The sequence below is a fragment of the Hoyosella sp. YIM 151337 genome, assembly GCF_026041215.1.
Classification (GTDB): domain Bacteria; phylum Actinomycetota; class Actinomycetes; order Mycobacteriales; family Mycobacteriaceae; genus Hoyosella.
In genome coordinates this window covers 572438-630108 of sequence record NZ_JAPEIQ010000006.1, presented here as the reverse complement: position 1 = coordinate 630108, position 57671 = coordinate 572438, and the positions used below count along the sequence as shown (strand labels likewise).

At 63.7% G+C, this 57671-nt stretch carries 53 protein-coding genes (2 of these 53 running past the window's edge); 41 read left to right on the top strand and 12 right to left on the bottom strand.

Annotated features, from left to right (window positions below):
• The 4 genes in view from ONR57_RS04405 to ONR57_RS04390 are tightly spaced (at most 48 nt apart) and all read left to right on the top strand, a layout consistent with a single transcriptional unit that may run on beyond the window.
• Nucleotides 1-478, top strand: partial view of a copper chaperone PCu(A)C gene (locus tag ONR57_RS04405; RefSeq protein WP_265121695.1) — the 3' portion only. Its footprint begins 74 nt before the window's first position; 478 of the gene's 552 nt are visible here — the last part of the coding sequence; its start codon lies beyond the left edge, outside the window; its stop codon occupies nucleotides 476-478.
• Entirely contained in the window at nucleotides 459-1691 is a 1233-nt protein-coding gene (locus ONR57_RS04400; protein ID WP_265121693.1) for a Dyp-type peroxidase, read from the top strand. The genes ONR57_RS04405 and ONR57_RS04400 overlap by 20 nt, the downstream gene beginning before the upstream one ends.
• A 48-nt stretch (nucleotides 1692-1739) precedes the next feature.
• Nucleotides 1740-2444 (top strand): DsbA family protein, encoded by a 705-nt coding sequence (locus ONR57_RS04395; protein WP_265121692.1) that lies wholly within the window; start codon nucleotides 1740-1742, stop codon nucleotides 2442-2444.
• A gap of 14 nt (nucleotides 2445-2458) precedes the next feature.
• Nucleotides 2459-3058, top strand: coding sequence for a vitamin K epoxide reductase family protein (locus ONR57_RS04390; protein ID WP_265121691.1), 600 nt, complete (start codon nucleotides 2459-2461; stop codon nucleotides 3056-3058).
• Here the strand turns inward: ONR57_RS04390 and ONR57_RS04385 are convergent.
• The gene (locus ONR57_RS04385; RefSeq protein WP_265121690.1) at nucleotides 3050-4387 is read right to left on the bottom strand and encodes a YibE/F family protein; all 1338 of its coding nucleotides are present in this window, start codon (nucleotides 4385-4387) and stop codon (nucleotides 3050-3052) included. The genes ONR57_RS04390 and ONR57_RS04385 overlap by 9 nt on opposite strands.
• Before the next feature lie 46 nt (nucleotides 4388-4433).
• Here ONR57_RS04385 and ONR57_RS04380 point away from each other — a divergent pair, with 46 nt between their 5' ends.
• From ONR57_RS04380 to ONR57_RS04370, 3 genes are all read left to right on the top strand, one after another.
• The gene (locus ONR57_RS04380; RefSeq protein ID WP_265121689.1) at nucleotides 4434-6821 is read left to right on the top strand and encodes a glycerol-3-phosphate 1-O-acyltransferase; all 2388 of its coding nucleotides are present in this window, start codon (nucleotides 4434-4436) and stop codon (nucleotides 6819-6821) included.
• Nucleotides 6814-8238 (top strand): HAD-IB family hydrolase, encoded by a 1425-nt coding sequence (locus ONR57_RS04375; protein WP_265121798.1) that lies wholly within the window; start codon nucleotides 6814-6816, stop codon nucleotides 8236-8238. The genes ONR57_RS04380 and ONR57_RS04375 overlap by 8 nt, the downstream gene beginning before the upstream one ends.
• A 79-nt stretch (nucleotides 8239-8317) precedes the next feature.
• Nucleotides 8318-9241 carry a hypothetical protein gene (locus ONR57_RS04370; RefSeq protein WP_265121688.1) on the top strand — a complete coding sequence of 308 codons (924 nt, stop codon included), beginning with the start codon at nucleotides 8318-8320 and terminating at the stop codon, nucleotides 9239-9241.
• Here ONR57_RS04370 and ONR57_RS04365 read toward each other — a convergent pair.
• Nucleotides 9201-9689: an alpha-isopropylmalate synthase regulatory domain-containing protein gene (locus tag ONR57_RS04365; RefSeq protein ID WP_265121686.1), complete on the bottom strand. Its 489-nt coding sequence runs from the start codon at nucleotides 9687-9689 to the stop codon at nucleotides 9201-9203. The two genes, ONR57_RS04370 and ONR57_RS04365, sit on opposite strands and share 41 nt — an antisense overlap.
• 278 nt (nucleotides 9690-9967) lie before the next feature.
• Here ONR57_RS04365 and ONR57_RS04360 point away from each other — a divergent pair, with 278 nt between their 5' ends.
• From ONR57_RS04360 to ONR57_RS04345, 4 genes are all read left to right on the top strand, one after another.
• The gene (locus ONR57_RS04360; protein WP_374116395.1) at nucleotides 9968-10657 is read left to right on the top strand and encodes a TrmH family RNA methyltransferase; all 690 of its coding nucleotides are present in this window, start codon (nucleotides 9968-9970) and stop codon (nucleotides 10655-10657) included.
• 41 nt (nucleotides 10658-10698) lie between these two features.
• The gene (locus ONR57_RS04355) at nucleotides 10699-11817 is read left to right on the top strand and encodes a glycoside hydrolase family 76 protein (protein ID WP_265121684.1); all 1119 of its coding nucleotides are present in this window, start codon (nucleotides 10699-10701) and stop codon (nucleotides 11815-11817) included.
• Between the two features lie 131 nt (nucleotides 11818-11948).
• On the top strand, nucleotides 11949-12986 hold the full coding sequence (gene fbaA / locus ONR57_RS04350; RefSeq protein ID WP_265121682.1) for a class II fructose-bisphosphate aldolase: 1038 nt from the start codon (nucleotides 11949-11951) through the stop codon (nucleotides 12984-12986).
• 87 nt (nucleotides 12987-13073) lie between these two features.
• On the top strand, nucleotides 13074-13709 hold the full coding sequence (locus ONR57_RS04345) for a TetR/AcrR family transcriptional regulator (RefSeq protein ID WP_265121681.1): 636 nt from the start codon (nucleotides 13074-13076) through the stop codon (nucleotides 13707-13709).
• A 4-nt stretch (nucleotides 13710-13713) separates the two neighbouring features.
• Here the strand turns inward: ONR57_RS04345 and mycP are convergent, their stop codons facing one another.
• Together mycP and eccD are read right to left on the bottom strand one after the other, a co-directional pair.
• The gene (mycP, locus tag ONR57_RS04340) at nucleotides 13714-15150 is read right to left on the bottom strand and encodes a type VII secretion-associated serine protease mycosin (protein WP_265121680.1); all 1437 of its coding nucleotides are present in this window, start codon (nucleotides 15148-15150) and stop codon (nucleotides 13714-13716) included.
• On the bottom strand, nucleotides 15150-16625 hold the full coding sequence (gene eccD, locus ONR57_RS04335) for a type VII secretion integral membrane protein EccD (RefSeq protein WP_265121679.1): 1476 nt from the start codon (nucleotides 16623-16625) through the stop codon (nucleotides 15150-15152). The genes mycP and eccD overlap by 1 nt, the downstream gene beginning before the upstream one ends.
• Nucleotides 16626-16816: 191 nt before the next feature.
• Between eccD and eccCa the strand changes: the two genes are divergently transcribed.
• The 9 genes from eccCa (at nucleotide 16817) to ONR57_RS04290 (ending at nucleotide 27109) form a co-directional block, all read left to right on the top strand.
• Complete coding sequence (eccCa, locus tag ONR57_RS04330) at nucleotides 16817-20890, top strand: type VII secretion protein EccCa (protein WP_279347353.1); 4074 nt, start codon at nucleotides 16817-16819, stop codon at nucleotides 20888-20890.
• Nucleotides 20887-22272 carry a type VII secretion-associated protein gene (locus ONR57_RS04325; RefSeq protein ID WP_265121678.1) on the top strand — a complete coding sequence of 462 codons (1386 nt, stop codon included), beginning with the start codon at nucleotides 20887-20889 and terminating at the stop codon, nucleotides 22270-22272. The genes eccCa and ONR57_RS04325 overlap by 4 nt, the downstream gene beginning before the upstream one ends.
• A gap of 149 nt (nucleotides 22273-22421) precedes the next feature.
• A complete protein-coding gene (locus ONR57_RS04320; RefSeq protein ID WP_265121677.1) occupies nucleotides 22422-22736 on the top strand; it encodes a WXG100 family type VII secretion target in 315 nt (104 codons plus the stop codon).
• Between the two features lie 42 nt (nucleotides 22737-22778).
• The gene (locus ONR57_RS04315; protein WP_265121796.1) at nucleotides 22779-23063 is read left to right on the top strand and encodes a WXG100 family type VII secretion target; all 285 of its coding nucleotides are present in this window, start codon (nucleotides 22779-22781) and stop codon (nucleotides 23061-23063) included.
• Nucleotides 23064-23307: 244 nt separating this feature from the next.
• Nucleotides 23308-23751: a 50S ribosomal protein L13 gene (gene rplM / locus ONR57_RS04310; RefSeq protein ID WP_265121676.1), complete on the top strand. Its 444-nt coding sequence runs from the start codon at nucleotides 23308-23310 to the stop codon at nucleotides 23749-23751.
• Nucleotides 23748-24284: a 30S ribosomal protein S9 gene (gene rpsI, locus ONR57_RS04305; RefSeq protein ID WP_265121675.1), complete on the top strand. Its 537-nt coding sequence runs from the start codon at nucleotides 23748-23750 to the stop codon at nucleotides 24282-24284. Before rplM ends, rpsI begins: the two co-directional genes overlap by 4 nt.
• A 128-nt stretch (nucleotides 24285-24412) precedes the next feature.
• On the top strand, nucleotides 24413-25759 hold the full coding sequence (gene glmM / locus ONR57_RS04300) for a phosphoglucosamine mutase (RefSeq protein ID WP_265121673.1): 1347 nt from the start codon (nucleotides 24413-24415) through the stop codon (nucleotides 25757-25759).
• Nucleotides 25760-25850: 91 nt separating this feature from the next.
• On the top strand, nucleotides 25851-26168 hold the full coding sequence (locus tag ONR57_RS04295; RefSeq protein WP_265121672.1) for a hypothetical protein: 318 nt from the start codon (nucleotides 25851-25853) through the stop codon (nucleotides 26166-26168).
• Entirely contained in the window at nucleotides 26165-27109 is a 945-nt protein-coding gene (locus ONR57_RS04290; RefSeq protein WP_265121671.1) for a hypothetical protein, read from the top strand. The genes ONR57_RS04295 and ONR57_RS04290 overlap by 4 nt, the downstream gene beginning before the upstream one ends.
• Here ONR57_RS04290 and ONR57_RS04285 read toward each other — a convergent pair.
• On the bottom strand, nucleotides 27038-27970 hold the full coding sequence (locus ONR57_RS04285; RefSeq protein WP_265121670.1) for a hypothetical protein: 933 nt from the start codon (nucleotides 27968-27970) through the stop codon (nucleotides 27038-27040). The genes ONR57_RS04290 and ONR57_RS04285 overlap by 72 nt on opposite strands.
• A gap of 185 nt (nucleotides 27971-28155) precedes the next feature.
• Between ONR57_RS04285 and glmS the strand changes: the two genes are divergently transcribed.
• The 10 genes from glmS (at nucleotide 28156) to groL (ending at nucleotide 38873) form a co-directional block, all read left to right on the top strand.
• Nucleotides 28156-30018, top strand: a complete 1863-nt coding sequence (glmS, locus tag ONR57_RS04280; RefSeq protein WP_265121669.1) for a glutamine--fructose-6-phosphate transaminase (isomerizing) — start codon at nucleotides 28156-28158, stop codon at nucleotides 30016-30018.
• A gap of 16 nt (nucleotides 30019-30034) precedes the next feature.
• Nucleotides 30035-31507 carry an NAD(P)H-hydrate dehydratase gene (locus ONR57_RS04275; RefSeq protein ID WP_265121666.1) on the top strand — a complete coding sequence of 491 codons (1473 nt, stop codon included), beginning with the start codon at nucleotides 30035-30037 and terminating at the stop codon, nucleotides 31505-31507.
• A 16-nt stretch (nucleotides 31508-31523) separates the two neighbouring features.
• A complete protein-coding gene (alr, locus tag ONR57_RS04270; RefSeq protein WP_374116383.1) occupies nucleotides 31524-32726 on the top strand; it encodes an alanine racemase in 1203 nt (400 codons plus the stop codon).
• 7 nt (nucleotides 32727-32733) lie between these two features.
• Complete coding sequence (locus ONR57_RS04265; protein WP_265121794.1) at nucleotides 32734-33960, top strand: alpha/beta fold hydrolase; 1227 nt, start codon at nucleotides 32734-32736, stop codon at nucleotides 33958-33960.
• Nucleotides 33854-34372 (top strand): tRNA (adenosine(37)-N6)-threonylcarbamoyltransferase complex ATPase subunit type 1 TsaE, encoded by a 519-nt coding sequence (tsaE, locus tag ONR57_RS04260; RefSeq protein WP_265121664.1) that lies wholly within the window; start codon nucleotides 33854-33856, stop codon nucleotides 34370-34372. Before ONR57_RS04265 ends, tsaE begins: the two co-directional genes overlap by 107 nt.
• A 30-nt stretch (nucleotides 34373-34402) precedes the next feature.
• Nucleotides 34403-35104 (top strand): tRNA (adenosine(37)-N6)-threonylcarbamoyltransferase complex dimerization subunit type 1 TsaB, encoded by a 702-nt coding sequence (tsaB, locus tag ONR57_RS04255; protein ID WP_265121662.1) that lies wholly within the window; start codon nucleotides 34403-34405, stop codon nucleotides 35102-35104.
• A gap of 17 nt (nucleotides 35105-35121) precedes the next feature.
• Nucleotides 35122-35577, top strand: coding sequence for a ribosomal protein S18-alanine N-acetyltransferase (gene rimI, locus ONR57_RS04250; RefSeq protein WP_265121793.1), 456 nt, complete (start codon nucleotides 35122-35124; stop codon nucleotides 35575-35577).
• Nucleotides 35570-36625, top strand: coding sequence for a tRNA (adenosine(37)-N6)-threonylcarbamoyltransferase complex transferase subunit TsaD (tsaD, locus tag ONR57_RS04245; protein WP_265121660.1), 1056 nt, complete (start codon nucleotides 35570-35572; stop codon nucleotides 36623-36625). The genes rimI and tsaD overlap by 8 nt, the downstream gene beginning before the upstream one ends.
• A gap of 204 nt (nucleotides 36626-36829) precedes the next feature.
• Nucleotides 36830-37132, top strand: a complete 303-nt coding sequence (groES, locus tag ONR57_RS04240; protein ID WP_265121792.1) for a co-chaperone GroES — start codon at nucleotides 36830-36832, stop codon at nucleotides 37130-37132.
• Nucleotides 37133-37259: 127 nt separating this feature from the next.
• Nucleotides 37260-38873: a chaperonin GroEL gene (groL, locus tag ONR57_RS04235; RefSeq protein WP_265121659.1), complete on the top strand. Its 1614-nt coding sequence runs from the start codon at nucleotides 37260-37262 to the stop codon at nucleotides 38871-38873.
• Between the two features lie 62 nt (nucleotides 38874-38935).
• Here the strand turns inward: groL and ONR57_RS04230 are convergent, their stop codons facing one another.
• A complete protein-coding gene (locus tag ONR57_RS04230) occupies nucleotides 38936-39229 on the bottom strand; it encodes a WhiB family transcriptional regulator (RefSeq protein ID WP_265121658.1) in 294 nt (97 codons plus the stop codon).
• Nucleotides 39230-39698: 469 nt separating this feature from the next.
• Between ONR57_RS04230 and ONR57_RS04225 the strand changes: the two genes are divergently transcribed.
• From ONR57_RS04225 to ONR57_RS04215, 3 genes are all read left to right on the top strand, one after another.
• A complete protein-coding gene (locus tag ONR57_RS04225) occupies nucleotides 39699-40547 on the top strand; it encodes a hypothetical protein (protein ID WP_265121657.1) in 849 nt (282 codons plus the stop codon).
• Between the two features lie 210 nt (nucleotides 40548-40757).
• A complete protein-coding gene (locus ONR57_RS04220) occupies nucleotides 40758-41336 on the top strand; it encodes a sigma-70 family RNA polymerase sigma factor (protein ID WP_265121791.1) in 579 nt (192 codons plus the stop codon).
• A complete protein-coding gene (locus ONR57_RS04215; protein ID WP_265121656.1) occupies nucleotides 41329-42402 on the top strand; it encodes an anti-sigma-D factor RsdA in 1074 nt (357 codons plus the stop codon). The genes ONR57_RS04220 and ONR57_RS04215 overlap by 8 nt, the downstream gene beginning before the upstream one ends.
• 88 nt (nucleotides 42403-42490) lie before the next feature.
• On the opposite strand, the gene ONR57_RS04210 is transcribed toward ONR57_RS04215, so the two are convergent.
• The gene (locus ONR57_RS04210; RefSeq protein ID WP_265121655.1) at nucleotides 42491-42925 is read right to left on the bottom strand and encodes a DUF5319 domain-containing protein; all 435 of its coding nucleotides are present in this window, start codon (nucleotides 42923-42925) and stop codon (nucleotides 42491-42493) included.
• Nucleotides 42926-43367: 442 nt separating this feature from the next.
• Between ONR57_RS04210 and guaB the strand changes: the two genes are divergently transcribed.
• The 3 genes from guaB (at nucleotide 43368) to ONR57_RS04195 (ending at nucleotide 47975) form a co-directional block, all read left to right on the top strand.
• A complete protein-coding gene (gene guaB / locus ONR57_RS04205) occupies nucleotides 43368-44909 on the top strand; it encodes an IMP dehydrogenase (protein ID WP_265121653.1) in 1542 nt (513 codons plus the stop codon).
• A 153-nt stretch (nucleotides 44910-45062) separates the two neighbouring features.
• On the top strand, nucleotides 45063-46172 hold the full coding sequence (locus ONR57_RS04200; RefSeq protein WP_265121790.1) for a GuaB3 family IMP dehydrogenase-related protein: 1110 nt from the start codon (nucleotides 45063-45065) through the stop codon (nucleotides 46170-46172).
• Nucleotides 46173-46256: 84 nt separating this feature from the next.
• Nucleotides 46257-47975 (top strand): FAD-dependent oxidoreductase, encoded by a 1719-nt coding sequence (locus ONR57_RS04195; protein ID WP_265121652.1) that lies wholly within the window; start codon nucleotides 46257-46259, stop codon nucleotides 47973-47975.
• 53 nt (nucleotides 47976-48028) lie between these two features.
• Here the strand turns inward: ONR57_RS04195 and ONR57_RS04190 are convergent, their stop codons facing one another.
• Both ONR57_RS04190 and ONR57_RS04185 read right to left on the bottom strand, forming a co-directional pair.
• Nucleotides 48029-49789, bottom strand: coding sequence for a sodium:solute symporter family protein (locus tag ONR57_RS04190; protein ID WP_265121650.1), 1761 nt, complete (start codon nucleotides 49787-49789; stop codon nucleotides 48029-48031).
• On the bottom strand, nucleotides 49786-50064 hold the full coding sequence (locus ONR57_RS04185; RefSeq protein ID WP_265121649.1) for a DUF4212 domain-containing protein: 279 nt from the start codon (nucleotides 50062-50064) through the stop codon (nucleotides 49786-49788). The genes ONR57_RS04190 and ONR57_RS04185 overlap by 4 nt, the downstream gene beginning before the upstream one ends.
• Before the next feature lie 263 nt (nucleotides 50065-50327).
• Between ONR57_RS04185 and ONR57_RS04180 the strand changes: the two genes are divergently transcribed.
• From ONR57_RS04180 to ONR57_RS04170, 3 genes are read left to right on the top strand one after another with little or no spacing between them, the layout of a single operon-like run.
• Nucleotides 50328-50801, top strand: coding sequence for a hypothetical protein (locus ONR57_RS04180; protein ID WP_265121648.1), 474 nt, complete (start codon nucleotides 50328-50330; stop codon nucleotides 50799-50801).
• The gene (gene guaA / locus ONR57_RS04175) at nucleotides 50794-52365 is read left to right on the top strand and encodes a glutamine-hydrolyzing GMP synthase (RefSeq protein WP_265121647.1); all 1572 of its coding nucleotides are present in this window, start codon (nucleotides 50794-50796) and stop codon (nucleotides 52363-52365) included. Before ONR57_RS04180 ends, guaA begins: the two co-directional genes overlap by 8 nt.
• A complete protein-coding gene (locus ONR57_RS04170; RefSeq protein ID WP_265121646.1) occupies nucleotides 52362-53249 on the top strand; it encodes a phosphatase PAP2 family protein in 888 nt (295 codons plus the stop codon). The genes guaA and ONR57_RS04170 overlap by 4 nt, the downstream gene beginning before the upstream one ends.
• A gap of 12 nt (nucleotides 53250-53261) precedes the next feature.
• Here the strand turns inward: ONR57_RS04170 and ONR57_RS04165 are convergent, their stop codons facing one another.
• The gene (locus ONR57_RS04165) at nucleotides 53262-53489 is read right to left on the bottom strand and encodes a hypothetical protein (RefSeq protein ID WP_265121645.1); all 228 of its coding nucleotides are present in this window, start codon (nucleotides 53487-53489) and stop codon (nucleotides 53262-53264) included.
• Nucleotides 53482-54873: a PspC domain-containing protein gene (locus ONR57_RS04160; RefSeq protein WP_265121644.1), complete on the bottom strand. Its 1392-nt coding sequence runs from the start codon at nucleotides 54871-54873 to the stop codon at nucleotides 53482-53484. Before ONR57_RS04160 ends, ONR57_RS04165 begins: the two co-directional genes overlap by 8 nt.
• A gap of 152 nt (nucleotides 54874-55025) precedes the next feature.
• Between ONR57_RS04160 and ONR57_RS04155 the strand changes: the two genes are divergently transcribed.
• Nucleotides 55026-56237, top strand: coding sequence for a sensor histidine kinase (locus ONR57_RS04155; RefSeq protein WP_374116382.1), 1212 nt, complete (start codon nucleotides 55026-55028; stop codon nucleotides 56235-56237).
• Nucleotides 56234-56884, top strand: a complete 651-nt coding sequence (locus tag ONR57_RS04150) for a response regulator transcription factor (RefSeq protein WP_265121643.1) — start codon at nucleotides 56234-56236, stop codon at nucleotides 56882-56884. The genes ONR57_RS04155 and ONR57_RS04150 overlap by 4 nt, the downstream gene beginning before the upstream one ends.
• Here ONR57_RS04150 and ONR57_RS04145 read toward each other — a convergent pair.
• A protein-coding gene (locus ONR57_RS04145; protein WP_265121642.1) for a serine/threonine-protein kinase crosses the window boundary here: on the bottom strand, nucleotides 56881-57671 show its 3' portion. The gene runs 478 nt beyond the window's last position; 791 of the gene's 1269 nt are visible here — the last part of the coding sequence; the start codon falls outside the window, past its right edge; its stop codon occupies nucleotides 56881-56883. The genes ONR57_RS04150 and ONR57_RS04145 overlap by 4 nt on opposite strands.

Here is a 57671-nt window from a genome sequence, read left to right as displayed (position 1 = left end):
CACCGCTCCGGAAGCCACGCACGCCGCCGCGCTTACGGTTACGGACCCATGGATCCGGGCCGCTGACAGCGGCATGGTCGCGGCATTCGGCGAACTCACCAATACATCCGGCACTGAGGTGCACATCATCGCCGTCGATAGTCCGCTGACGGACCGGGCGGAAATACATGAGGTCATCACTGACGCCGGGCAATCGGCGATGCGACAGAAGGATGATGGCATCCGCGTCGCCGGCAGTGCGCAGCATCTTCTCGCGCCGGGCGGAGATCACCTCATGCTGATGGATCTCACGGAAGCCATCACACCAGGTATGGACGTTCCCATCACGCTGCGCTTCGCGGACGGCTCGGAAACGACAGTCGGCTTCGCGGCCCGCGATTTCGCCGGAGGCGATGAGGACTACATGCCAATGCACGACGGCGGAAGCCCGGAACACCACAGGGAGGAGACTCACGGCGATGCCCGAACCGGACACTAGAAGCCGACCGGGGCTGTCGCGCCGCCGCTTGCTCGGCACTGGCGCGGTGGCGCTGGGTGCCGCTGGAACTGGCTGGGGTGCCGCTTCGGTGAAGCGAAGCAGCACTGCCGCAGCCCGGGCTGGTACAACAGGCCAGCAAACCGTTGCCTTTTACGGGGATCATCAGGCTGGCGTAACCACACCGGCGCAAGCGCACGCCGTCTTCGCTGCCTACGATCTGGCGCCGGGAACAGACCGGCAACGCGTAGCCGGCCTGCTGCGTGCCTGGACGGATGATGCTGCGCGCCTCACGCAGGGGATCCCCGGCCTGGCGGATTCGGAAGCGGAACTGGCTACTAGCCCGTCCCGACTCACCATTACCGTCGGCTTCGGCCCACGGCTTTTCGACGTGATAGGAGCGCCGCATCTTCGTCCACCGGGAATCGCGCAGCTCCCGGCCTACCGGATCGATGAGCTTGATCCCGGCTTCACTGGCGGTGACCTCCTCCTTCAGGTGTGCGCTGACGATCCGCTGCCGCTCGCACACGCACTACGCATACTCAGCCGCAGTGTGCGCTCACTCGTCACACCGCGGTGGGTGCAGCGGGGTTTCCGGGATGCGCGGGGCAGCCAGCCGGAAGGCACCACGATGCGCAACCTCATGGGGCAGCTTGATGGAACGGCGAACCCGAAACCAGAGGATGCTGGCTTTGGCCGGCTTGTGTGGTCGGATGGTGCGCAGGCTCCCTGGTTCCGGGGCGGCACCCAGTTGGTGCTTCGGCGGATCAGGATGGACCTCGACACATGGGATGAGCTCGGCCGCGACGCGCGCGAACTGTCGGTCGGGCGCCGGATCGCGAACGGCGCACCCCTCACCGGCAACGAGGAACACGATGAACCGGATTTCGCTGCGTCAGACCGTTTCGGCCTGCCGGTTATCCCTCCCTCGTCGCATATCGCGCGCGCCCACCCGCAACATCCCAGTGAAGTCTTCTTCCGCCGCGCGTACAACTACGACGATCCGCCAAGCGGTGGGGCGATCAGCAACACGGGCCTGCTGTTCGCGGCGTATCAGGCGGACATAACCACGCAGTTCCTGCCGGTGCAGGAGCGGCTCGCGGAGTTCGACGTTCTCAACGAATGGACAACGCCCGTCGGCTCCGCGGTCTTCGCGATCCCGCCAGGATGCCAGCCCGGCCAGTATCTTGGTCAGCAGCTTTTCGATTCCGTGTAGCGCGGGTGCGCACACGTGAAGCGGAAACGAACCGTCAAGGAGAAACCAGTGAATCAACGTCCCAAACCGGGATTCGTGACCCAGCAGCAGCTAGGTGAGAAACGCCGCGCGATGATCATCAGGGCGGTGGTAACCGGCGTGATCCTGCTCATTGCCGTCGTCATCGCGGTAGTGGTCATTAATCAGCGCTCTGCGGACGAGGGGGCGAGTCCAGGTACCGCGAGCGAGCAGGGCATCGCATTCGGTCCTGCAGATGCGGCCGTCACGCTGGAGGTGTACGAGGATTTCCAATGTCCGGCGTGCCGCCAGTTCGAAACGATTTCCGGAGACACTCTTCGTGACCTCGCTGAAACCGGCGAGGCACGTGTCGTGTACCACCCGATCGCGATTCTCGATCGCGCCTCCACCACGCAGTACTCGACGCGTGCTGCGTCGGCCGCACGGTGCGTGGCCGAGCATGCCCCTGAAGCCTGGCTTGACTGGCAAGCGCAGATGTACGCCCAGCAGCCGACCGAGGGCGGCGCCGGGCTAACTAATGAGCAGATGCTTGACATCGCCGGGAACGCTGGGGCGGACTCTGAAGAGCTCACCCAATGTGTGAGCGAGGTGCGCTACGCGAACGACGTCGCGAACGCGACCGCCGAGTCCAGCAATGCCGGGGTGCGCGGCACGCCCACCGTGCTGATTAATGGTGACCCGGTCGATGACATGACACCGGACGGGCTGCGTGCGGCAGTACAGGCTGCACAGTGACTCAGGAGGCTGCAGTGACAGCCACGGCGGCTGACTCGGACGCACCGCCCACGCGCGTCGCAACAGCCTGGGCGCTGGTCGTGCTCGGGGGACTAGGTCTCCTGAGCGCGGCAGCGCTGACCTACGAGCGGTTCCGTCTCTTCATCGAACCCGAGTACGTGCCGTCGTGCAGCTTCAATCCAGTCATCTCGTGCGGTTCGGTCATGACAACGGAGCAGGCCTCGGTGTTCGGGTTCCCGAACCCTCTGCTCGGCCTCGTGGCGTTCACCGTGGTTATCACCAGCGGCGTCGTGGTGGCAGCCGGTGCCCGCTTGCCGCGCTGGTACTGGGGAGGGCTCGGAGTCGGCTGCCTGCTGGGGCTTGTATTTGTGCACTGGCTGATATTCCAGAGCCTGTACCGGATCGGCGCGCTGTGTCCGTACTGCATGGTGGTGTGGGCAGTCCAGCTACCGCTTTTCATCGTTGTGGCCCGTGCGGCGTGGCCGCCCAGGTGGAGCGCGGGGCTGAGCGCCGCTGTTTTCCGCTGGCGCTGGAATCTCGCGGTGGTCTGGTACGCCGGTGTGGCGCTCCTGATACTCGAGCGGTTCTGGGATTACTGGCGCACTCTACTGTGAGTTCACCGAACCTTCGGGCTGCGGCAGGTAGCCGGGCGGCCGCGCGAGCAGCACGGCGATGAAACTCGTTAAGGGAACAGACAAGGTGAGGGCGATCCCGCCCACGAACGATCGGGCAAGCTCAATCGCCACAATCTCGCTGGTGATGACGTCACCGAGGGAGCGGCCCGCGACGCTGAACAGAAGCAGCAGCGGCAGCGCACTGCCCGCGTAAGCCAGCACCAGCGTGTACACGGTGCTGGCGATGTGGTCGCGCCCGACGCGCATCGTCGCGCTGAAGACACTCGTCCGCGACGCTTCCGGTTCAAGGCGCGCCAATTCGAACGCTGTCGCGGCTTGAGTGATCGTCACATCGTTGAGGACACCGAGCGAACCGATGATGAAGCCCGCGAGAAGCAGCCCACTGATGCTCACATGCTGCAGGTACGCCTGAATCTGGGTGTTCTGTTCCTCCGAGAGCCCCGTCAGCGTGAGTGACTCGATCGCTAGCCACGACAGTACCGCGGCGAGCACGAGCGATGTCAGCGTACCCAGCAGCGCTGAACTCGTGCGGAGATTGACGCCATGGGCCAGGTACAACGCGGCGTACAGGATTATCGCGCCGCCGACGAGTGCAACCGGCACCGCCGGTTTCCCATCGAGCAGTGCGGGCAGCACGAACATCACCAGGACGAGAAAGGCCAGGAAGATGCCCAGCAACGCGCGGAAGCCGCGCCACCTCGCCACCAGAACGACGATAGCGGCGAAGGCGAAGGCCAGCAGCGTCAGCGGAACACCGCGCTCGTAATCGTAAAATCCGTACCGCGTCAGTCCGGTCGCATCTGTCCCGCGAACAAGCCGAATCGAGTCACCTTGCTGCAGGTTCGGCTGGCCCGGCCCTGGAACCCATTCGAACAGGGTCAGGCGGCCGGCGTCGGCCCCGGAGTCGATACTGACCACCGCGCGAAAGCACTCGTAGCCTATGCCCGGCGGCGGCTGCGGTCCGCCGCTGAACACCATCGAGGCATCCGGTGAGCCGCACGGGCCAAGCCCCGATTCGACGACCGTGCCTGCCTCTGTTTCCACAGCTTCACCAGTGGCGGTCTGGAAGGGAAGCGGGACATCGACACGCTGCGGACCCGGCCACAACACCGCGGCACCAATCGCGACGACGATCGCGATGATGATGAGAAGGCCCACGACGACACGAGCGGCAAGCGGGCCGAGGGGGGCGGGTCCGCCATGGCCGTGACTGTGCCCATGCCCGGCTGCGCTCGCGTCGCTGGCGCGGGCGCGTGCTTCGTTCTCGGAATCGCCGGTGCCCTGACCAGGGGTGGAGTCGCTTTGCACGACTGACAGCGTAGTTCTCCCACGCGCAGCCCGTGGATTAAGCAGAATGAATGGTGTGGAAAGTGATTCCGCGCCGGACATGTCGAGTGGCGCCAGACCTCTGGCGTTCCTCGCTGATGTCCGCACTCGGGTGGAACGCGAACTCGTCGAACGCTGGCTTGATGAGGGCAACTGGCGCAGGTTTACCGCTTCGGCGGTCGCCGAACGACCGTCGCGCCTGCTTCTCGAAGTAGCGGATATTGCTGGTGCCCTCGCGGGGCGGCAAGACGATCCGCTCGTCGTGCCAGTCAAGGTTGCGTGGTTTCCGCCTGAGCGCGAAGGCGGGCGTGGCGCACGCTGGTCTGACCTGCTGAAGTTCACGAATCCGCGCAGCCCCAACGTGCTGGCGCAGCGCAAGATTGTCCAGCGTGCGCCGGAACGCGTGCAGGTGCTCACCGGCGAGCCCGCGACACTCAGCGAACTCCGGCGGCGGCACCGGCGGGAGGCTGGTGAGCCGGGGCCACAATCGCTCGCCCGCTACATCCACCGGTCGGCCGTCGTTGCGCTTGACCGCGCGGAGCGGACACTCATTGGTGACCGGTACAAAGTGCCGAGGCTGGTCGTCGAGCAGATACTTGATTCGGCGGCATTTCAGCGCCGTCTCGCGGAGATCGCTGATGAAGCTCAACTGCCGTACAAAGACGCATTCGCACGGGCCCGTGAGTGTTTGCGTGAACTCGTTGCGGTTCAGAGCAGACTGGCAACCGACCTCTTCTCCCAAACGATGCGGCCACTGCACGCGAGTGCATGGACCGTCCACGCAGACAGCGCAGAACTCGAAGACTTGCGCCGCATCAACCGGGAGTATCCGCTGATCTTTTTGCCCTCGCATCGTTCGTACGCTGACGCACTGGTGCTCAATGATTTCCTAGGGCGCAATGACTTTCCGCGCAATCACATTCTTGGTGGCGCGAACCTGTCGTTCTGGCCGATCGGGCCGCTGGCGAAACGTGCTGGCACGGTTTTCATCCGGCGGAGTTTCGGCGATGACGCGATCTATAAGGCGTGCGTCGAAGAGTACTTCGCCTACCTGCTCTCGAAACGTTTCAACCTCGAATGGTACTTCGAGGGCGGTCGATCCAGGACCGGTAAGCTTCGCCCGCCGCGTTACGGATTACTCAACTACGTCGCCGCGTCGGTGCGGGCTGAACGTGTGAAAGACGCTGTGATCGTGCCAGTTTCTATCGCCTACGAACGGTTGCACGAACTCGGCGCGATCGCTGAAGAACAGCGCGGCGGGAAGAAGAAGCCGGAAGGTCTGACGTGGCTAGCGAAATACGCCAAGGCGCAGCGGCTCTTGGCGGGCAACGTTTACATCAGGTTCGGCAACCCACTGTCGCTGCGTGAGCGCCTCTCGTCAGCCGGTGATCCAGCGCTCACGCCGCATTCAGCGGCTGCGGGCACGGGTGAGGCACGTGCGCAGAACGAACGAAAAGCCCTGCAGAAGCTAGCTTTCGAGGTTGCCGTTGGAATCAACCGGGTAACCCCGATTACGGCAAGCGCTCTGGTAACTCTTGTGCTGCTCGGAGTGCGCGATCGAGCCCTGACGCTCGGTGAGGTGAGCGCCGCGATCGCACCCGTGATGACCTACATCAGTCGCCGCAACATCCCGACAGGGAACGTGGGATTGTTGCGTTCACACTCAGGATTGCGCGCGGTGCTCGCCGACTTGACCACCGCCGGAGTGGTGACCACCTACGGTGCGGGTCTGGAGCCAGTCTTCTCTATCGAACGCGGCCAGCACCTCGTCGCCGCGTTCTACCGCAACAGCGGCATCCACTGGTTCGTCAATCGGGCGCTGCTAGAACTTGCGATCCTCGATGCCGCGGAGGCTGGTTTCACGGACCCGCTCCGCGATGGCTTCGCCTACGCGAACAAGCTCCGCACGGTACTCAAGTTCGAGTTCTTCTTCCCAGAGCGAGAGAACTTCGAGCGGGAACTCACTGAGGAAATGCTCCTCATCGATCCGCTGTGGCGAAAGCGGAAACCTCCAATCGAAGAGGTGGTCGAGAAGCTCGAGGCGTCTGGATTCATCATGGCGCACCGCGTGCTTCGCTCATTCTTCGATGCCCAGCTCGTCGTCGCGGAGCGGCTCGCCGCGCGAAATTCCTACGATCGGATCGACCGCGATGCCCTGCTGAGCGAATGCGTCAACGTTGGTCAGCAGATGGTCTTGCAGGCGCGGCTGCACGGACCGGAATCGATATCGACCGAATTGTTTTCGTCCGCGCTCCGCCTGTCGGACAACCTTGGTCTGCTTGCTGGCGATACCGCTCAAGTCACCCGGCACCGGCGGTTGTTCGCGGAGGAACTCGGCGAGGCGGTGGAGCGCATTCGACTCGCGGAGGCGCTCGACCCGTCGAATAGAAAGGTGCTTCCAGGTGGATATGAGTGAGGCCGTGGAGAGGATCCGCAGCGGGCCATCCGGGGCGGGTACCGGTGCCTTCTTCGATTTCACCGGAACTGTGTTGCAAGGCTATTCGCCGCTGCGGCCGGTACGCGTGCAGCATGCAGATCCCGGAACGGATGCGGGAGTCACGACCGGCCTCATCAGGACGCTGCGTGCTGCGAAGACAGAAGAAACGTTCACTGACATGGTGCGCGCGATGTACCCCGAGTGGGCTGGCCGGCGAGACGAAGACATCGAGGCGATCGCCCGCAAGCTTTTTGAGCGCACTATCGCTGGCCGGGTTTATCCCGAAGTGTGGCAGCTCATCCGTGCCCACCTGCGCATGGCTCACACACTGGTGCTTGTGACGTCCGGCCCGCGTTACCTCGCCGAAGCGGCAGCCGAGTCGCTTGAGATTCCGCACGTCCTTGCGACGAAACTCGAAGTACGGGACGGACTGCTCACCGGCAAAATCGACGGTGTCCCGCTGTGGCGCCGGGAGAAGGCCAGTGCGGTGCGGAAATTCGCCACCGAACACGACATCGATCTGGCGCACAGTTACGGATACTCCCATGGCAGCGAAGACATCGACGTGCTCTCCGCGGTCGGGAATGCGGTGACTGTCAACCCCGATGCCGTACTGACACGCGTGGCGGACCAGCAGCACTGGCCCGTACTGCGATTCGCCTCACGCGGCGCGACGAGCCCGGTGCGGGTTGCCCGGACGGCGGCCGGATATGGGGGCTTCCTTAGCGCGGTGGGGCTCGGACTCAGCCGCGGTGTACTAAAACGGGACCACCGGCTGGGTGTCGACACCGCGACGGGGATGAGCGCTGACGTCGCGCTTCGCCTCGCTGGCATCACCGTGCGTGTCCAGGGCGAGGAGAACGCGCGTGCGCCGCGCCCCGCAGTTTTTATCTTTAATCATCAAAGTCAGCTCGACACGCTGATACTCGCCAAGGTACTGCGTGGGGGCTTCACGGCGATCGTCAAACGGGAGATGGCGGCGCACCGCGTATTTGGCCCGATCTTGCGCACCGCGGATGTGGTGTTCATCAATCGGGCGGACTCGGCCCAGGCCAGAGAAGCATTGCGGCCAGTCGAGGAAACGCTGCGTGGGGGATTATCGATAGTGATCGCCCCGGAAGGAACACGCTCACTCACTCCGAATCTCGGGCCATTCAAGAAGGGCGCTTTCCACATCGCGCGCCAGGCTGAGGTGCCGGTCATTCCCTTCATCATCCGGAACGCCGGCGAGATGCTGTGGAAGCATGGTCGCGTGATGCGCGGCGGAGCAGTTGACGTCGTGGTGGGGAAGCCGATCGATGTCGCCTCTTGGGATACTGCGGATTTTAGTGCAAACGTCGACTCCGTCCGCGAGTTTTTCCTCCGGACTCTCGAAGAGTGGCCGGACGCGCAGTGATCGGCGGCTGGCGACGCAGGTAGCGGTCGGGTAACGCCTCGTCAAACCGCCAGTTACACCTCGGGTAACATGCCCGATTATGGCGAAAACCGTAGACGCCCAGCGCTCGGATCGATGGCCGGGGCTATTGCGCATCCCCGCCCACCTGACCTTCGTGGTCGCGGTGCTGGTCGTCATCGGTGCATGGATGACGGTGTACGCAGTTGACGTGTGGGGCTGGGGTAACCGTGGCGAGGGCAGGCTACCCATGTGGTGGGAACTCTTCAACGACGGTGTCGTCGAGGTCGTGCAGTGGGTGTATATCGCGATCTTCGTCGTCGGTGCCGGTTATCTCGGCGGACGGCTCCAAGGCGGACCCCACGCGGGTGTCGGGTCGTTCTTTTTCGTCATGTCCATCGGGTTCGCGCTAATTCTCATCGAGGAGGCAGGCGATGTTCGGCTGATCCTTGCAGAAGCCATCGGGCGCTGGCTTGGTTACGAGATACTCGGTATGCATTTTCACGTCCTCGGAACGTTGCCGGTGATGCTGCTGCTCGCGTTCTTCCCGATCTATGCCCTGCTCCGCTATGGCAAGCACGTCTGGCAGCTGAAGCGTGCCCGCAAATACCTCGCCGCACTGTACGGGTTGTATGCCGTGTCGCAAATCGGCGCGCAGACCTCACACATCGAAGGCTGGTATGCGCACTTCGGGAACTGGATCAATGCCACGTTTTTCAACTGGCAACTGCCCGCGATGCCCGGCATCGATCCCGGTGCCAACTCGTACTTCATTATTGACAATGTGGTCGAGGAGAGCCTCGAGATGCTCGCGGCCGGTGCGCTGCTGGCGATGATTCTCGCGGCGGCTGCGGAGCTTCGCGGTACCGCTGCACTGGTGCGCGGCGGCGCACCCACGAGCCGCATCGCCCCCGCCGACTCCGCTCACGCAAAAGGAGGCGCACGCGAAGACGAACGCGTTCCGGCTAAGCCTGAGGTGCCAGTCGATTCGCCGCAGCCACAATAGCGTGCAACGATGACGCGACAGGGTCAGCGGCGATCGCCATACTCCAGGCGCGCTGCTCGTCTCGCTCTGCGTGCAGAAATGTGGCGGTGCGGTCACCGATCTTGCGCTGGTGCAAGCCAATGATCTCGATGTTGCAGCCGAGTTCGTACAGCATGCCGGTGATGGCCGCGATGGGACCTGAAGCCACGGCGGTGGAGCTATGAGCCGCACCATCCACGCTAAGCATGGCTTCAAACACCGCTTTGCCGGATCCGAGATGGTGCAGCCGCCAGTCCAGCAGCCGGTACCGTCCGCGTCGCGGCGCGTACATCTGGTCGAACATGTCCCACGACATCCCGGCGGCTTCGTCTCGCAATCCGAGCGGCAGTGGGGCCCCGTACTTGGCCTCGAACGGATCTCGGCGGGTGCGGGAATGGGGGAACGACGGCGATTGGTGAAGGGTGTTCATTGGATGCTCCCTGAGAAGAGGGTGGGGAAGGGACCGGCATCACGAAACCCCCGCAGCGAGGGGCCAGTCCGATCAAGCCCCGCTGCGGCGAACTACTACGCGCACCCGCTTCATACTTCGCAATCTACTCTCGTTAACGCCGCGGTTACAACCGGAATAGGTGACGTGCAGGGCAACACTGGACCAATCAGGGGCGACAACTTCGGCTGCGGAGTCAACATACTGCGGCGACCTGGGAAGGCGGCAATGTGAAACAACACATGACCGAAAAGCTGAGAATTTCCGGAGAATCCGGACAAACTTCCATCCTGGCGGCTCGCGATCCGGGGCCCACCGAGTGGGGAACATCCGTGGGTGTGGGGCCGTGGGAACAGGAACACGGCACACCGCTTCCGGACGATCCCCGCTACGATCCAGAACTCCTGAGAGACGGCGACCGGCGCAACGTCGTGGACGCGTATCGCTACTGGACTCGCGAGGCGATCGTCGCTGATATCGACACGCGCCGCCACACCCTGCATGTCGCCATCGAGAACTTCACCCATGACGCCAACATCGGGACAGTAGTGCGGACCGCGAATGCCTTCGCAGCTGCCGGCGTCCACATTGTGGGGCGCCGACGCTGGAACCGGCGCGGCGCTATGGTGACGGATCGCTACCAGCACATCCACCACCACGCGACTATCGGCGATCTGCTCGATTACGCACGCGCCGAGGCGCTCACAGTCGTTGCGGTGGACAACACCCCGGGATCCGTTCGGCTCGAGACCGTGTCGCTGCCGCAGGCCTGCCTGCTGCTGTTCGGGCAGGAAGGGCCTGGGGTCAGCGAGCAGGCTCGCGACATCGCGACGATGACGGTCTCGATCGCCCAGTTCGGGTCCACACGCAGTATCAATGCTGGCGTTGCTGCTGGTATCGCGATGCACACGTGGGTGCAGCAGCACGCCGATCTTTCACGAGCCTGGTAGATCCGCGCGCGCGGGCGCAGAATTGCGGGCACGATGAAGGCATGCCGCACGAATGGGGACCGCGAGCCGATGCTGCCGAACAAGCCATCCTCACGCGGCATTTGCGGCCGCTGTGGTTGCTGCCCGGCACTGCTTTAGGTGTCATCGCGTGGCCGTCACTCCTGCGCGACAAGGGGTTTGCGCGGTGGCACTACTGGTGGCAAGCGCACCTGCTCGATTGCATGGCTGACGCGGCGGTCCGTGGTCCGAATCCCGACCGCCGCCGCCGCATTCGTGCTCTCGTCCGCGCGCACCGCATTCGGAATGGCGGTCGCTGGACCAATAGCTACTACGACGACATGGCCTGGCTGGGACTTGCGCTCGACCGCGCAGGGCAACTCGACGGCGTGCCGCGCCGCGGCAGAGCGCTGAAAAAGCTCACCACTGCACTTCTCGAAGCATGGAGTCCGGAGCGCGGCGGCGGTATCCCGTGGCGCCGCAAAGACGATTTTTTCAACACGCCAGCCAACGGCCCAGCGGCGATCCTTCTCGCCCGGACCGGCCATGTCGACCGGGCGGAAGAGATCAGCGATTGGATCTATAGCAACCTCGCTGACCCGTCTCGCGGACTGATCTATGACGGCATCCGCACGGATGGCTCTCTGGAAACCATGATTTATACCTATTGTCAGGGGGTCGTGCTCGGCCTAGAGATGGAATTGAGCGCTCGGACAGCCGCGCCCAGGCACGCAGAACGCGTCCGCTCACTTGTCGCCGCGATTGCAGCCGAACTCGCACCCAGAGGCGTCATTCGCACCGCGGGCGGCGGCGACGGCGGACTCTTCCAGGGCATCCTCGCCCGGTACCTGGCGTTCACTGCAACACGGCTCGTGGTGAACGGCGAACCCGATACTCAGACTAGGCGGATTGCTCGGGGCATCGTCTTGCGCTCTGCGGAGGCTGCGTGGCGCAACCACCTCGACGCGCCGGGCGGACCACTGTTCGGAGCGAACTGGGCTGTCCCAGCCACCTACCCAGACGCACGGAGCGCGCCGTCCAAAATGCAGGATGGTGCAGTACGCGCGTCGGCAGTACCCGAACGCGACCTTTCGGTACAACTATCGGGGTGGATGCTCATGGAGGCCGCAGCCACGGTCGCCAGTTCGGGAACTCCGGCGTGATCGTGCGCTGGCCCCTCAATCCGGAACCGGTTCCGGTTCGGGAGACGGCGATCTCGATAGAGACAGGTGCCATACTGGGAGCCACCGATAACTGAACTGACCGCTAGTAGCCGATCTGGAGGTTCACCCTAATGCCAATCGCAACCCCGGAGGCGTACGCCGAAATGCTGGACCGCGCGAAGCAGCATTCCTTCGCGTTTCCCGCCATCAACTGCACGTCATCGGAATCCATCAATGCGGCCATCCGCGGCTTCGCGGAGGCCGGTAGCGACGGCATCATCCAATTCTCGACCGGCGGCGCCGAGTTCGGCTCCGGGCAGCGCCTGAAGAACATGGTGACTGGTTCCGTGGCCCTGGCTGAATTCGCGCATGTCATCGCCGACAAGTACGACGTCACAATCGCGCTGCACACCGATCACTGCCCGAAGGATAAGCTCGACGGCTTCGTTCGTCCGCTCCTCCAGATTTCCCAGGAGCGTGTCAACGCCGGCCGGAACCCGCTGTTCCAGTCGCACATGTGGGACGGGTCCGCCATCCCCATCGATGAGAACCTCGAGATCGCACAAGAGCTACTCGAACTTGCCAGGGCTGCCAAAATCATCCTCGAGGTCGAGATTGGCGTTGTTGGCGGTGAGGAAGACGGTGTCGAACACGCCATCAACGAGAAGCTCTACACCTCCGCGGAGGACTTCGAGAAGACAATCGATGCGCTCGGCGGCGGTGAAAAGGGACGGTACCTACTGGCCGCGACGTTCGGCAATGTGCACGGCGTTTACAAGCCTGGAAATGTCAAGCTGCGGCCTGAGGTGCTGAAGGAGGGCCAGGCTGTAGCCGCCCGCAAGCTCGGTCTCGATGCCAGCGCCCGGCCATTCGACCTTGTGTTCCACGGTGGCTCGGGGTCACTGAAGTCAGAGATCGAGGATTCGCTCAACTACGGGGTCGTGAAGATGAACGTTGATACGGACACCCAGTACGCGTTCTCCCGGCCGATTGCGCACCACTTCTTCACCAACTACGACGGTGTCCTGAAGATCGATGGCGAGGTCGGAAACAAGAAAGTCTACGATCCGCGCAGTTACCTCAAGAAGGCGGAAGAGGGCATGGCCAACCGCGTCGTTGAGTCGTGCAACGACCTCAAATCGTCGGGCCGCTCAATCAGCGCGAGCTGAGCGAAGCCTTTTAGGAACTGCGCGTCCCCGCCGGCCACGTACCGGTGGGGACGCGTCGTTCGGCCCTCTTCTCTAGGATCGGAAGCCGTGACCGCAGGTGACTCGCCGGGACAGCGCCGCACCCAGCAGCAGCGCCGCGATTCGACCATCGCCTCACTCGTCGATGCTGCGATCGACGTGCTTGCTGAAGTGGGGTACGCGCGAGCGTCGGTGCAGCAGATTGTCGACCGTGCGGGTCTTTCTCAAGGCGCGCTGTTCCGTCATTTCGCCACGCGACTTGATCTTTTTGCGCACGTGGCGCAGGTTGTCGCGCGCCGCCAGATCGAGCAGTTCCGGCGGGAACTCGGATTTGGTGAATCAGTGGACTCGCCGCAATTCGCCCGAGACTTCCGGACGATCCTCCAAACAGTCCGTCGCATCACACGTTCACGAACCAATATGGTGTGGCTCGAACTGATGTTCCACGCCCGCACCGACGCGGACCTGCGAACCCGGATGGCGGTGCTGACCGGCGAATACCTCACCGCCATGGAAGATCTCATTCAGGCGATCCCAGAAGCGCAGGCCTTTCCGCCCGATATGCGCCGACCACTGCTTGAATTCATTATCGGCTACTTCGCTGGCGAAACGATTGGGAGGCAAGTCCTGCCAGACCTTGCGGGCGACGAACGCCAGCTCGACTTGCTTGCCGCGATCGCCGTGGTGCTTTCTGCGCAGCAGTGAGGATTCACCGATATTGTCGTCGTACCCGGGGAAAGCGTCCCAGCAGAAAGACTGTCGTAACCACTAGGCTTCCGAGCCCAAGCGTCCCGGCGATTGTCGCTGGGAGCGGGTCAGATGCGGGCGGTGCTTCGGGAGTGGTCATAACCGCTGGTTCACGACCAGGTGGTCCTGAAACTCGGGCTGGCGCGACTGCGAAACCCCGAGATCCGCTGGTCCCCGAGGGATCCAGGTCTGCAGTCACCGCGGCCACAGGATCGATCACGCCGTGGCCTACGTACGGATCCCAGCCATGCGCAGGCGGGTGCGCAGTAGCTGTCAGCCGGTCCATGACCTCCCGGGCGTTCAGATGCGGAAACCTCGCCCGGACCAGGGCTGCTGTGCCTGACACGTAAGGCGCCGCGTAACTCGTCCCAGCGATGCCCATGGACTCGCCTCCGTCGCCACTCTGAACGATTGCGTTTACGAGACCGTCGCTGCCGGGATGTGCATCGAGAGACACAATGCCTGTGCCTGGCGCAGCAACATCAACCCAGGGCCCTCCGAGGCTGAAGTCGGAAGGCGCGCCATCTGGGTCGACTGAGCCGACGGTCAGAACGTACGTGCTATACCAGGCAGGCGTTGCGACAGTGCGCACCGAATCCCAGTCCGGTTGACCCGAGCCGAGAGGATCCGGCGGTGGGTTCTGCTCGCGGCAGGGCCCAGTGGCCCCGACATTTCCCGCGGCAGCGACAACAACGGCGTCTTTGACCTCGACGGCGTACCTCAGGGCCGCGCCCAGTGCACGGTCGTCGAAACCAGCAGCGGTGCTCGCGCAGCCCACTTCCGAAATGTTGATGACCGTTGCGCCGAGATCAGCGGCGCGACGCACCGCCATCGCGAGCGTCCGGATACTCCCGTACGAATTCTCGGACTGGTACTCGCCGGCGTCACGTGTCCCGCGGGAGAACTTGAGGCTCGACTGCCGGATCGCGAGTATTCGTGCGTCTGGCGCCACTCCCGTGAACCCGTCCGCAGTGGATGGCTGCGCGGCGATGATTCCAGCGACGAATGTTCCATGCGCATCACAGTCGTGAAGCCCGTCACCCGAACTCACGTAGTCGCCCCCGGCGATCACGTCGCGCAGGCGCGGGTGCGGCGTGACGCCGGTATCGATGATCGCGACGAGTTGACCGCCCCCTCTCGTGATCGGCCAGACAGTCGCAAAGTTCAGCGTCCCAGCCCCGCTCGGCGCGTTGAGACTGCCGAACCGGGGGTCGGCGACCGCGCGGCTGCACGCTTCCCGCTGATCAGTCACGTCCAAAGGCCCCGCTGCACCAGCGGGCGGCAGAAACGTGTCGTCTACTGGGGGCGGCGAGGCGGTCGCGACGCCAGCGCCCGGCCCCAGGACGACGGCAACGATAAGCAACGCGGCAATGAGTGGCGCGCAGTACCGGTCCCGCATCACAAACCCCGGATGAGTGCAAACACTCCGAGAGCCCAGCAGGCGAGCGGCACGATGCTCGCGAGCAGTGTGTATTCCGTGAGTTCCGCGAGCCGGTACTGCAGCGGCGTAAACACTCGGCCTGGCAGGACTGCACCGAACACGAACGACAGCGCAACTGTCAGCAGCGCGCCGCCGAAAACAGCCGCTGCCACCGCGCCGCTCGCGAAAACAGCACCGGCCGAAAGAACGCACAACACCATCGCCGCGCCGCTTCCCGTGACAAGCAGCGCCGGTGCGCTGCCCGCGAGACCCCGTCCACGAAGCAAGAGCGAGCCGGCGACGGCTGCAACGAGTAGCAAGTCCGGTAGCGTAAACGCCCCTTCACGCGCGAAATTCCAGGCGAGAAGTGCAGTTGCCGATGTCGTCGTGACAGCTGCTGCGGCCACGATCCCAGTGAGATAACGCTGTGTTACTACAGCTTGTTGCTGTAGCCGGTGATAGCGCTCTTCATGGGCGATGAGGTCGTCGGCGCCTGTTTCGGCGGCGTCGTGCACAGCGTCTACGACATTCAAGACCGCCCCAGGCGGGGGGACCGGTGGCAGGGGAAGCCGGGCGAGCAGCAGTGCGCACCGCGGGGCGACAGCGATCATGAAAGGCGCGGCGGCAATGACTGCCGCGGCGGCGGCTGCGGGTTTGGTGTCTAACACGACAGTGGCGCCGGCCGTCAGCAACACAACGCACGCAGCGACGACAACCGGAACAAGGATGTGTGCCTCTGCCCGGAACAACCGCAGGCCTATAACCGCAAGACAGGCCGCGACAATAGCGAAGACGATCGCGTGCAGCGCACTCATCGGACCTGGTACGAGATGCGCAGCCGCGGCCGCTGTGACGAGTGCGGTAACCAGGGTGAGTATCGCTGCCGCGCGTGCGCCCGCACGGCTCTGCGAAGAAAACGCCGCAGCAAGTGCCGCGGGACTGGCTAGCAGCGCCGCAAGCGCCAGCGGCAGGTGCGTCAGTGGTTCACTCGCGAGCAGGACAGCGCTCGCCGTGAGGCCAGCTGCAGCCATCACACAGTGGCTGAGCACGCGGGCGCGCCCGGCTCGCCAGGAATCCGTCGCGTCACTAGGCCAGCCGTTGGGCTGCTGGGCGATCGCTTCGACGATGTCATCGAATAACGGGGGCGGTGGTGTCTCACTCGACGGGCTCAGCACTAGCAGGTCACCGTTGCGAACACCCAGCTGTGCCAGCGAAAAGTCGGTGTCGAGGGGGCCTTGCCCCACACGTGCGAGTGACCAGCTCCGCGAAGAATCGCGAACGTCCGGCCGCCTGCGCTCGGCGGCGCGTGCAGCGGCTATATCGACAAGTTCTGGAAGCAATAGCACTAGCGGCACGCTGGCAGGTATTGCCACGTCTACCTGTGTCTCACCGATTGCTACGCAGACGTGACACAGCGCATGCGTGCGTGCAAGCTCCACGTCAGACTCAACCACGAATTCCCCCCGCTCTCCGTACGGCGCCGCGCGCCGACATTTGCGCCCGGCCTGAGATTCCCCCATCATCATGTCGGGCATGTCCAGTATGGGGTGATCTGTCCGCTCCGGGAAATCGGCGCGGTAATCCTGCCGGGCATGGCTCCGCAGCTGGGGGGCTGCGGTGGAGAATGACCAGGGGGGACGTGCCGATGAGCACGCTGAGCACCACGAGCACCACGAGCACCACGAGCACCGCGAGCACAGTCCAGTTCGTCCGCGGGGCGCGAGTAGAGCCGCCACTCATGCCAGGTGGGGAAATCGGGCTGCAGGCGCCGCCCGAGGTTCCGCGTGCGGTTCCGGGCAGCTTGTTGCAGAAACTGCTGCCCCTCGTGATGGTGCTCGCGATGGTAGGGATGATCGCGCTGCTGATCAGCTCAGGAATGGCGGCGAATCCGATGATGCTGATGTTCCCCGTCATGATGGCCGTCTCGATGCTGGGCATGCTGGCTAGCGTCGGCGGCCGTGCAGGCGGAGCTCGCGCGGCCGAACTCAACGAGCAGCGCAAAGACTTCTTGCGGTACCTCAGCGACACCAGGCGGGACGTGCGCGCGATCTGCGCCGATCAGCGCGCGGCACTCACCTGGCACCATCCATACCCAGCCAGCCTGTGGGCCCTCGCCGGAACTGCCCGGATGTGGGAACGCCGAACAGACGACAGTGAGTACCTGTCAGTGCGAATTGGGCGCGGCGCGCAACGTCTCGCTACACAGATCGTCCCGCCAGAAACCGGTCCGACCGACGACCTTGAACCGATCTCGGTAATCGCGCTCCGCAGGTTCGTCCGCACCCATTCGATCGTTCCCGCGATGCCCGTTGGGATCGCGTTGCGCGGGTTTGCGGCAATTACCTTCACCAATGCCGCGGGCGGCGATCGCAGTCCCGCGGCTGCTGCGCTGGTGCGCGCGATGCTGTGTCAGCTCGCCGCGTTTCACAGCCCCGAGGACCTGCGCATCGTCGTAGTGCGCGGGCACGGCCGCGCAGCCGAGTGGGAATGGGTCAAATGGCTCCCGCATGCGGCGCACCCGACGAGCGAGGATGCTGCAGGCCCGGTGCGAATGGTCACCGAGGCGCTGCACGAGGCAGAACGGATCGTGGCACCACTCGTCCATGACCGTAAGCGGTTTACCCGAAACTCACCAGTGACCAGCGGAAACCCGCACCTCGTCATAGTCGTGGACGAGGCGACCATCGACGGCGACGAGAAACTCGTGGCCAGCGCTGGAACCGATGGTGTGACCGTCATCAACCTGCAGGGGAATTGCACACAACTGGCCGCGCTTACCGCTCGCAACGGTATCCGTTTGGTGCTGCGTGACGGGTACATTGGCATCGCCAGCACCGGCACAGCCGAACCAGAGATGTTCGCCAAGGCGGACGCGCTAACTCCAGTGCAAGCACAGGCGTTCGCGATGAAAACCGCGCCCTACCGGACGGCGCACGCTGGTGCCGCCACGACTGGAACCGATGGTGCGGGCGCGCACATGCCGGACTGGCCAGCGATGATCGGCGCGGGCGACATCGCACGTTTCGATGCTGCCACGATGTGGGGGCCACGCGCCCCGCATGACCGGCTTCGTGTGCCCGTCGGCCATCGCGAAGACGGCACCGTTGTCGAAATTGACCTCAAGGAATCTGCGGAAGGCGGCATGGGGCCGCATGGCCTTTGTGTCGGCGCGACCGGATCCGGTAAGTCGGAGTTTCTTCGTACCCTCGTGCTCGGCTTGATCGCGACCCACGCGCCCAGCGCGCTCAATCTCGTTCTTGTTGACTTCAAAGGCGGAGCCACCTTCCTTGGCCTCGACGGTGCACCGCACGTCGCTGCGATCATCACCAACCTCGCCGACGAACTCACGATGGTGGACCGGATGCGCGACGCCCTCGAAGGCGAAATGAACCGCCGCCAGCAACTCCTCCGGTCGGCAGGGAACTTCACAAGTGTCGGTGAATACGAGCGAGCGCGGGCGGCCGGGCAGCGCCTCGAGCCACTGCCCGCGCTTTTCATCGTCGTCGATGAGTTCTCCGAGCTGCTGAGCCAGAAGCCTGATTTCGCGGACCTGTTCACCGCGATTGGCCGACTCGGCCGGTCGCTGCACATGCACTTGCTTCTTGCCAGTCAGCGTCTTGATGAGGGGCGGCTACGAGGCTTGGAAAGCCACCTTTCGTACCGTATCGGTCTGAAGACCTTCTCGGCCCAAGAATCACGCTCAGTACTCGGTGTCCCCGACGCCTACCAGCTGCCGCCCGTGCCTGGTTCGGCGTATCTAAAGGTCGATTCGGCGGATCCGGTCCGATTCTCCGCGTCCTACGTGTCTGGAGCGTACGTGCCGCCACCGGTCACCGCTGACGATCACAGTTCGGCCTTACCCGCAGACGTCAAAATATTGCCGTTCGTTTCGGATCATGTCCCGCTCCCCGCGAAGGAGATCGGCGATCCCCCGGAGGGACACCAAACGATCACCAATACCAGGCAGGAGCCGCATGGTCGCACTGTCCTCGACTGTGTCCTCGCAGGGGTACGCGGACACAGCCCGCGGGCCCATGAGGTGTGGCTCCCGCCCCTGGACCAATCCGCCACGGTCGGTCAGCTGATACCACCCGGACGGCGCATCGCGGCACCGTCGCCCGGGCGGTCGGCGCCGGCGTTACGCGTGCCTGTCGGGCTTATAGATCGCCCCTACGAGCAGCGTCGCGACCCGCTGATCATCGACCTGTCCGGCGCGCAGGGGAACGTTGCGGTAGTGGGCGGCCCCCAGAGCGGCAAGTCGACCGCAGTGCGGTCGGTGGTGATGGCTCTGTCGGTCACGCATACACCCGCCGAAGTGCAGTTCTATTGCCTCGATTTCGGTGGCGGCTCACTGGCCGCACTCGCTGGGATTCCGCATGTGGGGTCCGTTGCAAGCCGGCTTGAACCTGAGCGTGTGCGCCGCACGATCGCCGAACTCACGATGGTCATGCGGCAGCGGGAACTCGAGTTTCAGCAACTCGGGATCGCATCGATGCCTGAATTCCGGCGGCTTCGTGCACACAAGGACCCGCGGTGCACCGGGTCACACGGCGATGTGTTTCTCGTCATCGACGGCTGGCTCACAGTCCGGCAGGAATTCGAGGCGCTCGAGGCGCAGATCACCGCGCTCGCGACACAGGGTCTTTCGTTTGGGGTGCACGTGATGCTGACCGCGTCACGCTGGTCCGATTTCCGTTTAGGAATCCGGGATCAGCTGGGGACCCGAATCGAGTTGCGTCTGGGTGATCCACACGATTCTGAGGTCAACCGGCGCGCAGCGGGGGCGGTGCCAGAAAACCGGCCAGGACGGGGCATCACCAGGGAGGGCCTGCACATGCTGCTCGCGGAACCCACGATTGTCGGTACGACGGGTGGCTATGCAGCTGACCTGTCCGAGTCTGTTGCGGAACTCGTGCAGAGGTGCGGGGATGCAGTTGCGCCCCGGGTGCGAATGCTTCCCCAGAACTTCGATCGCGATTTGCTGCTCGACGATCTCGTCGAGTCGGCGTCGCCGCGCCGACAGCGCATGCGAATCCCAGTGGGCATTGATGAATCGGAACTCGGCGCAGTCGCGCTAGATTTCGAGGCACAGCCACATCTCGTGGTGTTCTCAGACGCGGAGTCGGGGAAGACGACGCTGCTGCGCTCCGGCTGTGCAAGCATCATGGCGCAAAACACGCCTCAGCAGGCGAAGATTCTGCTTGCGGATTTCCGCCGCACCATGCTCGGTGTCGTCGACACTGACCACCTCGCCGGTTACGCGGTGTCCGCGGCGAATCTGCAATCGATGGTCGCGGAGCTTGTGTCACATCTACGGGGCCGCCTGCCAGGACCGGAGACCACCCAACGGCAATTGCGTGACCGCTCATGGTGGGCAGGCCCGGAGGTATTCGTCATCGTCGACGATTACGACCTCGTAGTCACCGCCGGCGGTAATCCGCTGGCCGGGTTGCTGGAGTTGCTGCCGCAAGCGAAGGACGTGGGTTTGCACGTCGTCATAGCGCGGCGTACTGGTGGAGCGGCGCGTGCCCTGTTTGAACCGTTCATGGCGGCATTGCGTGACCTCGCCCCGATGGGGCTTGTTATGAATGGAAACCGCGACGAGGGCGTCCTTCTCGGCAGTGTCCGGCCGGCGCCGTATCCGCCGGGGCGGGGCGTGCTCATCACCCGGCAGGGCGGTGAGCAGCTGGTTCAGCTCGGCGATATGCCGCCCCTATGAGTGGAAACGCCACCGCGCTCATCACCGAACGCAGCATTTGGGTGCATACCGCGGCGGGACTGCGCCGACTGCCTGCCAGCGTCTATGACGACGACGGAATGTTGCTCGCCGGTGATGAGGCTTGCAAACGCGGTGCCACGGACCCGGACCACTTCGAGCCGCGTCCGTGGAGTTACCTCACTGATTCCAGTTTGGTGCTCCGCGACACCGCGCACCCGATCCACGAAGTGTGCGAGCTGGTTTTGCGGCGAGCAGGACTGACCGCGGTGCGAGACGGGCAAATCACGCTCATTCACCCCACCCACTGGACAGACGCCCACCTGGCGCCCTTTCGGACCGTACTCCGGGCCTGCGCCGCTGAGGTGCTGTGCGTGCCGCTGGCGGTCGGGGTCGCCGAGGTTGTCCAGCGCAGCGACATTATCGCTGTCACCGAGATCGGTCGTACGACGTCTTCGGTAGCTAAGGTGCACGCCGGTGCGCTCACCTCGATCAGCATGGTAGACGACGTGAGTGAGCTTGCTGGGTGCGATGCGCTCGCAAATGTGTGCACCACGCTTGCCCCCGGCGCGCATTCGGTTGTGGTCGGGTTCGACGAAGTCCCGGCAGTGCCCATTGGGGCAGTGTCAGAAGTCGTCGGGCCGGAAATGATCGCGGCTGTCGTCGCCGCAGCACATCTCGTGTCGCAGGAGCGAACACTGCGCCCGGCTTCCCATCAGGAAGCAAACAAGTTGGCGGAAACCGTCTTTGGCTCGCATGACAGTGACGACGCTGCACTCTTCGGGACACGGCGCTGGCTGTGGGTCGCAGCTGGAGTCATCACAGCACTGTCGGTGGCTGGTGGATCGTGGCTGGCTGGTAATGATCCGAGTGGGCGCCCTGCCGGGCACGCAGCCAATGCTCGCGAACAGGTCGCGCTCACTGAATCCCGAGGTCACACAGCGGTCGGCGAGCACACGTCAGTACAGGTCAGCGATGTCACGGTGACGATACCGAGCTCGTGGCATCTCGGCTGGTCAGACATGATGGAAGGGCATGACGGCGACTTCCGCGCAGAGTTGCGGCCGCGGCACGGCATCCCGTATGCCGCCCCGCCGGTGTATGTGTCGCGGACGCGGCTTGCTGATGATGCCGACACCGACGGCGTCGTGGAAGAGTTGCGCCGCGCGATCGCTCAGGATCCCGTGATGTTCGAAACCGAAATGCCCGTGCTGCTGCCGCGAGCGGTCGCACTGCATTACGAAGAGCGAGACAGTGTGTCGGCGCCGATCCACTGGTACGTCCTAATACTCGAGGGAAGGCAGCTGAGCGTGGGTTGTCCCGGCGAAACAGCGTCCGAGCACCCATGTCTGGGTGTCCTCGATTCCCTCCGAATCACGTCATGACGGAAACACTGAACACGCTGAATTCGGTGGAACCGTTCGCGGCTTCACCGCGTCTGATCCTTATGTGTCCGGCGTGACGCCGAGTGCGCCCAGCCCGGGTACGCCGGGATCCTGCCGGGTGCGGGCACGAGAAATGAGGGAGGGAACACGTGACTCAGCAGATGCAGACGACAACTGCAACCATGACCAGTGCTGCCGATCGGGTGGCGCAGGTGAATTCAGACGTGCAGGCGCTTCTTGGCGCACTCCGCGGCAAGGCCGCGGCGGTTAATGGTGCGTGGGAGGGCGAGGCGCGGCGTGCATTCGATGCACTCATCGTCAGGTGGGACAGCGAAGCACGGAAGCTCAACGATTCGCTGCTCGCGATCAGTGACGCGATTCGGTCAAACGGTGCCGCTTACGCCAATACGCAGGAGAGTCATGCCAGCACGCTCAACGCCGCCGGTGGCCTTCTCCGCCTCTGACCATTAGGCCCGTCGCTTCCTTGTTTGAAAGGACTCATCGTGATGATCAAGTACAACTTCGGCCAGATTGACACGCTGCGTGCGGACATCGCAGCCTCGACTGCCCAGATGAATGCCGCCCTCGCGGATCTCAGGTCTTACCTTGGACCGCTCGTCGCGGACTGGACGGGCGGTGCCGCTGAGGCATATCAAGTTCAGCAGAGACGCTGGGACGACGCTGCGCAAGGACTCAATCAGGTTCTCGACGCCATCGGCCGTGCCGTGGGAGCCGGAAATGACCAGATGGCCGCCGCGGAGCGTGCGGCCATGAATCAGTGGGCGGGCTGACGCGCCGTTTGGCGAGTGTTGTCGGCCGCACTGGGCCTGCCTCTGCCGGAGTGCGGGCACCAGTGCGGTCATAACCGCTGTGTGTGGGGCGAATTCGGGCAGTTTGACCGACCTTCCGGGGACCGGGTAAAGTCTCCCGTTGGCGTACAGCACGTTCAGGGGTTTCTGGGTCTCAACCGGCCGCCAGGAGGTCCCCGCTGTAGTGCCTGGCTGGCAGCAGAATACGAGAAGACGAGGAAGAACCGTGCCTACGTACAGCCCCAAGGCTGGCGACGTCACGCGCACCTGGTACGTCATTGACGCTACCGATGTGGTGCTCGGCCGACTCGCAGTACAGGCCGCGAACCTGCTTCGCGGCAAGCACAAGCCTACGTTCGCGCCGAACGTCGACGGTGGTGACTACGTCATCATCATCAACGCTGAGAAGGTCGCAGTCAGCGGCAACAAGCGCGACGACAAGATGATTTACCGCCACTCCGGTTTCCCCGGCGGCCTGAAGTCCCGCACGCTTGGCGAGGCACTGGACACTCGTCCAGACCGTCTTGTCGAAAAAGCTGTCTACGGGATGATTCCGCACAACAAGCTCGGTCGCGCGGTCCGCAAGAAGCTGAAGGTTTACGCTGGCTCCGAGCACCCACACGGCGCTCAGCAGCCCGTTCCGTTCGAGATCAAGCAGGTGGCCCAGTGACGACGCCAGAGGACCAGAACGTGACAGAGCCTGAATTCGAGACTGTTGACGAGGGCCTCGAGGCCGTTGACGCGCCCGTCGTCGAAGAGGTCGCTGACGAGGTGGCTCCCGAAGCTGCTGCACCTTCGCCTGCACCCGTGGTGCTCGACCGTCCAATCCAGACGGTTGGCCGCCGCAAGGAAGCAGTTGTCCGCGTACGCTTACTCCCCGGTTCAGGCGAGTTCCGGCTCAACGGGCGTTCCCTTGAGTCGTACTTCCCGAACAAGGTTCACCAGCAAATCGTCAAGGCGCCGCTGGTGACCGTCGATCGCGAAGTCTCTTTCGACATCCATGCGCGCCTCCACGGCGGCGGGCCTTCCGGCCAAGCCGGTGCGCTCCGTCTGGCGATTGCCCGTGCGCTGATCGAGGTTACCCCTGAGGATCGCCCATCACTGAAGCGCGCAGGGTTCCTCACTCGGGACGCCCGTGCGACCGAACGCAAGAAGTATGGTCTCAAGAAGGCCCGCAAGGCTCCTCAGTACTCGAAGCGGTGATTCGTTCCCGTTATCGATTCCTGGAGTTCATGCCGGGATAGTGTGTGTGAGAGCAGGCGGCCGCAGTGCGGCGCCTGCTCTCACCCGTTTGTGGCTGCGTTGGCGAGTGAAAGGTTGTGTTAAAGCGGATGAGCCGACTGTTCGGTACTGACGGGGTGCGCGGGCTGGCTAATGCTGAACTAACAGCTGAGCTAGCGGTATCGCTCGCCGGTGCAGCAGCCACGACCTTGACGCGAGGCGCGCACGATCCGCTGGAACAGAAACACACGATAGCTGTTGTGGGACGCGACCCACGGGCGAGCGGTGAAATGCTTGAGGCAGCGATCTGTGCAGGTTTGACCGCCGCTGGGGTCGACGTGCTTCGGGCCGGTGTGCTTCCGACTCCTGCGGTCGCATACCTGACCGGCGCATACGGCGCCGCATTAGGTGTGATGATTTCCGCCTCTCACAACCCTATGCCCGATAACGGCATTAAGATTTTTGGTCCAGGCGGGCACAAGCTCGACGATGCGACCGAGAATCAGATCGAGGCGGAAATGCGCAATCCCAGCCTGCATCGTCCTACCGGCGCAGCGATCGGCCGTATCAGCGACGCCACCGACGCGGCAGAGCGATATCTCGCTCATCTCGCGACCGCGATAGACTCACCGCTCGCCGGGCTCACTGTTGTCGTGGATTGCGCGCATGGCGCTGCTGCGCATGTCGCGCCAGCTGCTTACGAGGCCGCCGGAGCCACAGTAATACCGATCAACAATGCGCCCGACGGATTGAACATTAACGAGAGCTGCGGGTCGACGCATATCAGCGTCCTGCAAGAAGCAGTCGCTGCGAATGGTGCGGACTTAGGGCTGGCCCACGATGGCGATGCTGATCGCTGCCTGGCTGTCGATGATCGCGGCAACGTTGTCGACGGTGATGCGATCATGGCAATTCTTGCGCTCGGATTGAAAGATTCTGGCCAGTTGCGCGGAGACACTCTTGTGGCCACCGTGATGAGCAATCTGGGCTTGCACCTGGCAATGAGGGACGCAGGTATTACGCTGCGGACGACTGCCGTCGGTGACCGATACGTGGTCGAAGAACTCAAAACCGGCGGCTTCTCACTCGGGGGCGAGCAGTCCGGACACATCGTTCTCCCGGAGTACGGTATGACGGGGGACGGCATCCTGACTGGACTCAAATTGATGGCGCGGATGTCGCACTCACGCAAGTCGCTCCATGATCTAGCTGCCGTGATGAGGGTGCTCCCGCAGGTACTGATCAACGTGAGCGTTGCCGACAAGGCGGCGGTCGCGGCAGCCGCTGCGGTGCAGACGGCGGTTTCCGATGCTGAACGTGCGCTCGGTGATTCAGGCCGGGTGCTGCTCCGCCCGTCCGGTACAGAACAACTCGTCCGCGTGATGGTCGAAGCGGCATCCGCCGAGCAGGCGCAGCACATCGCGGAGGATCTCGCGAAAGTCGTGGCCTCGGTATAACGGCTGCGGCACCCAGTGGGTCCAGAAGCCACTCTCAACGAGTTCGGTGGTAGACGGAACCGTCGTGCGGCCGGCTGCGTCATATCAGTCTATGCACGAGAGAGAATCGGCTTGCACGGCTGCGGTCAGTGCTGACACGGCGAGTGATGTGCGGAACTACCTCGCCAGGGCGGCCGAGACAGCTACAGAGGCCGCGCTCGCGGTACACCACACCGAACAGCTGCCGGACGTGTCTGCGGAATTGAACGCGGCCATCGACCGCACCCGCCAGTGGCTAGACACGTATGCGCGCACGCGTGTGCAGCGTGCCGCAGACCTGCCCGCCGCGCTAGACGTGGTGGCGAGCGTTGATACCGAGCATGCACGTCAACTCACTTGTGTCGCGCAGAACGCGGGATTGAACCTGTGATTGCCTGCGGTGCCGATACAGTTCACATCCTCGCGCGGCTAGGCAGTGTCGCGGAGCGGGCGGCTGAACTCGCTGGTGTGGAGTTTCAGCGCGGCCTCAGCGAAGCGGAACTCGTCGCTCTGATGACCGATAATGCGCCTGAGCTCGCCGCGTACGCGCGTGTCGGTTCGCGGCTCACGCGAGCAATGGGACTGGTGGCAACGACCGCGTCGTATGAACGCGCTGCAGCTGACGCATTAACGAGCGCGGGAGCGGCGAATGCGGCTGGTGCTCTCGCAGCGGATGCGCAACACTCACAAGCGATTGGTGACGCCCTCGCGAGTGGGGTGCACGGTCTCGAGAGCTCGGTGGACGCAGCCTCCGCGGCGGTGACCGCGAAGCTCCGCAGCCTCGCGGCGCTCAGTGAGTCGCACCTCGACGGCCTCCCGCTGCGTGTCGCGGTCACAATTGTCGATCATGCCGCCGAGAGCAAGGCGGTCTCGGCGCTTCTGGATATCGACGCTGTGCAAGACGGCATACGGCGGTGGCTGCGCGAGCGTTTCCTGCCCTTCGCGCACGACATCGAGGTGCGCACAGTGCGGATCTGTGAGGAGAGCGCTGACACGGTCCGCAGCGAACTGAAAGCTGCGGCAGCGGCACTTGAGACGGTGGGGTCGCTGACATTCGACCCGCACTATCGGCCTCCACTTGTGGAAGAGCGATCTGAGGCGCACCTTCGGTCTGATGTCGCACCGCCCCAGTCAGGTGAGACAGTGGTCCCGGATACGCCCGCCATGCCTGAAAGTGGCGTTGCGCCCCCGGTGCCTGTCAGCGACCGGCCCGCCGAGCCTGATCCCGCGCTGACGCCCCCGAAATGGACCGCTCCACCGTCACCGCCGCTGCAGGAGGCCGCCGGCGCGGTGCTCCAGCGATCCCGAGACTTCGGCTCCCGTGCCCGCTAACTCGCCAGGCAGCAATTCCCGCGGGGGAGCGAACATGGCTGAGAACTCATCCTCCACTGGCGGTTCGGAAATATCCACCGCCAGCGTGCCCTTGATCTCTGCAGCTGCGTCCGAGAACAAGCTGTACGTCTTGTCACCTGCGACTTGGTTGAGCAGGTAGCCGGTGAGCACGGTGCGAGTGATCCGCTGCGTCTTCCGATTGCCCCGCCCGATGCCAAGCCAGTGCATCACACTGCGGCCTTCAAGCATGCCCGCTACCGTCGATTTCTCGGCGAGCCGGAAAACCGCATCACCGCCCCACGCATCCGCGAGCGGACGGGCATTCGAGGTCAGTGATTTGGCCTCCGCGGCGAGGATAAGTCCAGGACAGGTGAGTTTCGGTGCGGCTTTCTCAGCTGAGGGGCTGATCGGCGCAGGGTAGAGGGCCGCGACCGCTTTCGCGGGATGCTCAGTGCGCGCGGCTGCGGCAAGCACCGCGGCACCTGCCCCGAACCCGTGTCCGGCGAAAGCCAGCTTCGACGGATGCACTGAGATTTCGCCAGGGCCGAGGCGGACATTCGTGCAGATCTCGAGCGCCGCATTCAAGTCGGCCGCCAACCGTCCCGCCGAGGGTACGAAACCGCGTTCAGTTGCTGGCGCCGCAACCACGAAGCCCCAGGACGCCAGGTGCTTGAAAAGACCCGTGTAGCGGGCCGGACTGGTCATCCAGGTGTGGCCAAACGCAATCGCAGGAAGGCCGAACCCGCTTTCCGGGGTGAAGACGAGACCAGGCATACCGGCCATCGCGAGGTCACCGCGCAGCACGCGGTGCGGCCCGCGTCGCGCGAGCCGTGCAACGAGCTTCTTCGGGTTTGGCGCCACAACCACGACGTTAGCGCACAAGGCGGACTTCTCGCGTCAGATGGGTCAACAGTGACCGCAGCGCCGGGCCTGACTGCGCCTGGAGTGAGTCACGTCGCTGGCCAGCGCTGGCTGTGGGGAACCGCGCAACACCGATTGGAGCGACGAGCGGCTATCGATGTGAAAGGGCAGTAGGCTGTTGCGTTATGTGCGGGATTGTCGGGTATGTCGGCCACCGCGAAGCGCTGGACATCGTCGTTGAGGCATTACGCCGGATGGAATACCGGGGATATGACTCTTCAGGTGTCGCTGTGCTCGACGGGCAGGGTGCTGTAGCAATTGAAAAACGAGCAGGCAGGTTGGCGAACCTGGAGAAGGCGCTAGCTGAGGCAGGCCGCGACAAGTTCGCGGGTGCTACTGGCATGGGACACACCCGGTGGGCAACGCACGGCCGCCCAACCGACCGCAATGCGCATCCGCACGCTGATGCCGCGCAGCGGATCGCGGTCGTTCACAACGGCATCATCGAGAACTTCGCGCCGTTGCGGACCGAACTTGAAGACGCGGGTATCGAACTGCTGTCGGACACCGATACCGAGGTGGCCGTGCATCTCGTCGCCCGCGCGTACGCGGCAGGGGACACGGCTGGCGACTTCGAAGCGAGCGCACTCAAAGTGCTGCGCCGACTCGAAGGGGCATTCACGCTGGTGTTCACGCACGCGGACCACCCCGGCACAATCGTCGCGGCCCGGCGGTCAACGCCGCTGGTAGTGGGGGTCGGTGCGGGCGAGATGTTCGTTGCGTCCGATGTCGCGGCCTTCATTGAACACACCCGGGATGCGGTAGAACTCGGGCAGGATAACGTCGTCGTGATCACCGCTGATGAGTACCGCATCCTGGACTTCGACGGGACTCCACAGGCGGGGCATCCTTTCCACATCGACTGGGATCTCGAGGCTGCGGAGAAGGGCGGTCACGACTTCTTCATGCTGAAGGAGATCGAGGAGCAGCCTCTCGCGGTGGCAGACACCCTCCGGGGGCATTTCACCGGCGGCCGGATCGTGCTCGATGAACAACGGCTCACCGATCAGGATCTTCGCGACATCGACAAGGTGTTCGTGGTCGCGTGCGGCTCTGCCTACCATTCGGGCCTCGTAGCGAAGTACGCGATCGAGCACTGGGCGCGGCTGCCTGTCGAGGTGGAACTCGCAAGTGAATTCCGGTACCGGGATCCGGTCCTCGACCGCTCGACGCTCGTCGTGGCGATCTCACAGTCGGGGGAAACCGCCGATACGCTGGAGGCCGTCCGCCACGCTCGCCATCAGCGGGCCCGGGTGCTCGCAGTATGTAACACGAACGGCTCGCAGATTCCCCGCGAGTCCGATGCGGTTCTCTACACTCACGCTGGCCCCGAAATCGGCGTGGCGTCAACAAAGGCGTTCTTGGCCCAGGTTGCGGCGAACTACCTCGTCGGACTTGCCCTCGCCCAGGCTCGCGGCACGAAATACCCTGACGAGGTGGCGCGGGAGTTCGCTGATCTCGCCGCGATGCCTGCGTTGATCGAGAAGGTGCTGTCGAACGTCGAAAACGTTCGTGAACTGGGACGTGAGCTGGGCCAGCAGTCGACGATCCTGTTCCTTGGCCGCCATGTCGGTTACCCCGTTGCGCTTGAAGGAGCGCTGAAACTCAAGGAACTGGCGTACATCCACGCGGAGGGTTTCGCAGCTGGTGAACTGAAGCACGGCCCGATCGCGCTTATCGAGGACGGGCTGCCCGTCATCATCGTGATGCCGTCTCCCAAGGGCCGTGCGGTGCTGCATTCGAAGCTGTTGAGCAACATCCGCGAGATTCAGGCCCGCGGGGCCCAGACGATCGTGATCGCAGAAGAAGGCGATGAGGCAGTGCGCCCGTTCGCGGATCACCTCATCGAGATCCCCGCATCGCCGACTTTGCTGCAGCCGTTGCTCTCAACGATTCCGCTTCAGGTCTTCGCGGCCCAGGTCGCGCAAACGCGGGGATACGACGTCGATAAGCCGCGCAACCTGGCGAAGTCTGTCACCGTCGAGTAGCCGGTCGGATGCTGGCATGAGTGTTCCGTACTTCACCGCAGACGAGATCCGTGCGGCAGAGGCTAAGCTCTTCGCCCGCGTGGCTGCTGGGGTGCCGATGCGCCGCGCATCGTGGGGGCTCGCCGCCGCGGTTGCGCTTGAATTGCGCCGGCTTACCGGGGCGATCGCCGGGACGCGTGCCGGCTTGCTCATCGGTTCCGGTGATAACGGTGGTGACGCGCTATGGGCGGGCGCTTTTCTGTGTCGGCGCGGGGTGGCGGTCGAGGCGGTGCTGCTCAATCCCGACCGCGCCCACAAAGCCGGGTTGCAGGCGCTGGTGCAGGCCGGCGGGCGTGTGGTCACTCGGCTGAGTGACAACGACATCGTTGTGGACGGCATCGTTGGCATCTCCGGTAAGGGGCCGCTGCGCCCGGAGGCAGCTTTACACGTCGCCAAGATAACGGCGCCGATCGTCGCCGTTGACCTGCCGAGCGGTGTGGATCCTGATACTGGTGAGGTGAGCGGGCCCGCAGTTCGTGCGACCCTCACTGTGACATTTGGCGGATACAAGCGCGTCCATGCGCTCGCGCCGCGGCATTGTGGGCGCGTAGTGCTGGTGGGTATCGGCCTTGATCTACCGCACTCAGATGTGGAGGTCCTCACTGACCGTGAAGTCGGCGCCCGGTGGCCGGTGCCGGAGGCAGCTGACGACAAGTACACACAGGGCGTCGTGGGGGTCGCCGCTGGTTCTGCCGTATATCCGGGTGCCGCGGTACTCAGCGTGGGCGGAGCGGTGGCCGCACGATCAGGGATGGTCCGCTACACCGGGACGGCGCATGAGCAGGTTCTGGCACGGTACCCCGAGGTGATCGCCGCAGAGAAGATCGGGGAGGCGGGACGGGTACAGGCGTGGGTTGCCGGTCCTGGTTTCGGTACCGGCCGCCATGAGGCGAAAACCCTCGCCGCGATCCTCGACCAGGACGTGGCCACGGTGTTGGACGCGGACGCACTGACAATGGCGGCGAAGAGCCCGGAACTCGTTCGCGGCCGCCAAACCCCGACATTGCTTACTCCGCACGCGGGTGAGTTCGCCCGGCTCACGGGCAGCGCTCCTGACCCGGACCGGATAGGCGCTGCTCAGCAATTCGCAGCGGATTGGGGTGCCACGGTGCTGCTCAAAGGCCGCTCCACGATCATCGCGCGCCCGGACGGGCGTGTGCGCGTCTGTGAGGCGGGCAGCTCCTGGGCAGCGACTGCGGGGTCGGGCGATGTCCTCTCCGGGATCATCGGTGCCCTGCTAGCCAGTGGGCTTGAACCGTTCGATGCCGCTGCGATGGGGGCTCACGTGCATGCGAGGGCCGCGTTTATCGCTGCTGGGTCGCCGGTGCCCGCGCCGATATCCGCGTCGCTGCTGCGCGACGCCATACGTCCAGCGATCTCCTCAGTACGGGCAGCGGCCCAACACTCCGGTGTGGCGGATGCCGCCCACACCGGCAAAACCGGGTCGTGATGGCAGGATTTGCAGCGTGACGTGGAGTGCGAAGGCATCGGAAGCAGCAGGCACAGCTCAAGCGTCCGTGCGCGGAAGGAGCGGCCGGCCGACAGCCGCGCCGCAGTTCGAGGCGGTGATCGACCTCGGCGCCATCGCGGCGAACACAGCGGTGCTGCGTGACTGTGCCGGTGGGGCTGAGGTCATGGTTGTTGTCAAAGCCGACGGTTACGGCCATGGTGCGGTTCAGGTCGCGCGGGCCGCGCTGCGCGCCGGCGCTGCGCAACTCGGGGTGGCGACTGTCGAGGAGGCTGTTGAGCTGCGTGACGCCGGGATCGACGACCCGCTCCTCTGCTGGCTGCACACTCCGGACGCCGATTTCGCGCCCGCGCTTGTCCGTGGTGTCGACGTCGCTGTCTCGTCACCGCGTCACCTCGCGGGTGTGTTATCTGCCGCCGAGCACACAGGTGTTCAGGCACGAGTCGCGGTCAAAGTGGATTCGGGCCTGAACCGCAACGGTGTGTCAGCGTTCGAGTGGCCGGAACTGCGTGACGCGTTATTGCGGGCGGTCGCCGACAACTCGATCGTCATGACCTCCTTCTTTTCGCATCTCGCGCACGCCGATGAGCCGGATCACCCGATCATCGATCGGCAGGCCGCGCGATTCCGCGAGATCGTCGCCGATGCACAGACGCATGGGCTTGAAACCGGAATTCTGCATTTGTCTAATTCAGCGGCGACGATGACACGCAGCGATCTGCGTTTCGATATGGTCCGTCCCGGGATTGCCCTTTACGGTCTATCGCCGGTCCCCGAGCGGGGGCAGATGGGTCTGCGGCCGGCGATGACCGCACGGACGCGCGTCGCGCTGGTGAAGAAAGTCGCAGCGGGGGAGGGCGTCTCGTACGGGCACGTGTGGATTGCTCCGCGTGACACCACGGTGGCGCTGCTCCCTGTTGGATACGCCGACGGTATCCCGCGGTTGTTAACTGGACGGTTCGGCGTGCAGATAAACGGCCGCCGGTATCCGGCGGTGGGCCGTGTGTGTATGGACCAGTTCGTTGCCGACCTTGGGCCAGACGGCGGCTCGGTGCGTGAAGGCGACACGGCAGTGCTTTTCGGGCCGGGCGACACCGGCGAACCGATCGCACAAGACTGGGCTGACACCCTGGGAACTATTCACTACGAGGTCGTAACCGGAATCAAGGGGCGCGTCGTGCGCACTTACGTGGGGGGTTAGCGCGGTGATGGAGTCGGTTGCGGAGGAGCAGCCAGAACAGGTCGACAGCCACTACGAGAAGAAGGAACCGCGCCCTCGCCGCAGCCGGAGGGTGCGCAGACTCGTCCGCGCCGCACGGGTGAAGAGTTTCTTGAAGGAGCCCCCGAAAGACGGGCCGAAGCAGCCGCCGAACGTTACGGCACCGCGCAGCACTCGATCTGGCCGCACCGCTTATGAACACGACTTCCGGCTGATGCAGACGGATCGGGCGAGCATCGTTCTTACCGAGGACCATTTGCTGCTCAACGTGCGCGAGGTTGGCCCCCCGGACGCGCCGCTGACAATCGTGTTCGCCCACGGGTTTTGTCTCCACATGGGCGCATGGCATTTTCAGCGGATCGACCTCGAAGAGGCGTTCGGGGACAGCGTTCGCATGATCTTCTACGATCAGCGCGGCCATGGCCAGTCTGGGATGCCGAGCGCAGAATCGTGCACTATTTCGCAACTGGGCCGCGACCTTGCTGCTGTCATCTCACAGCGGGCGCCGTCGGGTCCGCTGATCCTCGTCGGTCATTCGATGGGGGGCATGACGGTGCTCGCCTTCGCGCGGCAGTTCCCGGATATCGTGCGTAACCGTGTCATCGGTGTGGGACTTGTGGCGACAGCGGCAAACGGGCTGTCCGCAGCGGGGATCGCGCGGGTTCTTGATACGCCGGCCGTGAAGGCTGCCCGCCTCGCCGTTAAAGCCGCACCCGCGGTGGTACAGCAGAGTCGGGACGCGGTGCGGCCGATCCTCTCGCCGATATTGAAAGCGACCTCATACGGCGACCGGAAGATAGCACCTGAAGTTGCCCGGTTCTCCGAAAAGATGACGAACGAGACGAATCTGTCCACGATGGTCAACTTTTTGGCTGCGCTGGTCGAGCATGATGAATCACTTGCCCTCCCGGTACTCAAACCGGTCCCGGCGCTTGTCGTGTGTGGTGACGGTGACATGGTGACACCATTCCGGAACTCGGTGGCGATGGCGGAAGCCTTACCGCACACTGAATTGTTGCGCGTGCCGAAAGCTGGGCACATGGTGGAGATGGAACAGCCAATGGTTGTTTCCGAAGCGCTTGAGCGCTTGGTCGAGCGTTCCCTGGAGCATGCGAGGGCGGAAAGGTCGATCACGGGTGTATTCCGAGCAGTTGCTGACCGTGCAGGACACCGAGGAGTTTGGCAGGCGATTAGCGGCAGATCTCACCGCGGGTGACGTGGTTGTACTGTCGGGTCCGCTCGGTGCCGGGAAGACGGCCGTCGCGCGGGGAATCGGGGCGGGTCTCGGTGTCGTAGGAGCAGTGAGTTCGCCGACGTTCATCATTGCCCGTGAACATCGCGCTGGAAATGTCCGGCCTGGCGGCGGTCCACCGGTGGCGATGGTGCATGTCGACGCCTACCGGTTGCTCGGGGATTCCGAACTTGCACACGACGGCGGCAGGCTCGCGCTTGATGAACTCGATGCGCTGGACCTCGACACTGAACTCGACGACGCGGTGGTTGTGGTGGAGTGGGGGGAAGGGCTTGCGGAACGCCTGGCCGACCGTCATCTCCTTGTCCGCCTGGAACGGCACTCCGACGACGAGCTGCGCATCGCGCGGTGGCAGTGGATCAACCACGATCGGTAACGCTGCGGCAAACCGGTACTCTGGACAGTTGTGCTGGTTGTAGCTGTTGATACGTCCACTCCTGCGGTGACGGCCGGTGTCGTACGCGTGGAGACATCGAGCGCCGTCACGTTCTATCCGCTGGCGTCTCGCGTGACGGTGAACCCTCGCGCGCACGCGGAAGTGCTGACACCGCAGATCCTGGAGTGCCTCCAGGAAGGTGGCGTGAGCGCCGGTGAAGTCGGCGCGGTGGTTACGGGAACGGGCCCGGGCCCCTACACCGGACTGCGCGTCGGTATGGCCACCGCGGCCGCATTCGCTGACGCTTTGGGGGTGCCCGCGTACGGTGTGTGCACTCTGGACGGAATCGCTGCGGCGGTGGGCTTCGATCGGCCACTGTTGGTGGTGACAGACGCGCGCCGGCGGGAGGTGTACTGGGCCCGCTACGACAACGGAAAACGTGTCGAGGGGCCGGCAGTTCGGCGTCCCGCGGAGGTACCGGCGGCCCCGTCTGAACTGGTGGCGGGTTCGGCGGAGCATGCTGAGTTCTTCGATTTGCCGTATACAAACGTGGCAAGCCCGACGCCCCTAGGGCTGGTCAGCGTGGTCGCCGACCGGATCATGGCGGGCGCAGCTCCGGATCCGCTCGTGCCGCTCTATCTGCGGCGCCCCGACGCGACGGAGCCGGGAGGCCCGCGGCGCGAACCGGAGGCGATTCCGCCGCCGGACTTCATCACGCGGGGTGTGATGTGAAAGTGGCTGATGTCCTGATGCGCCCGCTCGCGCAGCGCGATGCAAAACGGTGCGCGCGCCTTGAGCAGATACTTTTTGCCCGTGACAACCCCTGGCCAGCGTGGGCTTTTGAACAGGAACTTCGCAGCCCCGACCACCACTATGTGGCCGCTGAAATCGATGACGCGCTCGTCGGTTACGCGGGCATCGCGCTGCTCGGGCCGGCGGACCAGCCCGAGAACGAGATCCACACGATTGGTGTCGATCCTCGGTACCAGGGCCAGGGAATCGGCCGTATGCTCCTCGACGACCTGCTTACTGTGGCCGACGTCCATGGCGGGCCCGTGTGGCTCGATGTTCGCGTCGACAACGAGGCCGCGCAAAGCCTCTACAAGAAAGCTGGATTCAATGTCGTGGGCGTGCGGAAGAAGTACTACCAGCCAAGTGGCGCCGACGCGTACGTAATGAAGAGGGAGGCCCGCGACAATGGCTGAGAGGCGGCCCACAATTGTGCTGGGTATCGAAACTTCTTGCGACGAAACTGGCGTCGGGATCGCTGAACTAAGCGCCGACGGCACGGTGAAACTGCTCGCCGATGAAGTTGCGTCAAGCGTCAGCGAACACGTGCGATACGGCGGCGTGGTGCCGGAAATTGCATCGCGCGCACACCTCGAAGCGATTGTGCCGACCATGCGCCGGGCGCTCGCCACCGCCGGTGTGCTGAAACCAGACGTCGTGGCAGCAACGATTGGACCAGGGTTAGCGGGTGCGCTGCTGGTGGGGGCCGCTGCTGCCAAGGCGTACGCCGCAGCGTGGAACGTGCCCTTCTACGCGATCAATCACCTCGGCGGACACGTCGCAGTGGACGCCCTCGAAAGCGGGCCGCTGCCTCCGTGCGTTGCACTGCTCGTGTCCGGTGGTCACACCAGCCTGCTCCACGTGCGTTCGCTCGGCGATCCGATCGTCGAGCTTGGCGCGACTGTTGACGACGCAGCGGGCGAAGCGTACGACAAGATCGCGCGGCTCCTCGGGCTTGGCTATCCCGGAGGCCCTGTTCTGGACCAACTCGCCCGCACCGGTAATCGCGAAGCCATTCCCTTTCCGCGAGGTATGACGGGGCCACGAGACGCGCGCCACGCGTTTTCTTTCTCGGGGCTGAAAACCGCCGTTGCGCGGTACATGGAGCAAGCGGAGCGCGCGGGGACGCCGGTGAACAAAGCCGACGTTGCGGCATCCTTCCAGGAAGCGGTCGCTGATGTGCTGTCGATGAAGGCTGTACGCGCTGCCGTGGACACCGGGGTGCGAACGCTGGTGATCAGTGGGGGTGTGGCCGCGAATTCCCGCCTTCGGGCACTCGCGGAAGAACGATGCCGTGCCGCCGGGATCGAGTTGCGGGTGCCGCGTCCGCGGTTGTGCACAGACAACGGAGCAATGATTGCTTCGCTAGGAGCGCACCTGGTTCATGCAGGAGCCGCACCGTCAGCTCTCACGGCGGCGACAGACCCTGCGCTGCCGGTGACGGTAAGCCAAGTGCCGGAGTGATCGGGCAGTCTGTTCGCTGCTGGAAAACCACTTCTGCGGGAGTCGGCCTTGAGTGCTAGCACTCTCGTGTATAGAGTGCTAGTCGACGCCGAATTGGTCCCGGCACCCGCGACGACGGGGCTCGAAGAAGTGTCGCGAATCGTAGAACGAACCAAGACGTCCGGCTGTCAACCGGACACCATGATCAAATATGGAGGGTTCATCGTGGCGAGCGTGAACATCAAGCCGCTCGAGGACAAGATCCTCGTTCAGGCTAACGAGGCCGAGACGACTACCGCTTCCGGCCTGGTTATTCCTGACACCGCTAAGGAAAAGCCGCAGGAGGGCACCGTTATTGCGGTTGGCCCCGGCCGCTGGGATGAGAGTGGTGGGAAGCGCATCCCGCTTGACGTCAAGGAAGGCGACGTCGTCATCTACAGCAAGTACGGTGGCACCGAAATCAAGTACTCCGGTGAGGAATACCTGATCCTGTCGGCGCGGGACGTCCTCGCAGTCGTGTCGAAGTGACGCGTCTACTGATCTAACACTCTGACCGCCCCGGAGCTGAGCAGCAACACACTCTGCACCGGGGCGGTTGAGCATCCCAGGGTGGCACTCGCACGGCCGCCCGTAATTTCAGGAGCGAGAGACCGACATGGCGAAGCAGATCGAATTCAATGAAACGGCGCGACGGGCGCTCGAGCGCGGCGTCGACGCACTTGCTGACGCGGTCAAGGTCACGCTGGGACCGCGCGGCCGTAATGTTGTCCTTGCCAAGGCGTTCGGTGGTCCCGTCGTCACCAACGACGGCGTCACAATCGCCAAGGACATCGAGCTAGAAGATCCTTTTGAAAATCTCGGCGCGCAGCTGGTAAAGAGCGTCGCGACGAAGACGAACGATGTGGCTGGCGACGGCACCACCACCGCCACGGTGCTCGCGCAAGCAATGATCAGCGAAGGCCTGCGCAACGTCGCCGCGGGAGCGAACCCGATGGCTCTGGGCGTCGGCATCAGCAAGGCCGCTGAAGCGGTAGCCGCGCACCTCGTCGAGGTGGCGACCCCGGTGGAAGGCGAAGAAGCCATCGCGCAGGTCGCGACAGTCTCGTCCCGTGACGAAGAAATCGGCGCGATGGTCGGCCAGGCGATGGGTAAAGTCGGCGCGGACGGTGTTGTCACGGTAGAAGAGTCATCGTCCCTTCTTACGGACCTGCATGTCACCGAGGGTGTGCAGTTCGACAAGGGCTTCCTGTCTCCCTACTTCATCACGGACATCGACGCGCAGGAAGCTGTGCTGGAGGACGCTCAGATCCTGCTTTACCGGGACAAAATCAGTTCTCTGCCTGACTTCCTGCCGCTCCTCGAGAAGATCGCAGGGACAGGGAAGCCAGTCCTGATCATCGCCGAAGATGTCGAGGGCGAGCCGCTGTCGACGCTGGTTGTCAACTCGATTCGCAAGACGCTGAAGGCCGTTGCTGTGAAGGCACCTTTCTTCGGCGACCGGCGCAAGGCCTTCCTGGAGGACCTGGCGGTCGTCACGGGCGGTCAGGTGATCAACTCCGACGTGGGCCTCACCCTCAAGGAAGCTGGTCTCGAGTTGCTTGGCCACGCCCGCCGCGTCGTGGTCACGAAGGACACGACGACGATCGTGGACGGCGGTGGCACAGCCGAGGCGGTCACGGACCGCGCCGCACAGCTGCGCCGCGAGATCGAAAGCGCCGACTCTGATTGGGATCGTGAGAAGCTCGAAGAGCGACTCGCGAAGCTCGCCGGCGCAGTGGCGGTCATCCGCGTTGGTGCGGCCACGGAAACCGAACTGCGGGAACGCAAGCATCGCGTCGAGGATGCGGTTCATGCGGCGAAGGCTGCAGTCGAGGAAGGGATCGTCCCCGGTGGCGGGAGCGCGCTAGTTCAATCACGCGTTGCGCTGGAGAACGATCTCGGACTCACCGGTGAGGCGGCGGTCGGTGTTCGCGTCGTTCGTGCGGCGCTCGTGTCGCCGCTTCAGTGGATCGCCCGCAACGCCGGGCTCGACGGTGCTGTCGTGGCGTCGAAGGTCGGGGAACTCCCCGTCGGCCACGGCTTCAATGCCGCCACTCTCGAGTACGGCGATCTGGTAGCGCAGGGCGTCATCGATCCCGTGAAGGTGACACGAAACGCTGTCATCAACGCCGCATCGGTGGCCCGGATGGTATTGACGACGGAAAGTGCAGTCGTTGAGATCCCGGAGGAGCAGCCGGAGGCCGCTCACGGTCACGGTCACAGCCACTAGCGGGCAGTGTGATGAAGTGCCCGGCCGTCGCGCGCGACGGCCGGGCACTCACGTCTGGTCACTCAGGCGATGAACCTCGAGCCTGAGACCTTCATCAACTGCAGGCGTTCCGATTCGGACATGCCGCCCCAAATTCCGTAAGGTTCGCCGACGGTCAGAGCATGCTCACGGCACTGAGTCAGGACGGGGCAGTCACGGCACAATGCTTTCGCGCGGCGTTCGCGCTCGAGCCGCGCGCGACCACGTTCACCGTCGGGATGGAAGAAGACAGAGGAATCCACCCCGCGGCACAAGCCATGCCGTTGCCAATCCCAACGGTCGTTGACCGGCCCTGGGAGCTGGTGGGGCTGCGGCATCGTGCCTCCTCATCGTATGCGCCCGAAAATATTGACCGGGCAATTCCCGCACCTAAAAGCTATTGTTTTGAGATCTAGTGAACGGATCATCACATTAGGCGGCGTGTAGAAATCTCGTCAACCCCGCCCAATGCCGCGCAGCCGGAGGTTGTTCCGCTTCATGAGATTTTCTTGTTTATGGAATCGTGACCTTGCTGTCTGCTGAATGAATGACAGCAATATAAAGGCGCAGGCAGACAGGCTATTGCGGCTGCCTGTCTGGCTAATGGCTGGTTCGCGATTTGCACCCACGGTGATTTACTGGTCGACTGCGTATTGAGGAAAGTCACATTGCGTAATCTGTTGTTTAAGTAGGCGTACTGCCATGCGATGATTAAACTTAGCTGACGCGCATGTGAACACGGCGTGAAGTAATTTATTCATTATCGGACGTTGCGGTATGGGCCGGCTTTCTCGACAGGGGGCGAGTGTGGGCAGCGATAGCGGCGGCGCCGCCCAGTTGTGGGAGGTTGCCTTTGGTGGGCGGCCCATCGCCGTACCCGTCCCCGTGCCGGAAAGCCGCTTGGGAAAGTGGCTGCGTGCGGTCGTTCTGGGTGCTGCAGGATTCTACGCAGCTGCACAGACGCAGCTCGAAGACATCACGCGGCAGTCGGCTGCCCCGGAGACCGGTGCGGAGGAAGCGCTCGCGTACAGCACTTGGGGATCATTGCAGCGACAGTGCGGGAGATACCAAACGGCTGCAGTGCTGGATGGCCGCGCCCTCGCAATCGTCACGGGAAGGGCCCCCAGCAGCCGGAATGTCATTCAACCGGCGGATGGTGCCTCGGCGTTATGTAGGGAAGCATGGTGTGATGCGATTACTGGCCTCGCTGCGGACGCAATCGGTGCGCACCGATTCGCTGTTGCAGGCCGTCTGCTCGACCGCCTCGACGTAGTAGTGGATGGGCGCCGGCACGAGGGGGATCTGTGGCGCCAGCGGCTTCGTCGCGACTGGGTCCGCTGTGAACTTGCTCTGTACTCCGGCGATCCGGGCGCGGGTCGTCGGTGGGCAGACGCCGCAGTGGAGCGCGCGCGAAGTCGGTCCTCCGTGCGCCACCAGATTAAATCCGAATTGATGGCCGCTGCAGCGATGCATGCCGGCGCGAATCCGGCCGGGGCAGCTGCGCTCGCGTGGCGGTGCCTAGAGGCGGCGGAATCGCATGATTTGTATCCGCTGGCGTGGGCGTCGGCACAATTGTTGTCAAATGATCCGGCTGCAAATGAACGCAGCGCCGCGTTCGCACGTGTTTTACGTAGGCGTGGAGGGGTATTCGCGTGAGTGCTCCGCTTCGTCCCGAGAGTGACCTTGGCGTTTGGCTAATCGTGTCGGAAGGGGCCGGTATTGTCGTATAAGTACCGAAGCGACGTCGGCGACCACCTGGACCCCACTGCACGGACCTACCGAATGTCTGAAGCACGCGAACTTGCCTCCGAAGATGGTGTTAAGGAAGCCGGTCAAGCTCCTGTAACGCCATCGCCTCATCTGGCGATGAAGATGTCAGATGAGGAACTCAGCATTGCCGTTGTGGCTGCCGGCCGCGGCGACAGAGCTGCTCTCTCTACTGTTTTGGAGGCGATTCGCCCTGCAGTGGTTCGCTACTGCCGGGCCAGGGTTGGTATCGGAGAACGCGGGCATGTGTCCGCGGACGACGTGGCGCAGGAGGTGTGCATGGCGGTCATGACGGCTTTGCCCCGCTATCAGGACCAGGGGCGTCCGTTCATGTCGTTCGTGTATGGCATCGCCGCTCACAAAGTGGCAGATGCGCACCGTAGTTCTGCGCGCAATCGGCAAGATCCCACTGAGGAGATGCCCGATTTCGCGTCACCTGACGATGGACCCGAGGGGCACGCGCTACTCAGCGAGTCGTCCCGCCGGGTGCAGGAACTGCTCAACTCACTCTCCCCAGAACAGCGGGAAATCCTCATCCTCCGCGTGATCGAGGGCGTATCAGCCCAAGAAGCTGCGGAAATTGTTGGAAGCACCGCGGGTGCTGTGCGCGTAGCGCAGCATCGGGCTTTGGCAAAGCTCAAGAAGGCGATGGGGAGAGTGGGTGAGATCGATGGCTAGGCGCGACGGTTTTGGCGAAGGCAACGGCGCCAGCCGTGATGAGGAACTGATGGACAGCGCGGCGCCGGATGGGGTCGCTGACATCAGTAGCTTGTTGCACGACGACGAGTTTCTGAGCGCGCTCGCGCAAGGCTCCGTCGCGGACGACGTGACCGCGGAGGAACGTGAACTCGCTGATCTGCTCCTGCAGTGGCGGGAAGAGGTCATCGCTGCGCCGCTTCCCGAGGCACCCACCGTCGACGAGATCGAACGAGAACTCGTCGTTGCGCCCGTTACGCACATCTCGTCGCGCCGTCCGCGACGGATGCGCTGGCTGACCTCTGTGGCGGGTGCTGCCGCTGCCGCGGCATTCGTGGTTGGCGGAGTCGCGGTGGTTTCGCAAAACGCACAGCCAGGCGACCCGCTGTGGGGTGTGCGACAAGCTATCCACGGATCAGATAGCACCACGGTTCTGGTGGCCGGGTTACGCAGTGACCTGGAACAAGCCGAGCAGGCCCTCGAAAGTGGCGACGTTGATCGGGCGAAAGATCTCCTCGACTCGGTTGCCTCGCAGCTGAGCACCGTGGGCGGCCCCCAGCAGACTGAACTGTCTAACAAGTTGCGGACACTCAGCGAGCGCGCCGAGCGCGAGGGCGGCCGAACTGATGTCGCTCCGGTGACCACTACCCCGAAACGCACTTCGGCTCCAGAAGTGACACAGCCGCGTGACACCTCACCGGTCGAGCTGCCGACATTTACGCTGGATCCCGACATTATGCGCACGGTTCCGCTGCCGCCGATCACCCAGATACCGCTGCCGCCGTACTTCCCGGAGCCCACGCTCCCGGTGGCACCGCCACCTCCGGTGACAATCCCGCCGGAGATCCTGGATCTGCCGCTCGATCCGCCGCCGCCGGTGGAAACGACTGCACCGGAGCCAACGCAGCCGCCCGCGGACTCCGCACCGACAACGACGCTGCGCGTACCGACATCGCTGCAACCGACCACGACGCAGCTGCCGGAACATGACATCCCGTCAATCCTCGATCAGCTGCCGCTGTTGCCGGACGATCCGCGACTGCGCTGATCGCTGCCACGGCAGTCACCGTCACTGAAGAGAAACGTGGCCCCCCGAATATGACATTCGGGGGGCCACGCTATATCCGTTGCACAGGTTAGGCTTCTCTCCCACCCTGGAGCCAAGAGCGGTAGATACCGCGGTTCTGTGGTGAGATGTCACTCATCACACCGTCGGCGTAGCCACGGCAGTAATCCCAGGTGACGTACGCCTCTGGATTAGGGTCGAACGCGGGTTCATGCGGGCGGACTGTCCCATCGGTCAACAGCTGGAGCAAATTCGCGCGCAGCATGTCCCAGTCGTGAAAGTGATCCTTCTGGCAATCCTCGCAGCACACGACGAGGCCGCGGATGCCGCGGTGCGCTAGCAGCGCCTCGTAGACAGCGAGATCCTGAAGGTCCTCTTCGATCGCCATTCGTTCGTGCGGGTCAAGAGGCTGCCCCGGGTCCAGGGCGTCGAGTACCGCAGCCGGATCCTGCGGATCATCTGCGAAGGGATCCGGCGGTAAACCAGGTGGAAGTTGATCGCGCACGCCACTACCGTACTGAGAAATCACCCTTCTTCGCCACCGGTTCGGCCGCGTTGCGGCAATTGAACCTGAAATTTTCTTGAGATTGCGGTTGTTGCCTCTGCTATGGGCACCGCTGAGTAGCTTTCTGCGCGGCCGGACGTCGCTCCGTTAACTGTTGCGGGACGAGTTCGACCGAAGTATCGCGTGGCCGTCCGTAGTGACGACTTCTCGCCGCGCTGTTCGCAGGGGGCTGCAGAGGCAGCTGTCCTGGGAAATTGCTGTGGATTGACTTAGCGCCGCTGCCCGCTGTGGAGCGGTCAAACCAGTCCCTCGCGCCATCTATCATGGATAGGAATGCGCGGATTGCTTGGAACGGCGGGTAACGTCCATTCCAGCATCTCGCAGCAGAGTTCCCGGGCATAGTTCCGGCTGGGAAATAAGCAACGAAGGAAGGCCGCTCGGCATGACAACCCTGGCGCAGCGCGCTCACACAGGCGGAGACGATCCTGGCAAGATTGCCATGCTAGGGCTGACGTTTGATGATGTTCTGCTTTTGCCTGCAGCGTCCGATGTCATCCCCAGTCAAGTTGACACCTCGAGTCAGCTCACGAAGCGAATTCGCCTGCGGGTGCCGCTGGTAAGTTCGGCGATGGACACCGTCACTGAGGCGCGAATGGCTATTGCGATGGCGAGGGCCGGCGGGTTGGGTGTACTGCATCGCAACCTCTCGCCGGAAGCGCAAGCTTCGCAGGTCGAGACGGTTAAGCGGTCCGAAGCGGGAATGGTCACCGATCCGGTCACGTGCCGTCCTACGGACTCACTCGCCGAGGTGGATGCCATGTGCGCCCGGTTCCGGATCTCTGGCCTCCCGGTCGTTGACAACGCAGGCCAGCTGCTCGGCATCATCACGAACCGCGACATGCGATTCGAGGTCGATATGCGCCGTCCTGTGTCGGAAGTGATGACGAAGATGCCGCTCATCACCGCGCGCGAAGGCGTAACCGCCGAAGCGGCGCTGGGACTCTTGCGCCGCCACAAGATCGAAAAGCTTCCCATCGTCGATGGTGAAGGCGCACTCCGGGGCCTCATCACGGTCAAAGACTTCGTCAAGACCGAACAGTACCCAGACGCAACGAAAGACACCGATGGCCGCTTGCTCGTCGGTGCGGCGGTCGGCGTGGGGGACGACGCGTGGACGCGGTCGATGCAACTTGTCGATGCGGGTGCCGACGTGCTCATCGTGGATACGGCACACGCGCACAACCGCCGTGTCCTTGAAATGGTGAGCAAGCTCAAGGCAGAAGTCGGAGAGAACGTTGACGTCATCGGCGGCAACGTAGCTACTCGAGAGGCCGCGCAAGCGCTTGTCGATGCGGGTGCCGACGCGGTCAAGGTTGGTGTCGGCCCAGGGTCGATCTGCACAACCCGTGTTGTCGCTGGCGTTGGCGCACCGCAGGTTACTGCGATCATGGAAGCCGTCGCCGCCTGTAAGCCAGCCGGTGTCCCCGTGATCGCCGATGGCGGTCTGCAATTCTCCGGTGACATCGCGAAGGCACTTGCCGCTGGTGCGTCGACCGCAATGCTCGGCTCACTGCTGGCAGGAACCGCCGAATCGCCAGGCGAACTGATTTTCGTCAACGGCAAACAGTTCAAGAGCTATCGGGGTATGGGTTCGCTCGGTGCGATGCAGGGCCGGGGCCAGACGGGCCAGTCCGGTGAGTCGCGCAGCTTCTCGAAGGACCGGTACTTCCAGGACGACGTGCTGTCAGAAGACAAACTGGTGCCCGAAGGGATCGAGGGACGCGTACCCTTCCGTGGACCGCTCAGTTCGGTAACGCACCAACTTGTGGGCGGGTTGCGTGCCGCGATGGGTTACACGGGTGCGAACGCGATCGAAGAACTTCAGCAAGCCCGGTTTGTCCAGATAACTGCTGCGGGTCTGAAGGAAAGTCACCCGCACGACATCACGATGACTGTCGAGGCACCGAACTACGCCGTTCGCTGAGATCCGCGAGGGTGAGGTACGGTTTTCGGGCGCAGTACTCGCAAGGAGTGCTGCTTTCGTCTGCCCAGCGCCGTTGACGCGTGTGCACAGGGCGGCGCCCGCCACGCACACAAGCAGAGAGGGACGCGCGTGCAGGACCACGTTGAGATCGGTATGGGCAGGTCGGCTCGCCGCACGTACGGATTGGCAGACGTGAGCGTCGTTCCTTCGCGGCGCACGCGATCCGCGAAGGAAGTGTCGACGGCCTGGCAGCTCGACGCGTACCGGTTCGGTGTACCGCTCGTGGCGCACCCCTCTGACGCGATCACGTCGCCCGCTTTCGCGGTCGAGTTCCACCGGCTGGGCGGGCTCGCGGTCCTCAATGCCGAAGGCCTCATCGGGCGTCACCGTGATGTGGAAGAGAAGCTCGCCAAGCTCACCGAGGTGGCTGAGCGTGAGGCCGGCCCCTCCGCAGCCATCAGGATGCTGCAAGAACTGCACGCGGCGCCATTGCAGCCAGAACTGCTCGCCGCCGCGGTAGCCGAGGTGCGGGACGCGGGGGTTACCACCGCCGTGCGTGTCAGTCCGCAGAAAGCGCGGGAACTCACCCCGATTCTGCTCGAAGCCGGTATTGATCTCCTCGTCATTCAGGGCACGATCATTTCGGCCGAGCATGTATCGAGCAACGAGCCGCTCAATCTCAAGAATTTCATCGCGGAACTTGATGTGCCTGTTGTTGCTGGCGGCGTCAGTGATCACCGCACCGCGCTGCATCTGATGCGCACCGGAGCGGCAGGTGTGATCGTGGGCTATGGGTCGTCCGCGGCGACAACGACGCACGATGTGCTGGGCATCGGTGTGCCCATGGCTACAGCGATCGCTGACGCAGCCGCGGCACGGCGCGAATACCTCGACGAGACTGGTGGCAGATACGTCCATGTGCTGGCCGACGGCGACCTCTACAGTTCGGGGGACATCGCCAAAGCAATCGCCTGCGGGGCTGACGCGGTGATGCTTGGAACTATGCTGACCGCTGCGAAGGAAGCGCCTGGGCGTGGCTGGTACTGGCCCTCCGTCGCGGCGCATCCCTCGATGCCGCGCGGCTCGGTCGTCCAGATGACGGCACCTGAAGAGCAGACCAGCCTGGAGAAGGTGCTCAACGGCCCCGCTGACGATCCGTTCGGTTACATCAATATCGTCGCCGGCCTGCGCCGGGCGATGGCGAAGGCGGGATACTCCGATCTCAAAGAGTTTCAGAAGGTCGGGCTGACGGTTCGCTACTGATCCACCGTTAGGGGAACCTCTGCTGTTCCTCCGCGACCTGGTGCGGCACACTTGATGCAGTTTCCCGTCAGCGGAGGTGGCAACGTGGCCAGCAGCAACCCACTCGATTTCGATGTTGTGATCGTCGGTTCTGGATTCGGCGGCAGCGTCACAGCGCTGCGTCTCGTCGAAAAGGGGTACAAGGTCGCTGTCATCGAGGCAGGACGCCGTTTCGGCGACGACCAGTTCCCGAAAACAAGCTGGGATATTCGCCGGTTTCTGTGGGCGCCGAAGCTGGGGTGCTACGGGATCCAGCGGATGCATCTTCTCCGGGACGTCATGATTCTTGGGGGCGCAGGTGTGGGTGGTGGTTCGCTGAACTACGCCAACACGCTGTACGTCCCCGGTGAGCCGTTCTTCAAGGACCGGCAATGGTCGGGAATTACCGACTGGCGAAATGAATTGACGCCACATTACGAGCAGGCGCAGCGCATGCTCGGTGTGGTGCGCTTCCCGCACATGACTCCGGCGGACTACGTGATGAAGGAAGTCGCGGAAGACATGGGCGCGGGCGGAACATTCGTCCACACCCCAGTTGGCGTGTATCTCGGAGAACCAGGTAAGACGGTGCCGGATCCCTACTTCGGTGGGGTCGGTCCTGACCGGACAGGCTGCACGGAGTGCGGATCATGCATGACCGGGTGCCGCGTCGGCGCCAAGAACACCCTGGTCAAGAACTACCTCGGGCTTGCTGAGGACGCTGGCGCACAAATATTCCCTCTGACGACCGTCACGGGCTTGACGCAAGACGCGGACGGAACTTGGCGCGTCGAAACGGAACGCACCGGCGCGTGGGTGCGTAAACGCCGAAAGGACTTCACCTCTCGGCACGTCGTTTTGGCCGCAGGGACGTGGGGCACGCAGAACCTCCTTTTCGCAATGCATGACGCAGGCAGGCTCCCGGCGCTTTCACCCCAGCTGGGTGTGCTCACACGCACAAACTCGGAATCGATTGTGGGGGCCGCGAAGTACAAGGTGGATCCAGAAATGGATCTCACGAAAGGCGTGGCGATTACCTCATCGTTCCACCCGACAGCCGACACCCACATTGAACCGGTGCGGTACGGCAAAGGCTCCAACGCGATGGGCATGCTGCAGACCCTGATGGTCGACGGTGGCGGCAAGCTGCCTCGCTGGCTGAAATTCGTGTTAGCCGTACTTAGGCACCCCGCACAGTTCGTGCGCGTCCTCACCGTGCGCAACTGGAGTGAACGAACGATTATCGCGCTCGTCATGCAGCATCTGGACAACTCGATCACGACATACACGAAGCGTGGTTTGTTCGGGCGGAAGCTCACCTCGAGGCAAGGACATGGAGAGCCAAATCCCACGTGGATCCCGGTGGGTAACGAGGCCTGTCGGCGTATTGCCGAGAAAATCGGGGGTGTCGCAGGAGGCACCTGGTCAGAAGTGTTCAACATTCCGCTGACGGCGCACTTCCTCGGCGGCGCGGCAATAGGCGAAGACGCTGACCACGGTGTCATCGACCCCTACCACCGTGTGTACGGCTACCCGACGCTGCACGTGGTTGATGGCGCCGCGGTGTCTGCGAACCTGGGAGTCAACCCGTCTCTCACCATCTCAGCTCAGGCCGAGCGAGCCGCGTCACTGTGGCCCAACAAGGGAGAAGCTGACCAGCGGCCACAGCAAGGCGAACCCTATCTGCGGATGGATCCTGTTCCGCCGCGACACCCTGTCGTACCGAGCCATGCGCCAGCAGCTATCGGGTGGTCGACGCTGAAGCAGAGCGACCGCATCGCATAACTCAGCGAACTATCCGGGGTCCGCGCGAAAGCGGCCCCCGGACAGCGCCGAGACTAGGTATTGCGCCGAGATCGGTCTGTCGGCTGGTCCAGGTACTCAGACTCGTATCCGTGCACGTCCTCGCCCGCAGCGTGCATAGCGACCAGATCGGTGTGACCCGGGTAGCGGATCTCCTCGACCAGGTTCTGCATCTCGTGCGACGGCTTCGGCGTGAACATTGAAACAGCGAATGTCACGGCGAAGTTGAACAGCATGCCGATGACGCCGAACCCGGTCGGTGCTATGCCCGCGATTGGCTCGTTCCCTAAGAAGATTGGCGCCGACTCGCTGGGCAAGGTCCAGATGAAGTAGAGCATCGTGACGGTGATGCCAGTTGCCATGCCGGCTGCGGCGCCGATCGCGGTGCACTTCTTCCAGAAGATGCCCAGCAGCAAAGTGGGGAAGAAGCTCGCGCACGCGAGTCCGAAAGCGAGGGCGACCACTTCTCCGGCGAAGCCCGGTGGGTTGATGCCGAGGTATCCGGCGAGCAAGATTCCAAGAGCCATGGCGATACGGGCGACACGGACCTGCTGCTTTTCGTTCGCTTTCGGGTTGATCCGCTTGTGGTAGATGTCGTTGGCGACCGCCGAGGAGATCACCAATAGCAGTCCAGATGCGGTGGACAAGGCTGCAGCGACGCCACCGGCAGCAACCAGGCCGACGATCGGGGCGGGGAGGCCGCCGATCTCTGGCGAGGCGAGTACCAGAATGTCGTTGTTGATCAGCACCTCATTGGCTGCGTCACCGCGGAAGACGGCATCTGCGCCGGAGGGGATCGGGTCACCGGCACTGTTGGTGATCAAACCTACGTCGGTCCAGGTCTGGAACCAGGCTTGCTCGCTGAGCGTGCCGGCAAGCGACGTCTCCAGGATGTTGAACTTCGCGAACGCCGCCACGGTTGGGGCTGTGGTGTAGAGCAGCGCGATGAAGAAGATGGCCCACAGTGCCGAGTAGCGCGCGGCTCGCACCGAACTTGCGGTGTAAAAGCGGATAATCACGTGCGGCAGACCCGCGGTGCCGAACATCAGCGACGCGGTCAGCAGGATCATGTTCAGCTTGTCGCCCCCGAACAGGGCGGCGGTGTACTCGCTGAATCCAAGTTGTGCTTGCAGCGCCTCGAGTTCGTCGAGGATCTGCCCGAAGCCGATCTGTGGCAGCGGAATACCAGTCAGCTTGGCCGAGATCGCAACGGCGGGGATGAGATACGCGGTGATCAGCACCGCGTACTGACAAACCTGAGTCCAGGTGATGCCCTTCATTCCGCCGAGCACGGCGTAGAAGAACACCACGGTCATTCCGATGAGGACGCCGATGGAGGTGTCAACACCGAGGAAGCGTCCGAATACCACTCCGGCGCCTGCCATTTGGCCCACGACATAGGTCAGCGAGACAACGAGCGCGCACACCACAGCGATGATCCGTGCGGTTTCGTTGTATCGGTCGCCAACGAAGTCCGGAATCGTGTACTTGCCGAATTTGCGCAAGTAGGGTGCCAGCAGCAAAGCAAGGAGCACATAGCCGCCGGTCCAGCCCATCAAGAACGCCGAGCCGCCGTACCCGTTATTGGCGAGCGCGATCAGCCCGGCCATCGAGATAAACGAGGCCGCGCTCATCCAGTCGGCCGCGATTGCCGCACCGTTAGCAGGTGCGGGGATGCCGCCACCGGCCACGTAGAACTCCGAGGTGTCTTTCACGCGGCTGCGGTAGGCGACGTAGATGTAGACGGCGAAAGAACCACCTACGAAGATCAGGGTCCAGAGTTGGATATCGGTCATGAGTGGTGCACATCGCTCTCGTAATCATGGATCCCGAATTGGGCGTCGAGCTTGTCCATTCGCCACACGTAAACCGCGATCAAGGCAACGAAGACCAGAATCGACCCCTGGTTGGCAAACCAGAATCCGAGGGGGAAGCCGGCGATCACGATGTTGTTCAGCAGGTCAGCAAAGAGAATCCCGGCACCGAACGACACAAGCGCCCAGATAGTCAGTAGCACGGCCATAAGTCTCAAGTTTTTGCGCCAGTACACCCGGCGTGACTGTTCATCCATCTTGGTCCTTCCGGGAAATGAGGTTGCGGGCGTCAGAAAACCTGGGCTAATTGGACCGGGTCAAGCAATTGGCGTGATCTGGGTCACCTTTCGCGCCGAGCGGTGAGGATGGTGCGATAAGCGGTGTGTGATCTCGGTCAGGAACAAAAACGCACCGCTGGACGCTAGAAACCGACCGCTGACCGCGGCATAGCTGCCGTTTGGCGGGCGCGTTCCGGCCGCAGGTCGTGCGATGAGTGGCATGCAACTCGTACAGTCGTGCCATGGCTCACAGCACCGCATCCCACCAGACCAGGGGCAGCCGGGCAGCAGCACCTTCAAAACAGGTGTCGAAGCGCCCGGTTGTCCAGGGCCGCCGTCAGCTTGCGGGGGCGGTAGCGATGGTGGTCTTTGGTTCCTTTCTGCCGTGGATCTCCACCGCGGTAGAGAACGTCTCAGGCGTACGCGGTCCCGGTTTGTGGACCTTCTACGTAGCCCTGCTCGGCCTCGCCGGAGCCGTGCTCCCGGCGGCGCTTCGCCGGCTCGCGGGCATCCAGGCGGCTGTCATGTCGGTGGTCTGCGTCATGCTCCCGGTGTGGCAGCTGGTGCATGTGCTGAATCTGGTGGGCACCTCTGGCTGGATGCCGGGCCCTGGTCTCGTGCTTGTGTTTGGGGGCGGCGTGCTCGCGGCTGTTGCTGCTGCCCGGCTACTGCGCGGGGGCGACGCAGGAGACCGCTTACACTATCGGGGTGACTGAAACCGCCCAGGACCGTCCTGTCGTTGTCATCGACTTTGGCGCCCAGTATGCGCAGCTTATCGCCCGGCGGGTGCGCGAGGCGCGCGTCTATTCCGAGGTGATGCCGCACACCGCATCGGTTGCCGATATCGCCGCGAAGAACCCGCGTGCGGTCGTCCTGTCCGGCGGACCGTCGAGTGTGTACGAGGAAGGCGCCCCCGAATTAGACGCCACACTTTTCGATCTTAATGTGCCAGTCTTCGGCATCTGCTACGGCTTTCAGGCGATGGCGCAGGCACTCGGCGGCACGGTCGCGCACACCGGCACCCGGGAGTATGGGCGCACGCAACTGAACGTCTCTGGCGGTGTTCTGCATGACGGGCTGCCCGCCTCGCAGCCGGTGTGGATGAGTCACGGTGACGCTGTCACTGCGGCTCCGGATGGCTTTGAGGTGACGGCGAGCAGCGTCGGCGCACCGGTGGCAGCGTTCGAGAACCGGGCGCGTGGCCTGGCTGGTGTCCAGTACCACCCAGAGGTACTGCACTCCCCCCACGGGCAGCAGGTGCTGTCGAGGTTCTTGCACGACATCGCCGAGATCGAGCCGGCGTGGACACCCGCCAATATCGCCGACGCGCTCGTCGAGCAGGTCCGCAACCAGGTCGGTGCCGGGCGCGCCATCTGCGGCCTCTCCGGCGGCGTGGATTCCGCGGTCGCCGCGGCACTCGTGCAGCGCGCGATTGGGGACCGGCTGACGTGCGTATTCGTCGACCATGGTCTGCTGCGCGCTGGTGAGCGCGAGCAGGTCGAACATGATTTCGTGAAAGCGACGGGCGCGAATCTCGTCACAGTCGATGCTGCGGACACGTTCTTGCGCGAGTTGAAGGGCGTCTCCGATCCGGAGACGAAACGTAAGACGATCGGCCGGGAGTTCATTCGTTCCTTTGAGGGCGCCGTTGCAGAGGTGCTAGGCGAGAACGCCGCACACGGTGACACTGTCGACTTCCTCGTGCAGGGCACCCTCTACCCAGATGTGGTCGAATCGGGTGGTGGCAGTGGGACCGCGAACATCAAGAGCCACCACAACGTGGGCGGTCTCCCGGAGGATCTCCAGTTCACGCTCGTCGAGCCGCTTCGGCTGCTTTTCAAAGATGAGGTTCGCGCGGTGGGCCGAGAACTTGGGCTGCCAGAGGATATCGTCCAGCGGCAGCCGTTCCCGGGCCCCGGCCTCGCTATCCGCATTGTGGGTGCGGTGACGGCGGACCGTCTTGCCACCTTGCGGCAGGCGGACGCGATTGTGCGTGAGGAGCTCACAAGCGCTGGCCTCGACCGGCAAATTTGGCAGTGCCCCGTTGTTCTGCTTGCAGATGTTCGCAGCGTCGGCGTGCAAGGGGACGGCCGAACGTACGGTCATCCCATTGTGCTGCGTCCAGTCAGCAGCGAGGATGCCATGACAGCCGATTGGACTCGCGTTCCATTCGAGGTCCTCGAGCGGGTGTCGACCCGTATCACCAATGAAGTGGCGGAGGTGAACCGCGTCGTACTCGATGTGACGAGCAAACCGCCAGGCACGATCGAGTGGGAGTGAGCGCGTCGACTCAGACCCCGAACCCAGCAGTGACCAGCAGTGTCCGCTGGGCAGTTCTCACTGCGGTGGCATTTGCTGGATTCTGGCTGACGTATGCGGCCTTCGTGCTCACTGCACCCGGACAGCGCATTGAGAACGCCGCGCTGCGCGGTGCTGACCAGGAGGATGCGGCACTTGTCGTGGAATCCGATGCGGCGCTCAATGCGATTACAGTCTCGTCGCTCGGTGCAGTCTCGCTGTTCGTCGTGCTCTTTGCGCTAGTTCGTAAACGGGTAGACCTAGCGGTAGCAGCAGCGGTAGTCATCGTCGGCTCGTCGGTGATTACTCAGGTGTTGAAACGGTTCGTGCTGCCGCGCCCCGAACTCGCAGAAGTAACCGGGCCGTATGCCAGCAACAGCTTTCCGAGCGGACATACAGCTATCGCGATGTCCGTGCTTTTCGCGCTGCTGATCGTGGTTCCGTTCGCCTGGCGCGGGCTTGCGATGTTCCTTGGCGCGTTCTACGCGATCGCGATCGGGGCACACACTCTGACGTCGAAATGGCACCGATTCAGCGACACCCTGGGTGCGGATCTGGTGGCGCTCGGGGTGGCGTGTGCGGTCACAGTGGTGCTGGTGAAGCGGGGCTCGCTCGTGCGGGTGCGCTCTGGACGGTACCCGCTGCGTGTGGTTTTTGTCGTAGCACCGATTGCAGTGGGTGCGGCCATTTCGTTGAGTCTGGGTGCACTGATTCTCGTTATGGGCGAGCACCCCACCCATCCGGATGAGGTGCTCGACTACAACATGTATTTAGCGCTGCACGGCCTAGCTGCGGGCGCTTCCGCGCTGACTGCTCTGGTGTTCTGGTGGTCGTGGCGGCGCATCGCCGCCGTCGGGCCCGGTTAGTGCAACCGGTGCCTATCTGCTGCCGCGTTTGACCGGTGCGAGGACGAGCACGAGGCCCACGACAAGGGCGAGTGCGATGAGCATCCAGGGCAGCGTGCGCAATGCGCCCGCGTCCCCTGAGGGGTCTGCGAGCGCCCACGCACTCACCAACAGTGAGCCAGCGGCGACGAGCAGAAGTAAGGGTGAGAAGCGGCTTATTCCGTTGCTGCGTGCGGGCTGAGGGGTCCGATTGTCAGCCATGGAGAATCTCCACCCTTCCGGTATTCACCGATGCGTTCACCGTCAGTTCTGGTGCGTCCTCGGTGCCAGCGCCGAGGGTGAGTCCCTGGCTTGGGCATGCCATCTCGCCCATCTTGACGTCACACGAGGTGCGGACGTTGATGTCGTCAGGAACCCGCACAACGAGTTCCCCAATCCCTACCGATGCGTCGATGGCAGCGTTCTCGGTCAGATCGAGTTCGCGGAGATCGACGGTCAGGCTCCCCATGCCGAGCCGGTACTCGGGCTGCAGATCGCTTATCGCGACGGGTTGGTAGCTGCGTTCGCCGATACCCGCCTTGAAGTACGAGAAGTCAAAGGGCGCTGCGATAGTCGCGATGATCACGAACCCGGCGAGTGGTGCCGCCACTGGGACGAGACCGTGCCCCGCGCCGCGAAAGGCGCCGATTAGCAAACCAACGCCGATAACCGCGAGTGTGATCGCGCCGATGCGGCCCGCTGTCAGCCACGAGACACCGAAGAGGAGCGCGAGTGCAGTCAGGACGGCGCCGGTGATGATCGCTAGGCCGAGAGTAACAGCGGTGATCCGTGACTGCGGTTTCACGACCACTGGTTCACGTGCGGGCGCAGGTTCGGGGAGGTCCCAGGCGAACGGAGCGACCCCAAGCGGATCCCAGGAGGGCGGCTGTGCGTGGTCCTGCGCATGCTGCGTGGTCTTCTTGGTCACTTCCGCCGGTCGCACAAGCGGCTGGACCTGTGGCAGCGTAGGGGACTCCTTGACTTCATGTGCAACCCGGTCTGCGGGTGCTTCCACGTCCGCGTTGTCAGGCGCTGCTTCAGCTTGTTGAGGTACCGGTGGCGGCTGCTGATATTGCTGTGGTGGCGTCCATGCCGCCGGTCCGTAAACTGGCGCGCCCTGGTCGCTCCAGCCGGGCGCGACGGGTGGCGTCCAGGCGGTGACATACGCGGGCAGCGGTGGCTGCGCTGGACGGCGCTGGTATAGCAACCACCAGCCAACGAGCATCAGCGCGAAGCTGACGAGGCCAGAGCCACTCATACTCAGACCGATCGGCGTGACGATGCTCGCGGCTATCGCCAGCGCGATGACGAGCACGACCGTGCTGCTCTGTGATTGTGAGCTTTGCCCGCGCCCGAGTAGCGACTCACCTGCAGACACGTGGTCGGCATCCTTCGGCAGGAGCAGCCAGGCTGCCAGGTAGAGCACGATTCCCGCGCCGCCAAAGAACGCGGACACGATGAACGCAACGCGGATGAGGACTGGATCGATGTCGTACCGGTGCCCGAAGCCTGAGCACACTCCCGCGATTTTCCCGGTATGGCTGAGTCGCGCGGGGCGCGTGCGCCAGATGTCGTTGACCTGGTCGCTGAAGCTCGTCGTGGTCATGATTTCATGATGCTTGCCGCGATGCCCCGGCGAAATCAGGTGATTCCCTGATCTTCCACCGATCTCGCTGCTGGGGAGCGGATTACCCTGAGATTTGTGTTCAGGGTAGAGCCCTGATGCTGCAGCACCAACAATCGTGTCAGGATCGAAGCGTGAACCCTGCCCTGCGCTCAGACGCCGTAGCACCGGCGATGCACCGCCGCGTCCGGGGGCGCGTCGTCGGCGGTGTCGCGGGCGGCGTCGCTGACCATCTCGGTGTCGACGAGCAGAGGGTCCGATTGGCCTTCGTGCTGCTTGCTGCTGCCGCAGGAATCGGCGTAGTTGCCTATGGCTTGCTGTGGATTCTGACACCCCCCGGATCCGATACCGAACCGCTTGCGCCGGAGGTTCGGCGGCAGGCGATTGGTCTCGCGACGATCGGCGGCGCGGTGGCAGTCGCGTTCAGTCTGCTGTCAAGCGGAGCGCTCGGGGCAGTGCTTGTTCCGGTGCTCGTAGCGATAGCCGGCGCCGCACTGGTGTGGCGCGAATTCGATGTGGGTGCGCCGCGGTCAATGCTGGGACTGTCGCAGCGTCCGACTGCACTGACCTGGGTGCGGGTGATCGGCGGCGTCACCCTGGTGGTACTTGGCCTCTCAGTGATTTGGCTCGATCAGGTTGATTTCGGCGCGCTGCGCTCGTCCCTCATGGCGGTGCTCGTTACCCTTGCGGGGGTCGCGGTCCTGACGATTCCGCTATGGCTGCGCATGTGGCGGGCGCTCAACGAAGAGCGTGCAGCGCGCATCCGTACCGAAGAGCGTGATGAAATCGCTTCGCACCTGCATGATTCCGTCTTGCAAACACTTGCGCTGATCCAGAAACGCTCCGAGCGTCCTGCGGAAGTTCAGCGGTTGGCCCGCATGCAGGAGCGTGAGTTGCGCAGGTGGCTTTTCAGCGCAGAATCCGAAAGCCCCGAGAGCCTTGCTGCCGCACTGAAGTCGCTCGCGGGTGAGGTCGAGGATCAGTATGGCGTGACAATACAGCCGGTGACTGTTGGCGACGTGCGGATCAGCGATTCGCCCGCAAATACCGCATTGCTGGGCGCGGTGCGAGAAGCACTGGTGAACGCGGCGAAACACTCAGGGGAGTCCAATGTGGACCTCTTTGCAGAGGTGGAACCAGAGAAGGTCAGTGTGTTCGTGCGTGACCGGGGAAAGGGTTTCGATCCGGATGCGGTGCCAGCGGATCGGCAGGGCCTGGCGAAATCGGTCCGGCAGCGGATGGAGCGCCGCGGTGGTTCGGTAGACATCCGAACAGGACTCGGGAAAGGTACTGAGGTGCGGATCTACCTCGACCGTGACGATACTGAGCCGGAGGAGGAGAAGTGACCGATCGAACGTATCGGGTTTTTCTCGTCGACGACCACGCAGTCTTCCGGTCGGGAGTCAGGGCGGAACTGGCTACTGAGCGTGACTTGGAAATCGTCGGCGAGGCCGGGACCGTTGCTGACGCGGTCAGCGGCATCCGCCAATCCAAACCAGATGTCGTGCTGCTTGATGTCCACATGCCACACGGGGGTGGTGTGAGCGTGTTAAGGGAAGTCGATGGCGGGCCGGTTTTTCTCGCGCTGAGCGTCTCGGATGCGGCGGAGGACGTCATCGCCGTCATTCGGGCCGGGGCTCGGGGTTACGTGACTAAGACGATTTCCGGGCCGGAACTCGCCGACGCGGTACGCCGAGTCGCGGGCGGGGACGCGGTGTTCAGTCCGCGTCTGGCAGGGTTCGTGCTCGACTCGTTTACCGGTAAATCGCCCGTTCCTGAGCCGCCCCTCGATCCGGAACTGGACTCACTCACGCCCCGGGAACTCGAGGTGTTGCGGCTGCTCGCGCGTGGGTACACGTATCGGGAAATCGCGGAAGAGCTCTTCATCTCCATCAAGACGGTGGAGACTCACGCGTCAAATGTGTTGAGGAAGACCCAGCAGTCGAATCGCAACGCGCTGACCCGCTGGGCCCACCGGAGACATATCAGTTAGATCTGGCTTACGATCATCCCGACGATCAGCGCGGCGCCCAGTCCCAGGCCGAGCAGCAACAGCGCAACGATGAGCGAAAGCCTGTTGGTGCTCATGATTTCGGCGAGTTCGCCCTCTCCGTACTCGGAGTAACGGACTGGCTCAGGTTCGGGGTCGACGACGATCGGCCGCGGCTTGAATCGTGGTGCAGAAGGTGCTGGCAGTGAGCTTTCGGGGGTGCTGGTGCCCGCCCAGAGCGCCGCACTTTGCGGTGCGCTTGGCGGCGTTGCGGCGCTGGGCAATGTCGTACTGAGCGGACTGCGCAATACGCTACGGTCCGTGCGGGCGCCAGCAGCAGTGCGCTTTTGCCAGAAGGGGATTTCACCGGGCGGAATCTGCAGTGGCGCGGAAAGAACGAACGAAGCTGTCCCATCGCTGCCGGCTGCGATTGATGCCAGCGCATTGCGTGCTTCGAGAACGCTTGGCCGGGAGCAAGGATCGGTCTCAAGCATCCGCATGATGATGGTGGCGAATTCGTCGCGCACTGGCAGCGGCCGCACCTGCCCGCTGATTGTGTGGTTGAGTTGCGCGATCGGGTCGGTGGCGGGACCGAACGGCGACATGCCTGCGACTGCCGCGTATAGGGTCGCGCCTAGCGAAAAGACGTCACTGGCCGCGGTTGCTTGCTCGCCACGTGCCACTTCGGGGGCCAGGTAGCCTGGTGTCCCGATGACATTGAGGTGGGCGAACTGTACATCTGCTGGCTGAGCCAAGCCGAAGCCAGTGAGCTTCACACGCCCGGGATTGC

Coding starts and splice junctions, on each gene's coding strand:
- ONR57_RS04400 (WP_265121693.1), top strand. CDS start 459: ATGCCCGAACCGGACACTAGAAGCCGACCGGGGCTGTCGCGCCGCCGC.
- ONR57_RS04380 (WP_265121689.1), top strand. CDS start 4,434: ATGAATGGTGTGGAAAGTGATTCCGCGCCGGACATGTCGAGTGGCGCC.
- ONR57_RS04375 (WP_265121798.1), top strand. CDS start 6,814: ATGAGTGAGGCCGTGGAGAGGATCCGCAGCGGGCCATCCGGGGCGGGT.
- ONR57_RS04370 (WP_265121688.1), top strand. CDS start 8,318: ATGGCGAAAACCGTAGACGCCCAGCGCTCGGATCGATGGCCGGGGCTA.
- ONR57_RS04365 (WP_265121686.1), bottom strand. CDS start 9,689: ATGAACACCCTTCACCAATCGCCGTCGTTCCCCCATTCCCGCACCCGC.
- ONR57_RS04355 (WP_265121684.1), top strand. CDS start 10,699: ATGCCGCACGAATGGGGACCGCGAGCCGATGCTGCCGAACAAGCCATC.
- fbaA (WP_265121682.1), top strand. CDS start 11,949: ATGCCAATCGCAACCCCGGAGGCGTACGCCGAAATGCTGGACCGCGCG.
- mycP (WP_265121680.1), bottom strand. CDS start 15,150: ATGCGGGACCGGTACTGCGCGCCACTCATTGCCGCGTTGCTTATCGTT.
- eccCa (WP_279347353.1), top strand. CDS start 16,817: ATGAGCACGCTGAGCACCACGAGCACCACGAGCACCACGAGCACCGCG.
- ONR57_RS04325 (WP_265121678.1), top strand. CDS start 20,887: ATGAGTGGAAACGCCACCGCGCTCATCACCGAACGCAGCATTTGGGTG.
- ONR57_RS04315 (WP_265121796.1), top strand. CDS start 22,779: ATGATCAAGTACAACTTCGGCCAGATTGACACGCTGCGTGCGGACATC.
- glmM (WP_265121673.1), top strand. CDS start 24,413: ATGAGCCGACTGTTCGGTACTGACGGGGTGCGCGGGCTGGCTAATGCT.
- ONR57_RS04295 (WP_265121672.1), top strand. CDS start 25,851: ATGCACGAGAGAGAATCGGCTTGCACGGCTGCGGTCAGTGCTGACACG.
- glmS (WP_265121669.1), top strand. CDS start 28,156: ATGTGCGGGATTGTCGGGTATGTCGGCCACCGCGAAGCGCTGGACATC.
- ONR57_RS04275 (WP_265121666.1), top strand. CDS start 30,035: ATGAGTGTTCCGTACTTCACCGCAGACGAGATCCGTGCGGCAGAGGCT.
- ONR57_RS04265 (WP_265121794.1), top strand. CDS start 32,734: ATGGAGTCGGTTGCGGAGGAGCAGCCAGAACAGGTCGACAGCCACTAC.
- tsaE (WP_265121664.1), top strand. CDS start 33,854: ATGCGAGGGCGGAAAGGTCGATCACGGGTGTATTCCGAGCAGTTGCTG.
- rimI (WP_265121793.1), top strand. CDS start 35,122: ATGCGCCCGCTCGCGCAGCGCGATGCAAAACGGTGCGCGCGCCTTGAG.
- tsaD (WP_265121660.1), top strand. CDS start 35,570: ATGGCTGAGAGGCGGCCCACAATTGTGCTGGGTATCGAAACTTCTTGC.
- groL (WP_265121659.1), top strand. CDS start 37,260: ATGGCGAAGCAGATCGAATTCAATGAAACGGCGCGACGGGCGCTCGAG.
- ONR57_RS04230 (WP_265121658.1), bottom strand. CDS start 39,229: ATGCCGCAGCCCCACCAGCTCCCAGGGCCGGTCAACGACCGTTGGGAT.
- ONR57_RS04220 (WP_265121791.1), top strand. CDS start 40,758: ATGAAGATGTCAGATGAGGAACTCAGCATTGCCGTTGTGGCTGCCGGC.
- ONR57_RS04215 (WP_265121656.1), top strand. CDS start 41,329: ATGGCTAGGCGCGACGGTTTTGGCGAAGGCAACGGCGCCAGCCGTGAT.
- guaB (WP_265121653.1), top strand. CDS start 43,368: ATGACAACCCTGGCGCAGCGCGCTCACACAGGCGGAGACGATCCTGGC.
- ONR57_RS04200 (WP_265121790.1), top strand. CDS start 45,063: ATGGGCAGGTCGGCTCGCCGCACGTACGGATTGGCAGACGTGAGCGTC.
- ONR57_RS04190 (WP_265121650.1), bottom strand. CDS start 49,789: ATGACCGATATCCAACTCTGGACCCTGATCTTCGTAGGTGGTTCTTTC.
- ONR57_RS04185 (WP_265121649.1), bottom strand. CDS start 50,064: ATGGATGAACAGTCACGCCGGGTGTACTGGCGCAAAAACTTGAGACTT.
- ONR57_RS04180 (WP_265121648.1), top strand. CDS start 50,328: ATGGCTCACAGCACCGCATCCCACCAGACCAGGGGCAGCCGGGCAGCA.
- ONR57_RS04165 (WP_265121645.1), bottom strand. CDS start 53,489: ATGGCTGACAATCGGACCCCTCAGCCCGCACGCAGCAACGGAATAAGC.
- ONR57_RS04160 (WP_265121644.1), bottom strand. CDS start 54,873: ATGACCACGACGAGCTTCAGCGACCAGGTCAACGACATCTGGCGCACG.